This is a genomic window from Roseateles asaccharophilus (genome assembly GCF_004362405.1).
In the GTDB taxonomy this organism is placed as follows: Bacteria; Pseudomonadota; Gammaproteobacteria; order Burkholderiales; family Burkholderiaceae_C; genus Kinneretia; species Kinneretia asaccharophila.
The window spans coordinates 163,295-220,965 of sequence record NZ_SNXE01000008.1 but is presented as its reverse complement, the minus strand read 5'-3'; the positions used below and the strand labels follow the sequence as shown (position 1 = coordinate 220,965).

General features: G+C 66.0%; 44 protein-coding genes (1 of these 44 cut by a window edge). 17 read left to right on the top strand and 27 right to left on the bottom strand.

All coding sequences use genetic code 11. The features are described 5' to 3' along the window. Both rlmB and DFR39_RS16370 read right to left on the bottom strand, forming a co-directional pair. Positions 1-547: the 5' portion of a 23S rRNA (guanosine(2251)-2'-O)-methyltransferase RlmB gene (rlmB, locus tag DFR39_RS16375; protein ID WP_133604888.1), read on the bottom strand. The gene continues 200 nt to the left of window position 1, outside the view; 547 of the gene's 747 nt are visible here — the first part of the coding sequence; the start codon lies at positions 545-547; its stop codon lies beyond the left edge, outside the window. Further along, the gene (locus tag DFR39_RS16370) at positions 544-1,269 is read right to left on the bottom strand and encodes an acetyltransferase domain-containing protein (protein WP_211343892.1); all 726 of its coding nucleotides are present in this window, start codon (positions 1,267-1,269) and stop codon (positions 544-546) included. The genes rlmB and DFR39_RS16370 overlap by 4 nt, the downstream gene beginning before the upstream one ends. A 28-nt stretch (positions 1,270-1,297) precedes the next feature. On the opposite strand from DFR39_RS16370, the gene DFR39_RS16365 reads away from it, so the two are divergent. The 5 genes from DFR39_RS16365 (at position 1,298) to DFR39_RS16345 (ending at position 8,637) form a co-directional block, all read left to right on the top strand. Continuing rightward, on the top strand, positions 1,298-2,371 hold the full coding sequence (locus DFR39_RS16365; protein WP_133604884.1) for a S1C family serine protease: 1,074 nt from the start codon (positions 1,298-1,300) through the stop codon (positions 2,369-2,371). 43 nt (positions 2,372-2,414) lie between these two features. Further along, positions 2,415-4,397: a peptidase U32 family protein gene (locus DFR39_RS16360; RefSeq protein ID WP_133604882.1), complete on the top strand. Its 1,983-nt coding sequence runs from the start codon at positions 2,415-2,417 to the stop codon at positions 4,395-4,397. Positions 4,398-4,475: 78 nt separating this feature from the next. Next, positions 4,476-7,172, top strand: coding sequence for a PAS domain S-box protein (locus tag DFR39_RS16355; protein ID WP_133604881.1), 2,697 nt, complete (start codon positions 4,476-4,478; stop codon positions 7,170-7,172). A gap of 64 nt (positions 7,173-7,236) precedes the next feature. After that, positions 7,237-8,223 carry an LLM class flavin-dependent oxidoreductase gene (locus DFR39_RS16350; RefSeq protein WP_133604935.1) on the top strand — a complete coding sequence of 329 codons (987 nt, stop codon included), beginning with the start codon at positions 7,237-7,239 and terminating at the stop codon, positions 8,221-8,223. Positions 8,224-8,355: 132 nt separating this feature from the next. Further along, positions 8,356-8,637: a hypothetical protein gene (locus DFR39_RS16345; protein WP_133604879.1), complete on the top strand. Its 282-nt coding sequence runs from the start codon at positions 8,356-8,358 to the stop codon at positions 8,635-8,637. A 151-nt stretch (positions 8,638-8,788) separates the two neighbouring features. Here DFR39_RS16345 and purL read toward each other — a convergent pair whose 3' ends face one another. The 13 genes from purL to murJ all read right to left on the bottom strand — a co-directional run bounded on the left by purL (position 8,789) and on the right by murJ (position 25,197). Beyond that, positions 8,789-12,793, bottom strand: coding sequence for a phosphoribosylformylglycinamidine synthase (purL, locus tag DFR39_RS16340; protein ID WP_133604877.1), 4,005 nt, complete (start codon positions 12,791-12,793; stop codon positions 8,789-8,791). Positions 12,794-12,920: 127 nt separating this feature from the next. Next, positions 12,921-14,237: a TRZ/ATZ family hydrolase gene (locus DFR39_RS16335; RefSeq protein ID WP_133604875.1), complete on the bottom strand. Its 1,317-nt coding sequence runs from the start codon at positions 14,235-14,237 to the stop codon at positions 12,921-12,923. Positions 14,238-14,240: 3 nt separating this feature from the next. Further along, positions 14,241-15,248, bottom strand: coding sequence for a nucleoside hydrolase (locus tag DFR39_RS16330; protein WP_133604873.1), 1,008 nt, complete (start codon positions 15,246-15,248; stop codon positions 14,241-14,243). Beyond that, entirely contained in the window at positions 15,245-16,183 is a 939-nt protein-coding gene (gene rbsK, locus DFR39_RS16325; protein ID WP_133604871.1) for a ribokinase, read from the bottom strand. Before rbsK ends, DFR39_RS16330 begins: the two co-directional genes overlap by 4 nt. Positions 16,184-16,223: 40 nt before the next feature. Further along, on the bottom strand, positions 16,224-17,231 hold the full coding sequence (locus DFR39_RS16320) for a LacI family DNA-binding transcriptional regulator (RefSeq protein WP_133604869.1): 1,008 nt from the start codon (positions 17,229-17,231) through the stop codon (positions 16,224-16,226). A gap of 196 nt (positions 17,232-17,427) precedes the next feature. Next, positions 17,428-18,438 carry an inorganic phosphate transporter gene (locus tag DFR39_RS16315; RefSeq protein WP_133604867.1) on the bottom strand — a complete coding sequence of 337 codons (1,011 nt, stop codon included), beginning with the start codon at positions 18,436-18,438 and terminating at the stop codon, positions 17,428-17,430. 15 nt (positions 18,439-18,453) lie between these two features. Next, positions 18,454-19,101: a DUF47 domain-containing protein gene (locus DFR39_RS16310; protein WP_133604865.1), complete on the bottom strand. Its 648-nt coding sequence runs from the start codon at positions 19,099-19,101 to the stop codon at positions 18,454-18,456. A gap of 160 nt (positions 19,102-19,261) precedes the next feature. Beyond that, on the bottom strand, positions 19,262-19,786 hold the full coding sequence (gene folK, locus DFR39_RS16305; protein WP_281277262.1) for a 2-amino-4-hydroxy-6-hydroxymethyldihydropteridine diphosphokinase: 525 nt from the start codon (positions 19,784-19,786) through the stop codon (positions 19,262-19,264). Next, complete coding sequence (gene pcnB / locus DFR39_RS16300; protein WP_133604861.1) at positions 19,783-21,339, bottom strand: polynucleotide adenylyltransferase PcnB; 1,557 nt, start codon at positions 21,337-21,339, stop codon at positions 19,783-19,785. The genes folK and pcnB overlap by 4 nt, the downstream gene beginning before the upstream one ends. Further along, a complete protein-coding gene (locus DFR39_RS16295) occupies positions 21,336-22,004 on the bottom strand; it encodes a histidinol-phosphatase (RefSeq protein ID WP_133604859.1) in 669 nt (222 codons plus the stop codon). Before DFR39_RS16295 ends, pcnB begins: the two co-directional genes overlap by 4 nt. Beyond that, positions 22,001-22,684: an HdaA/DnaA family protein gene (locus DFR39_RS16290; protein WP_133604857.1), complete on the bottom strand. Its 684-nt coding sequence runs from the start codon at positions 22,682-22,684 to the stop codon at positions 22,001-22,003. Before DFR39_RS16290 ends, DFR39_RS16295 begins: the two co-directional genes overlap by 4 nt. An 82-nt stretch (positions 22,685-22,766) precedes the next feature. Next, entirely contained in the window at positions 22,767-23,624 is an 858-nt protein-coding gene (locus tag DFR39_RS16285; RefSeq protein WP_133604855.1) for a SirB1 family protein, read from the bottom strand. A 10-nt stretch (positions 23,625-23,634) separates the two neighbouring features. Continuing rightward, positions 23,635-25,197, bottom strand: a complete 1,563-nt coding sequence (gene murJ / locus DFR39_RS16280; RefSeq protein WP_133604853.1) for a murein biosynthesis integral membrane protein MurJ — start codon at positions 25,195-25,197, stop codon at positions 23,635-23,637. Between the two features lie 124 nt (positions 25,198-25,321). Here murJ and rpsT point away from each other — a divergent pair, with 124 nt between their 5' ends. Next, the gene (gene rpsT / locus DFR39_RS16275; protein WP_133604851.1) at positions 25,322-25,618 is read left to right on the top strand and encodes a 30S ribosomal protein S20; all 297 of its coding nucleotides are present in this window, start codon (positions 25,322-25,324) and stop codon (positions 25,616-25,618) included. 110 nt (positions 25,619-25,728) lie between these two features. Here rpsT and DFR39_RS16270 read toward each other — a convergent pair whose 3' ends face one another. Further along, positions 25,729-26,559 (bottom strand): alpha/beta fold hydrolase, encoded by an 831-nt coding sequence (locus DFR39_RS16270; RefSeq protein WP_133604934.1) that lies wholly within the window; start codon positions 26,557-26,559, stop codon positions 25,729-25,731. Positions 26,560-26,709: 150 nt separating this feature from the next. Beyond that, entirely contained in the window at positions 26,710-27,057 is a 348-nt protein-coding gene (locus DFR39_RS16265; RefSeq protein WP_133604849.1) for a DUF3579 domain-containing protein, read from the bottom strand. Between the two features lie 204 nt (positions 27,058-27,261). On the opposite strand from DFR39_RS16265, the gene DFR39_RS16260 reads away from it, so the two are divergent. From DFR39_RS16260 to DFR39_RS16245, 4 genes are all read left to right on the top strand, one after another. Further along, on the top strand, positions 27,262-28,479 hold the full coding sequence (locus DFR39_RS16260; RefSeq protein WP_133604848.1) for an aspartate aminotransferase family protein: 1,218 nt from the start codon (positions 27,262-27,264) through the stop codon (positions 28,477-28,479). A 9-nt stretch (positions 28,480-28,488) separates the two neighbouring features. After that, positions 28,489-29,451, top strand: a complete 963-nt coding sequence (gene argF / locus DFR39_RS16255) for an ornithine carbamoyltransferase (RefSeq protein ID WP_133604846.1) — start codon at positions 28,489-28,491, stop codon at positions 29,449-29,451. 84 nt (positions 29,452-29,535) lie between these two features. Next, complete coding sequence (locus tag DFR39_RS16250; protein ID WP_133604844.1) at positions 29,536-30,291, top strand: metallophosphoesterase family protein; 756 nt, start codon at positions 29,536-29,538, stop codon at positions 30,289-30,291. A gap of 22 nt (positions 30,292-30,313) precedes the next feature. Next, positions 30,314-31,777: a serine/threonine protein kinase gene (locus DFR39_RS16245; RefSeq protein WP_133604842.1), complete on the top strand. Its 1,464-nt coding sequence runs from the start codon at positions 30,314-30,316 to the stop codon at positions 31,775-31,777. 16 nt (positions 31,778-31,793) lie between these two features. On the opposite strand, the gene DFR39_RS16240 is transcribed toward DFR39_RS16245, so the two are convergent. The 3 genes from DFR39_RS16240 to DFR39_RS16230 all read right to left on the bottom strand — a co-directional run bounded on the left by DFR39_RS16240 (position 31,794) and on the right by DFR39_RS16230 (position 37,254). Next, a complete protein-coding gene (locus DFR39_RS16240) occupies positions 31,794-33,911 on the bottom strand; it encodes a peptidase domain-containing ABC transporter (RefSeq protein ID WP_133604840.1) in 2,118 nt (705 codons plus the stop codon). 570 nt (positions 33,912-34,481) lie between these two features. Continuing rightward, entirely contained in the window at positions 34,482-34,901 is a 420-nt protein-coding gene (locus DFR39_RS16235; RefSeq protein WP_133604838.1) for a hypothetical protein, read from the bottom strand. 571 nt (positions 34,902-35,472) lie between these two features. After that, positions 35,473-37,254 carry an HlyD family secretion protein gene (locus tag DFR39_RS16230; protein WP_133604836.1) on the bottom strand — a complete coding sequence of 594 codons (1,782 nt, stop codon included), beginning with the start codon at positions 37,252-37,254 and terminating at the stop codon, positions 35,473-35,475. A gap of 283 nt (positions 37,255-37,537) precedes the next feature. On the opposite strand from DFR39_RS16230, the gene DFR39_RS16225 reads away from it, so the two are divergent. Continuing rightward, positions 37,538-37,882: a YkgJ family cysteine cluster protein gene (locus DFR39_RS16225; RefSeq protein WP_133604834.1), complete on the top strand. Its 345-nt coding sequence runs from the start codon at positions 37,538-37,540 to the stop codon at positions 37,880-37,882. A gap of 5 nt (positions 37,883-37,887) precedes the next feature. On the opposite strand, the gene DFR39_RS16220 is transcribed toward DFR39_RS16225, so the two are convergent. Next, positions 37,888-39,117 carry a hypothetical protein gene (locus tag DFR39_RS16220; RefSeq protein WP_133604832.1) on the bottom strand — a complete coding sequence of 410 codons (1,230 nt, stop codon included), beginning with the start codon at positions 39,115-39,117 and terminating at the stop codon, positions 37,888-37,890. 97 nt (positions 39,118-39,214) lie between these two features. Beyond that, positions 39,215-42,049, bottom strand: coding sequence for an alpha-1,6-glucosidase domain-containing protein (locus tag DFR39_RS16215; protein ID WP_246030871.1), 2,835 nt, complete (start codon positions 42,047-42,049; stop codon positions 39,215-39,217). Positions 42,050-42,223: 174 nt separating this feature from the next. Between DFR39_RS16215 and DFR39_RS16210 the strand changes: the two genes are divergently transcribed. The 6 genes from DFR39_RS16210 to DFR39_RS16185 all read left to right on the top strand — a co-directional run bounded on the left by DFR39_RS16210 (position 42,224) and on the right by DFR39_RS16185 (position 50,088). Continuing rightward, positions 42,224-43,852, top strand: coding sequence for an alpha-amylase family glycosyl hydrolase (locus tag DFR39_RS16210; protein WP_162849559.1), 1,629 nt, complete (start codon positions 42,224-42,226; stop codon positions 43,850-43,852). Between the two features lie 28 nt (positions 43,853-43,880). Next, a complete protein-coding gene (locus DFR39_RS16205; protein WP_246030870.1) occupies positions 43,881-45,752 on the top strand; it encodes a glycoside hydrolase family 13 protein in 1,872 nt (623 codons plus the stop codon). Between the two features lie 117 nt (positions 45,753-45,869). Beyond that, a complete protein-coding gene (locus DFR39_RS16200; RefSeq protein ID WP_133604827.1) occupies positions 45,870-46,070 on the top strand; it encodes a hypothetical protein in 201 nt (66 codons plus the stop codon). A gap of 38 nt (positions 46,071-46,108) precedes the next feature. Next, a complete protein-coding gene (locus DFR39_RS16195) occupies positions 46,109-48,940 on the top strand; it encodes an ATP-binding protein (RefSeq protein WP_133604825.1) in 2,832 nt (943 codons plus the stop codon). Between the two features lie 108 nt (positions 48,941-49,048). Further along, entirely contained in the window at positions 49,049-49,873 is an 825-nt protein-coding gene (locus DFR39_RS16190) for a hypothetical protein (RefSeq protein WP_133604823.1), read from the top strand. Between the two features lie 5 nt (positions 49,874-49,878). Then, complete coding sequence (locus tag DFR39_RS16185) at positions 49,879-50,088, top strand: hypothetical protein (RefSeq protein WP_133604822.1); 210 nt, start codon at positions 49,879-49,881, stop codon at positions 50,086-50,088. Between the two features lie 29 nt (positions 50,089-50,117). On the opposite strand, the gene DFR39_RS16180 is transcribed toward DFR39_RS16185, so the two are convergent. From DFR39_RS16180 to DFR39_RS19885, 5 genes are all read right to left on the bottom strand, one after another. Then, positions 50,118-52,355 (bottom strand): CHASE2 domain-containing protein, encoded by a 2,238-nt coding sequence (locus tag DFR39_RS16180; RefSeq protein WP_133604820.1) that lies wholly within the window; start codon positions 52,353-52,355, stop codon positions 50,118-50,120. After that, a complete protein-coding gene (locus tag DFR39_RS16175; protein ID WP_133604818.1) occupies positions 52,355-53,665 on the bottom strand; it encodes a FecR domain-containing protein in 1,311 nt (436 codons plus the stop codon). The genes DFR39_RS16180 and DFR39_RS16175 overlap by 1 nt, the downstream gene beginning before the upstream one ends. Next, positions 53,662-54,369 carry a response regulator transcription factor gene (locus DFR39_RS16170; protein WP_133604816.1) on the bottom strand — a complete coding sequence of 236 codons (708 nt, stop codon included), beginning with the start codon at positions 54,367-54,369 and terminating at the stop codon, positions 53,662-53,664. The genes DFR39_RS16175 and DFR39_RS16170 overlap by 4 nt, the downstream gene beginning before the upstream one ends. A 35-nt stretch (positions 54,370-54,404) precedes the next feature. Continuing rightward, positions 54,405-56,060: a ShlB/FhaC/HecB family hemolysin secretion/activation protein gene (locus DFR39_RS16165; protein ID WP_133604814.1), complete on the bottom strand. Its 1,656-nt coding sequence runs from the start codon at positions 56,058-56,060 to the stop codon at positions 54,405-54,407. After that, the coding region (locus DFR39_RS19885; RefSeq protein WP_170223038.1) for a YDG domain-containing protein at positions 56,057-57,671 on the bottom strand (1,615 nt) is incomplete at its 5' end. The genes DFR39_RS19885 and DFR39_RS16165, both read right to left, overlap by 4 nt.

Below are 57,671 nucleotides of genomic sequence, written 5' to 3'. Positions count from 1 at the left end.
CCTGGTCCGAGGTGCCCACCACCCAGACATTGCGCTCCTTGAGCTCCTTCAGGCTGCGCGCCAGATTGGTGACCATCAGATAGGGCACGGTCTCGGCCGCACCGCTGGCCACCTTGGCCACGGTGGCGTTCAGCCCCACGGCATGGTCCTTGGGCGCCACCACGGCATGCGCGCCGGCCCCGTCGGCCACGCGCAGGCAGGCGCCCAGATTGTGGGGATCGGTCACACCGTCCAGCACCAGGATCAGGGGCGTGTCCTCAGCGGACTCCACATCCTCCAGCACCTCGTCCAGGGTGCGGGCCTGGCTCACGGCCGAGACCCGGGCCACCACGCCCTGGTGGCGGTGGGTGCCGCACAGGGCCTTGAGGCGCTCGTCATCGCTGTCCAGCAGCTTGGCGCCGGCTTCCTTGGCCCGCTCGACGAACTGCCGCATGCGCTGGTCGCGGCGGCTAGCGTCGATATGGATCTCGCTGATGGAGTCGGGCGCGGTCTTCAGCCGCACGGTGACGGCATGGAAACCGAAAAGTACTTTGTTGGCGCTGCTCATGCCCCTATTGTCGCCTGCCGGAACAGCCACAGGCCGCCGATCAGCAGGGGCTGGTGCAGCATGTAGAAGCTCAGCGACCAACGCCCCAGCACGGCCAGCGGCCTCAGACTCGGCACGATGCCCCCCGCCAGCCAGGCCGGACGCCAGCGCGCCAGGGCATAGCCCCAGAGCATCACGCCCAGCCAGGGCAGGACGGGCACATAGTCCTCGGTCACCGGTCGGCGCGTCACCAGGCCCACCCAGTTGCTCCAGCGTGCGTCAAAAAACGGGTGGGCCGCGAACTGGGGCAGCAGCACCAGCAACAGGCCCAGGGGCCAGAGCGCGGCCAGGGGCAGGCGCGGGCCCAGGGCGCGCAGCAGGATCAGCATCAGGGCCATGCCGTGCAGCACGCCAAAGCTGATGTAGCTGCGCGGAAAGACCAGCCAGGAGCCCAGGCTCACCAGCACCGCGCAGCCCGCCACCTGGGCCCAGCGCCGCCAGAAGCGCGCCCAGGGCTGGCCGGCCGCCAGCGCGCAGGCCTGGCCGGCCCCGGCACAGAGCAGGAAGAGGCTGACGATGGCGGTGCGCTGCTGCAGCCAGAAGGGGTCGCGGTAGAAGTCCCAGCCGGCATAGCGGAACCAGGCCAGGTCGAAGCAGAAATGGAAGACCGCCATCCAGAGCACGGCGAAGCCGCGCAGCGCGTCCAGGCGTTCATGGCGGGAGCCAGGGTCAGGTCTTATCATCGGGCCGCAGTCTAAGGCTACGCCCATCATGCGCCGTCTTCCCACCCTCACGCTCTTCCTCGGCCTGGCCCTCGCGCTGGGCACGGCCGCCCAGGCCCAACAGCCGCGCCCGGTCACGCCGCGCGGCCCGCTGGAGGCCGCCGAGCTCAACCACATCCGCGTGTTCAAGCGGGCCTCGCCCTCGGTGGTGCACATCACCACCCTGGCCTACCAGCGCGACTTCTTCTCGCTCAATGTCTCCGAGGTGCCGCGCGGCACCGGCAGCGGTTTCATCTGGGACGAGGCCGGCCATATCGTCACCAACTTCCATGTGATCCAGGGCGCCAATGCCGCCAAGGTCACCCTGGCCGACCAGAGCAGCTACGAGGCCGAGCTGGTGGGCGCCTTCGAGGACCGCGATCTGGCCGTGCTGCGCATCAAGGCGCCGCGCGACAAGCTCGCCCCCATTCCGCTCGGCGCCAGCCGCGATCTGCAGGTGGGCCAGCAGGTCTATGCCATTGGCAACCCCTTTGGCCTGGATCAGACCCTGACCACGGGCATCGTCTCCGCCCTGAACCGCGAGATCGAGTCCATGAACCGCCGCACCATCCGCGGCGCCGTTCAGACCGACGCGGCCATCAATCCCGGCAACTCCGGCGGCCCCCTGCTGGACTCGGCCGGCCGCCTGATCGGCGTCAACACCTCCATCTACAGCCCCAGCGGGGCCAGCGCCGGCATCGGCTTTGCCATCCCCGTGGACGAGGTCAACCGCGTGGTGCCACGCCTGATCAAGGATGGCCGCTTCATCCGCCCCGCCCTTGGCGTGACCGCCGGCAGCGCCCAGCTGGCCCAGGCCCTGCGCCTGCCCAAGGGCGTGGCCCTGGTGGGCGTGAGCGAGGGCGGGCCAGCCGACCGCGCCGGGCTCAAGCCCTTCAGGCGCGACCGCAGCGGCCGCATCCTGGCCGGCGATGTGATCACCGCGGTGGACGGCCAGGCCGTGGCCGATCTGGACGATATGCTGACCCTGCTGGAAAACCGCCAGGTGGGCGAGAAGGTGACGCTCACGGTCTGGAACGGCGGCAAGAGCCGCCAGATCGCCGCCACCCTGGGCAGCAGCGACTGAAGACCCGCTGCAACCGGGATCGCATCGATAAAATCCCGGGGCCATGAGCGCCTCCCCCAAGCACCTGGAACTGCTGGCTCCGGCCCGCACCGCCGACATCGGCATTGCCGCCATCAACCACGGCGCAGACGCCGTCTATATCGGGGGGCCGGCCTTCGGCGCCCGCCACAACGCCAGCAATGAGCTGGCCGATATCGAACGCCTGACCCGCCATGCCCACCGCTATGGCGCGCGCATCTTCATCACGCTCAACACCATCCTGCGTGATGACGAGCTGGAGGGCGCCCGCCGCCTGGCCTGGCAGGTGTATGAGGCCGGCGCCGATGCCCTGATCGTGCAGGACATGGGCCTGCTGGAGCTGGACCTGCCGCCCATCCAGCTGCATGCCAGCACCCAGTGCGATATCCGGACGCCGGAGAAGGCGCGCTTTCTGCAGGACGCCGGCTTCTCCCAGGTGGTGGTGGCGCGCGAGCTCACCCTGCCCCAGATCCGCGCCGTGGCCGACAGCCTGGACGGCGCGGTGCTGGAGTTCTTTGTGCACGGCGCCCTGTGCGTGGCCTACAGCGGCCAGTGCTTCATCAGCCATGCCCACACCGGGCGCAGCGCCAACCGCGGCGACTGCTCCCAGGCCTGCCGCCTGCCCTACGAGGTGGTGGACAGCCAGGGCCGCATCGTGGCGCACCAAAAGCATGTGCTCTCGATGAAGGACAACGACCAGAGCGCCAATCTGCGCGCCCTGATCGATGCCGGCGTGCGCAGCTTCAAGATCGAGGGCCGCTACAAGGACATGGCCTATGTGAAGAACATCACCGGCCACTACCGCCGCCTGCTGGACGAGGTGCTGGACGAGCGCCCCGGCCTGGCCCGCGCCTCCAGCGGCCGCAGCACGCTCTTCTTCACGCCGGATCCCGAGCGCAGCTTCAACCGCGGCAGCACCGACTACTTCGTCAACGGCCGCAAGGACGATATCGGCGCCTTCGACACGCCCAAGCATGCCGGCCTGCCCTTGGGCTGGGTCAGCAAGGTGGCGGCCGACCATTTCGAGCTGGAGCTGGCCGAGGGTGTGGGCGCGCTGAACAATGGCGACGCCCTCACCTACTTCGACCTGCAAAAGGAGCTGGTGGGCCTGCGGGTGAACGTGGCGGAGCCCCTGGGCGGTGCGCGTTGGCGGGCCTGGCCCAATGAGGCCCTGGACACGCTCAAGGACCTGCGCCGCGGCGCCGAGCTCTCGCGCAACCGCGACATGGCCTGGGACCGCATGATCGAGAGCGAGCGCACCGCCGAGCGCCGCATCGCCGCGGATCTGATGCTGCTGGAAACGCCCGAGGGCCTGGCCCTGCAGCTGCAGGACGAGGATGGTCATGCCGCCTATGTGGAGCTGGTCCATGCCCACCAGGACGCTCGCGACGCGGCCAAGGCCGAGGCCGCGGTGCACGAGGCCCTGGGCAAGCTGGGCAACACCGTGTTTGCGGCCCGCGAGATCAGCCTGCAGCCCCTGCGCGCCGGCCGGCCCGGCTTCTGGCCCGCCTCGGTGCTCAATCAGCTGCGCCGCGAGGGCATCGCGGCCCTGGAGCAGGCCCGCACCCAGGCCTGGACCCGGCTGCCGCGCGCCCGGCCCGTGGAGCCGCCCGCGCCCTACCCCGAAGACACACTGAGCTATCTGGCCAATGTCTACAACCAGGCCGCCTTCCGTTTCTATGTGAAGCATGGCGTCAAGGTGGTGGACGCAGCCTACGAGAGCCAGGAGGAGCTGGGCGAGGTGAGTCTGATGATCACCAAGCACTGCGTGCGCTTCTCGCTCTCGCTCTGCCCCAAGCAGGCCAAGGGTGTGACCGGCGTGCAGGGCACGGTGCGCGCCGAGCCCATGCAGCTGATCAATGGCAAGGAGAAGCTGACCCTGCGCTTTGACTGCAAACCCTGCGAGATGCATGTGGTGGGCAAGATCAAGAAGAGCGTGCTCAAGGAAAGCGTCGGCGTGCCCATGCAGTTCTACCGCAAGCGACCCGTACCCGGCGTGCAAGCCTGAGGCCTTCCAGGCCGCTGCCCCTGGGGTTGAAGGGGTGCCAAACTGCGACGGCCTTGTGGTACTGTGGAACGGAGCCTCATGGACCCCCACCCCGCCCTGCCGCCGCCTCTGTCCGCCGCCCCGCCCGCCCCTGCCCGGCCCGCCGCGCTCAAGGGGCCGGCCTTGTGGCTGGTCTACTGGCCCGTCTGGCTCTGCCTGCTGCTGAGTCTGGCACTGGGCCTCTGGCTGCAAGACCAGGAGCAGATCAGCCGCGCCCTCGATGAGCGCCGCCAGGTGGAACAGCGCCTGACCGCGCTGCGCGACCGCCTGGAGGCCACCGGCCAATCCACCTTCGCGCCCACCCTGAGCCTGAGCACCATGATCCAGGTGGATGGCGGTCTGAACGAGCAGCGCTTCGAGCTCATGCTGCAACGCACCATGCCCCTGCTGCCGCATCTGCGCAGTGTGGTGGCCGCCCCCGATGATGTAGCCCGCCATGTCTACCCGCGCTCGGGCAATGAGGCGGTGCTCAACCTGGACTACCGCAGCGTGCCGGCCCAGTGGGCCCAGGTCGAGGAGGCCCGGCGCCTGCGCCAGCCCCTGCTGCGCGCCCCGGTGAACCTGGTGCAGGGGGGCCAGGGCGTGATTCAACGCAGCCCCGTCTTCCTTCGTGACGAGCGTGGCGAGCCGCGCTACTGGGGCGTGGTCTCCGTGGTCGCCGATCTGCAGCGATTCATCGCAGCCGCCGGCCTGCCCCATGAGGCGGGGCTGGAGATGGCCCTGCATGCCAGCCAGGGTGAGGGCCGTCCCGGCGCCCTGATCTGGGGCTCGACCGAGCTGCAGCGCCTGCCCGCGGCGGAACGCGTGATCCTGACCGCCCGGCTGCCCGGCGCCGACTGGCTGCTGCTCGCTCGCCCCCAGGCCGGCTGGGGCGGCGACGCAGGGCTCAGCACCAGCCTGCTGGCCCTGTGGGGCGGCTGTGCGCTGGTCACCCTGCTGGTGGGTCTGCTGACCCGCATGTGGCGGGCCCAGTGCCGGGATAACGAAGCCCTGAGCCGCGAGGTCGAGCAAGGCCGGCTGATGCGGGCCGAGCTGGAGGAATCGCAATCGCGCTTTCGCACTCTGGCGGCCCTGGCCAGCGACTGGGTCTGGGAGCAGGATGCCGACTTGCGCTTCACCTACATCTCCCGCGTGGCCGAAGAGGCCACCAACACCTCCTCCGATCTGGTGCTGGGCTTCAAGCGCTGGGAGTCCCCCGTCCTGGTGCCCGGCACGGACTGGGAGGCCCACAAGCGCAGCCTGGAGCGCCGCGAGACCTTCAAGGATTTCGAGTACGCGCAGATCGCGGCAGACGGCCGCAAGCGCTACCTGAGCGTCTCCGGCGCCCCCTTCTTCGATGCCGAGGGCAGTTTCCGCGGCTACCGCGGCACGGGGCGCGACATCACGGTGCAGCGCCAGGCCGACGCAGAGCTCCAGGCGGCTCGCGACGGGCTGCAGGCGGTGCTGGATGCCGCGACGGAAGTCGCCATCATCGCCACCGATGCGCAGGACCGCATCACCGTCTTCAACCGCGGAGCCGAACGCATGCTGGGCTACCGGTCCGAGGAGGTGATGGGGCGCAGCCCCAAGGCCTGGCATCTCCCCGAGGAGATTGAGGCCCGCGCCGCGGCGCTGAGCCGTGATCTGGGGCGCCCGATCGACAAGAGCGATGCCTTTGCTGCCCGTGCGCTGCTGGAGGGCAGCGACACGCAGATCTGGACCATGGTTCGCCAGGACGGCAGCCGGCTCGAAGTGTCCCTGAGCGTCAGCGTGGTGTACTCGCGCCGGGGGGAGTTGATCGGTTTCCTCGGTGTGGCCCGGGACATCAGCGCCCAACTGCAGGCCGAGCGTGGGCTGCGCGCGCTCAATGCGGAGCTGGAGTCGCGCGTGACGGCCCGTGCCGCGGAGCTGGCCCAGACCCGTGACACCTTGCAGCATGCGCAGACCGAGTTGCTGCGCGCCGAGCGCATGGCGGCCCTGGGCTCCCTGGTCGCCGGCGTGGCTCATGAACTCAACACCCCGCTGGGCAATTGCCTGACCACGGCCTCCACCCTGGAAAGCCGCAGCCGTGAGATTGCGGCCCAGCTCGCGGCCGGCAATATGCGGCGCTCCACCCTGGAGGCCTACCTCAACGACACGGCCGTGGCGAACGGCATTCTGCTGCGCGGCCTGAACAGCGCCTGCGCCCTGGTGCAGCACTTCAAGCAGCTCTCCGTGGACCAGACCAGCGAGCAGCGTCGCCGCTTTGCCCTGCACGATGTGGTGGGCGATGTGCTGGGGCTGGCCCATGCGCGCTGGAAGACCACCCCCTACCGCATCGTGACCGAGTTGCGGCCCCTGCCTCAGGAACTGGACAGCTACCCGGGTCCTCTGGGCCAAGTGCTGTCCAACCTGCTTCAGAACGCCCTGGTACATGCGTTTGAAGGGCGAGCCGAGGGCCAGCTGCGCATTGCGGCGCGCCCCCTGGACGATCAGCAGCTGGAGCTGCTGGTCGAGGACGATGGCCTGGGCATGAGCGAAGAGGTGCGTCGTCGTGCCTTCGACCCCTTCTTCACCACCAAGCTGGGTCGCGGCGGCACCGGACTGGGGCTGAACATCGTCTACAACATCGTCAACGATGTGCTGGGCGGACGGCTGGAACTGCTCGAACGCCCGGGTGGCGGGACCCGGTTTGTGATCATCCTGCCTTATGCGGCCCCGGTGCTGCAAACCCCGTCCGGCGACACTGCGAGCGCCCGCCGCCCAGGCGCCGCCTAGGGTCAAGTCCATACCGCCACATCGTGTGGCGCCTTGGGCCTAGACTGCCGGGATCATGTCGCAGATACCGCCCCTGTCCGTTCTGGACCTCGCCCCGATCGTGGCCGGCAGCGATGCCGTGACCGCCCTGCACAACAGCCTGGCCCTGGCCCGTCACGCCGAGGCCCTGGGCTACCACCGCTTCTGGGTGGCCGAGCACCACAATATGGACGGTGTGGCCAGCGCCGCCACCGCAGTGCTGATCGGTCAGATCGCGCGCGCCACCGAGCGCATCCGCGTGGGCTCGGGCGGCATCATGCTGCCCAACCATGCGCCGCTGACGATTGCGGAGCAGTTCGGCACCCTGGCCTGCTTCTTCCCCGGCCGCATCGACCTGGGCCTGGGCCGCGCGCCGGGGACGGACGGCCCCACCATGCGGGCCCTGCGCCGCCATCTGAGCAGCGCCGCCGAGGACCGATTCCCCCAGGATGTGCAGGAGCTGCAGGCCTATCTGGGCCCGGCCCGCGAGGGTCAGGTCGTGCGCGCCATTCCCGGCCAGGGCACCGAGGTGCCGATCTGGCTGCTGGGCTCCAGCCTCTACAGCGCCCAGCTCGCCGCCTACCTGGGCCTGCCCTTTGCCTTTGCCTCGCATTTCGCACCGGAGCTGCTGATGCAGGCCCTGGATCTCTACCGCAGCCAGTACCGGCCTAGTGCCCGCCATCCCAAGCCGCATGCCATGGTGGGGCTCAATGTGATCGTGGCCGACAGCGATGAACAGGCGCAGCACCTCTTCACGTCCCTGCAGCAGCGCTTTCTGGGCATGCAGCGCGGCCAGCGCGGCCCCTTGCCGCCGCCAGTGGACGATATGGAGGCCCTCTGGACCCCGGCCGAGAAGGCCGGCGTGGCCCGCATGCTGGCCGAATCGGTGGTGGGCTCGCCGGTGACGGTGCGTGCCGGTCTGCGCGCCACGGCCGAGCGCACCGGCGCGGACGAATTCATCGTGGCCGGCGCCCTGCACGACTTTGGCGCCCGCCTGCGCTCCTACGAGCTGCTGGCGCAACTGGCGGCCTGAAGGCACGCGCGGCTGGGGCGCGTCAGCGCGATTTGTCAGCAGCCTCCGGCGAGGCAAGGGCGCGAGACTTCATATCGCTCGAACTTACTGTATATTCATACAGCATTTTGAGCAACACGAGGCCCCGCCATCATGTATCTCGATCTTCAGGACCCCGACAGCATCGTCAGCTGGTGGCGCGAGTTTCCCGAGCGCCACTGGGCCTATCTGGACGCCCTGGACCAGCTGACGCCGCAGTTCCGCGCCAGCATCCAGCTGGCGCGCCAGCGCATCCGCCAGCAGCCCGATTTTCCGGCCCGGCTGGATGACGGCCCGGCCCAGCATGGCGCGGCGCCGGTAGCGGCCAGCCTCATGCCCGAAGACGACGAGGACGATACCCGGGACTTCGCGCCCAAGTACGGCGCGCTGCACTGAGCGGTCCGCCCACGCCCCTCCACCCGACAGCGCAGTTGCCGGGCTTCGCTTTTCTCCTGTTTCGACGTCTGGAAGCCCGCGCATTCGCCCGGTGAGCCTCGCGGCTCGCCGGGCTTTTTTTGCGCTCAGCGCAGACCGCGCCGGTCCCGGCTTAGCCGATGGCCTTGCGGGCGTTGCGGAACATGCGCATCCAGGGGCTGAGCGCGCTCTTGTCACCGCTGGTCCAGCTCATCTGGATATTGCGGAACACACGCTCCGGGTGCGGCATCAGGGCGGTGAAGCGGCCGTCCGCCGTGGTCACGCCGGTCAGGCCCTCGGGGCTGCCATTGGGGTTGAGCGGATAGACCTCGGTGGGCGCGCCGCTGTGGTCCACATAGCGCAGGGCGCGGGCCACCTTGGCGGCATTGCCGCGCTGCGAGAAGTCGGCAAAGCCTTCGCCATGAGCCACGGCGATGGGCAGCCGGCTGCCGGCCATGCCCTGGAAGAAGAGGCTGGGAGACGCCAGCACCTCGACCATGGCCAGACGGGCCTCGAACTGCTCGCTCTTGTTGCGCGTGAACTTGGGCCAGTCCTGCGCGCCCGGGATGATGGGCGAGAGCGCCGCCAGCATCTGGCAGCCATTGCAGATGCCCAGGGCAAAGCTGTCGCCGCGGGCAAAGAAGGCCTGGAAGTCCTCGGCCAGCACCGGGTTGAACATCACCGAGCGGGCCCAGCCCTCGCCGGCCCCCAGGGTGTCGCCATAGCTGAAGCCGCCGCACGCGATAAAGCCCTTGAAGTCACGCAGCGAGGCCGCACCCGACTGCAGATCGCTCATGTGCACGTCGTAGGTGTCGAAGCCGGCCAGGGCCATGGCATAGCTCATCTCGACATGCGAGTTCACGCCCTGCTCGCGCAGGATGGCCAGCTTGGGGCGGGCGCCACTGGCGATGAAGGGGGCGGCCACGTCCTCGGTCGGCTCGAAGGTCAGGTGCACATGGCGGCCCGGATCGTCGGCGCGGCCGGCCTGCTCATGCTCGCTGTCGGCACAGGCGGGGTTGTCACGCAGCTGAGTGATGCGGTGGCTGACCTGGTCCCACTGCTTGTGCAGGGCCTCCAGCGGCGCGCTGAACACGGCCTTGGCATCGCGCCAGATTTCCACCTTGCCACTGGTATTGGGCTTGCCCACCACATGGCTGTGCTTGGACAGACCGTGCTGGCGCAGCACCTGCAGCACCGCGTCGCGGTCCTCGGTGCGCACCTGCAGCAGCGCGCCCAGTTCCTCGTTGAACAAGGCCTTGAGCGTGAGTTCCTCGCGCCGACCGCTGACCTGGGAGGCCCAGTTCTTGGAGTCGCCGAAGTCGGCGCGGCTGTCGTTCACGCCATCGCCCTCGGTGACCAGCAGGTCCACATTCAGGCTCACGCCGCGATGGCCCGCGAAGGCCATCTCGCAGGCCGTGGCCCAGAGGCCGCCGTCGCCGCGGTCGTGGTAGGCCAGAATCTTGCCTGCGGCGCGCAGCTCGTTCACCGCGGCCACCAGGCTCTTGAGCAGGCCCGCGTCATCCAAGTCCGGCACTTCATTGCCGAACTGATTCAGGGCCTGCGCCAGGATGGAGCCGCCCATGCGGTGCTTGCCCTGGCCCAGATCCACCAGGATCAGCGAGGTGTCACCGGCCTGCAGCTCGGGCGTCAGGGTGCCGCGCACATCGGCCACGCTGGCAAAGGCGGTGATGATCAGGGACACCGGGGCGGTGACCTGTTTGCTGACATCCCCATCCGGCCACTTGGTCCGCATGGACAGCGAATCCTTGCCCACCGGGATCGAGATGCCCAGCTGCGGGCACAGCTCCATGCCCACGGCCTTAACGGTGTCGAAGAGCGCGGCGTCCTCGCCGGGCTCGCCGCAGGCAGCCATCCAGTTGGCGCTGAGCTTGACGCGCGGCAGCTCGATGGGCGCGGCCAGCAGATTGGTGATGGCCTCGCCCACGGCCATGCGGCCCGAGGCGGGCGCGTTCACCGCCGCCAGCGGGGTGCGCTCGCCCATGCTCATGGCTTCGCCGGCAAAGCCCTTGAAGTCGGCCAGGGTCACGGCGCAATCCGCCACCGGCACTTGCCAGGGGCCAACCATCTGGTCGCGGTGGTTGAGGCCGCCCACGCTGCGGTCGCCAATGCTGATCAGGAAGCGCTTGGAGGCCACGGTCGGGTGGCGCAGCACGTCCAGCGCCACCTTGGAGAGGTCAACACCGGTCAGGTTCAGTGCTCCGCCATCGCGGGCCACGCGCTGCACATCACGGTGCATCTTGGGCGGCTTGCCCAGCAGCACGTCCATGGGCATGTCGATGGCGCGCTCACCACCCTCGCCGTCTTCCAGGATCAGCTCGCGCGCCTCGGTGGTGACGCCCACCACCGCGAAGGGGCAGCGCTCGCGCTCGCACATGCTCTTGAAGAGTTCCAGGCTGCCCGGCGCGATGGCCAGCACATAGCGCTCCTGGCTTTCATTGCACCAGATCTCCTTGGGCGCCAGGCCGCTCTCTTCCAGCGGCACCTTGCGCAGATCGAAGATGGCGCCACGGCCGGCGTCGTTCACCAGCTCGGGGAAGGCGTTGGAGATACCGCCCGCGCCCACATCGTGGATGGCCAGGATGGGGTTCTTTTCGGCGCCCAGGCCCCAGCAGTGGTTGATGACCTCCTGCACGCGGCGCTCGATCTCGGGGTTGCCGCGCTGCACGGAGTCGAAGTCCAGATCGGCGGTATTGGTGCCGGCCGCCATGGAGGAGGCGGCGCTGCCGCCCATGCCGATGCGCATGCCGGGGCCGCCCAGCTGCACCAGCAGGCTGCCGGCCGGGAACTCGATCTTGGTGGTCAGGTCGGCACGGATGGCGCCCAGGCCGCCGGCGATCATGATGGGCTTGTGATAGCCGCGCTGCACGCCCGCCACTTCCTGCTCGAAGACGCGGAAGTAGCCACCCAGATTGGGCCGGCCGAACTCGTTGTTGAAGGCGGCGCCGCCCAGCGGGCCCTCGATCATGATCTGCAGGGCGCTGGCGATGTGCTCGGGCTTGCCCACATTGGCCTGCTCCCAGGGCTCGCTGAGACCCGGCAGACGCAGATTGGAGACCGAGAAGCCGGTCAGACCGGCCTTGGGCTTGGCGCCGCGGCCGGTGGCGCCTTCATCACGGATCTCGCCACCGGCACCGGTGGAGGCGCCGGGGTGCGGGGAAATGGCGGTCGGGTGGTTGTGGGTTTCCACCTTCATCAGCACATGGGCGGTCTCGGCGCGGGCCTCGTACTTGGGGGCGCGTGCATCACCTGCCGGCATCCAGCGCTCGATGGTGTGGCCTTCCATCACGGCGGCATTGTCCGAGTAGGCAATCACCGTGTGCTGGGGGCTGAGCTTCTCGGTGTTGCGGATCATGCCGAAGAGGCTCAGCGGCTGCTCCTCGCCGTCCACCGTGAACTTGGCGTTGAAGATCTTGTGGCGGCAGTGCTCCGAGTTCGCCTGGGCGAACATCATCAGCTCCACATCGCTGGGGTTGCGCTTGAGGCTGTTGAAGGCATCGACCAGGTAGTCGATCTCATCGTCCGAGAGCGCCAGACCGAAGTCCTTGTTGGCCTGCTCCAGGGCGGCGCGGCCGCGGCCCAGCACGTCCACATGGGCCAGACCCTGGGCGCTCTTCTCGTCGAAGAGGTGCTGGGCGTCCTCGCGGGCCAGCAGCACGCTCTCGGTCATGCGGTCATGCAGCAGGGCCGCGCAGGCGATCAGCTCGTCCTGAGCCAGGCTGCGTTCCTTGCCGGTCAAGCCGTCCAGCAGGCCGGACTTCAGCGTGATGCGGTACTCGGTGACACGCTCCACGCGGTGGATGTTCAGGCCGCAGTTGTGGGCGATATCGGTGGCCTTGGAGGCCCAGGGGCTCACCGTGCCCAGGCGCGGGGCCACCACCACCAGGCTGCCTTCGCTGCCGCCGGCATAGGCATCGCCATAGTTCAGCAGCGCGGCCAGCTTGGCCTTCTCCTCCTCGCTGAGCGCCACATCGCTCCAGACCCAGTGCACATGACGGGCGGCCAGGCCCGTGATGCGCTCATTGACGGCCTGCAGCTGCGGCAGCAAGGCCTGGGCCCGGAAGGAGGAAAGGGCGTTGCCGCCCTCGAAGGAAAGCAGATGCTTTGTGGTGGAAGCCATGGAATCCCGCGCGGCGGTCCGGGCCGGGTAGGCGGACCTAGATCGAAGAAGCTCGGGATTCTACCGAGAGCGCTCCACGCTCCCGGCGGCCAGGGCGAAGTTTCACGCCCTGGTCAAAGAACGAGGCTCAGCGCTCGGTCTTCATGCGCTCGACGATGGCCTCGCTGCGCTCCAGCAGGGCCGACACATCGATGCTGGTGAGCTCGCGCTGCTTGAGCAGCTGGCGGCCGCCCACCCAGACATCGGACACATGCTCGCGGCCGGCCACATAGACCAGCTGGGCATCGGCGTGATAGACCGGGCGGCACTCCAGCGCGTCCAGCGAGACGGCCACCACATCGGCCAGCTTGCCCGGCTCCAGCGAGCCCAGATCGGCCTCGCGGCCCATGGCCTTGGCGGCGCGGATGGTCGCCATCTCCAGGGCCGTGCGGGCCGAGACGGTGAGCGGATCGCCCGTCACGCCCTTGGCCAGCAGGGCCGCGGCGCGGATCTCGCCGAACATGTCCTGGCGGTTGTTGGAGGCGGCACCGTCCGTGCCCAGGATGGTGTTGACGCCCGCGGCTTCCAGGGCCTTGAGCGGTTGCACACCCGAGGCCAGCTTGAGGTTGGAGTTGGGGTTGTGCACCAGATGCACCTTCTGCGCGGCCAGCATCTCGATCTCGGCCTCGGTCAGGTGGACCATGTGCACGGCCATCATGCGCTCGTTCAGCAGGCCCAGCTTGTTCAGGCGCTCCAGCGGGCGCATGCCGAACTGCTTGACGCTCTCATCCACCTCGAACTGGGTTTCGTGGATGTGGCAGTGCATCTGCAGCTCATGCTGCTCAGCCAGCTGGCGCAGCTTGACAAAGGTTTCGTCCGAGACCGTGTAGGGCGCGTGCGGCGCGCTGGTCCAGTCCAGCAGGGCCTCGCCCTTGAACTGCTCGTAGGCGGCCAGGCCCTTGGCGATGTAGTCGTCCGGACCGCTGGCATAGCCGGTGGGGAAGTCGATCACATTGATGGACACGCCGGCGCGTATGCCCGAATCGAGGGCGGCGCGCGCCATCGCGGTCGGGAAGAAGTACATATCGTTCAGATAGGTCACGCCGCCGCGCAGGGCCTCGGCGGCCGAGAGCAGGGAACCCTGGTAGGTCCAGTCCTCGCTGACCCACTTCTTCTCCAGCGGCCAGATGTGGTTGTTGAGCCAGTCCATCAGGGCCAGGTCATCGGCCACGCCGCGCAGCAGGGACATGGCGGAATGCGTGTGGCCGTTGATCAGGCCGGGGATCAGCACATGCTGGCCCAGTTCCACGCGCTCGGCCGCGGGGTAGCGGGCCTCGGCCTCGTCCCAGGGCAGGACGGCGGCGATGCGCTCGCCTTCCAGCACCACGGCATGGCGCTCCAGCACAGGGGCGCCGGGCGCCATGGTCAGGACCCAGCGGCCCTTGAGGATCTTGATCGTGCTCATGGCTTACTCCTTGTTGTCTTGCTCTTCAAAGGCCCGCGAGAACAGGTCCAGCACACCCTGCTCATCCACATCGATGCAGACCTGCTGATTGGGGCACAGGCTCCAGGGCGAGGCCGTGCCGCCATGCTCGCCGAACTGGCGCCAGGCCTGAATGGTCTGGCCGCGGGCAATGCCCTCGGTCACCACACGGACCGGGCCGCCGCGCAGGGTGAAGAGCGAGGGATCGATCAGATACGCCACGGCGCTGGCGTCGTGGGAGTAGATGCCCCCGATGCCATCGCGCTCATGATAGAAGTCCTGATAGTGGCGCGTGGCCTGCCACAGAAAGTCGCCCACGCCCTGGCCGCGTCCGCGCAATCCGGCCAGATAGGCCTCGTCCATGACCACTTCCTGGGTCACATCCAAGCCCACCAGCACCACCGGCCACTCGGCACCGAAAACGCGGTCGGCCGCCTCGGGGTCGTTGATGATGTTGGCCTCGGCCACGGGCGTGACATTGCCGGCGTGGCCATGGGTGCCGAAGGCCCCCCCCATGACCACCACCTGCCGCACCTTGCTGACGATGGAGGGGTCGTGGCGCAGGGCCAAGGCCAGATTGGTCATGGGGCCCACGGCCACCAGGCTGATCTCGCCCGGTCGGGCATTGACCATCTCGCAGATCAGCTCATGGGCAGGCCGCGCATCCACGCCCTGACGCGGCGCCGGCAAACGGCTGGACATGCCGCCCAACCCATCGTCCCCATGCACATGGGCCGGAAAGTCCTGGCTCCCCAGCGGCGAGAGCGGCCCGGCGGCGCCGGCGGCCACCGGAATGTCCAGGCCGTACAGGCCGCACAAGGCCAGGGCATTGGTGGTGGTGGTCTGCACCGAGGCGTTGCCAAACACCGTGGTAAGGGCCAGCAGATCCACATCGGGATGCCGCGCCAGCAGGCTCAGGGCCATGGCGTCATCGATGCCCGGGTCGGTGTCGAAGATGACGGGAAGGCGGGACGAGGAAGAAGGCTTGTTCATGGCTGCAGCTCCGAACGACGCGGCATGGCGGACTGCACACCGCTGCGGCTGACGGCGATGGCCGCCGCGGCCTGGCCCAGGCGCACCGCCTCGACCGGGCTCATGCCCTCGGCCAAGCCGGTGGCCAGACCACCCACAAAAGTATCACCGGCACCCACGGTGTCCACGGCTTTCACGGCACGGGCGGGCAGCAGTTGCAGGCCGGCAGCATCCGCCAGCAGAGCGCCCTGGGCGCCCAGGGTCACCAGCACCTGACGCGGACCGCGCGCCAGCAGGGCCTGGGCGGCAGCCTCGGCCTCGGCCAGCCCGCCCACGGCCAGGCCCGCAAATTGCGCGGCCTCGGTCTCGTTGAGCACCAGCCAGTCGCACAGGGGCAGCAGCTCGGCGCCCTCGGCCAGGGCCGGCGCGGCGTTCAGGATGGTGATCACCCCCGCGGCGCGGGCCATCTCGAAGGCGCAACGGATGGCGGGAACCGGCACCTCCAGCTGGGCCACCACCACGCGAGCGGCCTGCAACAAGGGAGCCGCGGCCTGCACATCGGCCGGCAGCAGCTGGGCATTGCTGCCGGGCACATAGACGATGGAGTTTTCGCCACCCTCGCTGGCCACCATGATGACGGCAATGCCCGGCAGGGCCGTCTCGTCCTGCTGCACGCCGCGGGCGTCCACGCCCTCCTCGGCCAGGGCAGCCAGCAACTCGCGGCCATGGGCGCGGGTGCCCACGCGTGACACAAAGCCCACGCGCGCGCCCAGGCGAGCCGCAGCCACGGCCTGGTTGGCGCCCTTGCCGCCGGGGGCCATGACAAAGGCTTCGCCCATCAGCGTCTCGCCCGGCGCCGGCAAGCGGCGTGAGTGCGAGACCATGTCCATATTGATGCTGCCCACCACCACCACATGGGCAGCGGCTGAGCCGGCGACGGCGCGGGAATCGCTCATCGGTTTGACTTCCTCTTACAGATTGTGGGGCCGTGGCGCCTCAGCGGCTGCCAGGCGCGGCCGTGCTCTCACGCTGCACCAGGCGCGGCGTCAGCTGCACGTCCTTGAGTGGTGCGCCGGGATTCTCGATGCGGTCGATCAGCACCCGGGCCGCCTCGCGGCCCAGCTCCTTGATGGAGCAGCCCACGGTGCTGAGCGCCGGATAGACATAGGCGCTGAGCTCGATATCGTCAAAGCCCACCACCGAAAGCTGCTGGGGCAGTCGCAGCCCGAACTCGGCCGCAGCACGTAGCACGCCCAAGGCCATCATGTCATTGCTGGCAAAGACGGCACTGATCTCGGCGCGGTCACGCAGCAGACGACGAGCCGCTTCATAGCCACCGGCGCTGCTGAAGTCGCTCTCGATGAGCAGGCTCCCGTCCACCGGCAGCCCACGCTCCTGCAGGGCCCGTCGCCAGCCCTCGACGCGCTCCATGCTGACCTCGAACTCCGCGGGACCGCTGATGCAGGCGATCTGCCTGTGCCCCAGATCCAGAAGGTGGCGCACGGCCTTGTACGCGCCATCCTGGTTGTTCACGCTGACCCGATCGGCACGCGCGCCGGGCACGGCACGGTCCACCGTGACCGCCGGCACCGTCGCCAGCTTGAAGATGCGAGCCAGGGCCTCGGCATCACCGGCCGAAGACAGCAGCAGGCCGTCGATGCGCTTTTCCAGCAGGGTGCGCATGTATTGCTGCTGGCGCTTGGGGTCGTTGTCCGAGTTGCACAAAAAGACCGAGTAGCCCGAGAGCCGGCAGCCCTCCTCCACTCCCACCACCAGCTCGGCGAAGAAGGGGTTGTTCACATTGGGCACCAGCACGCCAATGATCTTGGTCTCGCTCTTGCGGAGCGACCGCGCCACGGCGCTGGGCAGGTAGCCAATCTCCTCCACGGCCGCCAGCACGCGGCGGCGCGCGTCGGCACTGACGGGCCGGGTGTCGTTCAGGACATGGGAGACGGTGGTGAAGGACACCCCCGCCAGCGCCGCGACATCTTTGATCGTGCTCACAGGCTAGGACTCTTGCAGACTCGGTGAAGGCTGAGCGCCGAACTCAGGGCCAGCGCCTTAGCGCGCTGGAGCTGGACCATGGGTTCGAAATGGCAAACGTTTGCCAACCTGCGCGAGCATAGCGCAAAGCGCCCCTCGCGGCGCGACGCCGATGCAGCCATCAAGCAAATTCAGGCTGCGTCCGGAGCGCCCCGGCTCAGAACAGCGTGAAGCTCAGCCAGTAGCAGATGCCGGCCATGAAGGCGGCCGCTGGAATGGTGAAGATCCAGGCCCAGACGATATTGCCCGCCACCCCCCAACGCACGGCGGATGCGCGCTGGACCGAACCGACACCGACGATGGCGCCGGTGATGGTGTGGGTGGTCGAGACGGGAATGCCCAGCGCCGTGGCCAGGAACAAGGTCATGGCGCCGCCCGTCTCGGCACAGAAGCCGCCCACGGGCTTGAGCTTGGTGATCTTCTGGCCCATGGTGCGCACGATGCGCCAGCCGCCAAACATGGTGCCCAGACCAATGGCGATATAGCAGGAGTAGATCACCCAGCCCGGAGGCGCCGCATCGGTCGCGGCCATATAGCCCGAGGCCACCAGCAGCATCCAGATGATGCCTATGGTCTTCTGCGCATCGTTGCCACCGTGTCCCAGGCTGTAGAGGCCGGCGGAAACCAGCTGCAATCGGCGGAACCAGTTGTCCACCCGGAGCGGGGACGTACGCCGGAACAGCCAGGCCACGATCACCATCAGCAGCGAGCCCAGCACAAAGCCCAGCAGCGGCGACACAAAGATGAAGGCCACGGTCTTGAGCACGCCGCCGGCAATGAGCTTGGAGGCGCCGGCCTTGGCAATCACGGCACCCACGATGCCACCGATCAGCGCATGAGAGCTGGATGAGGGGATGCCGTACCACCAAGTGATGATGTTCCAGGCAATCGCACCCATCAGCGCACCGAAGACCACATGATGGTCCACGACCCCGGGCTCCACGATGCCCTTGCCGATGGTGCCGGCCACCTTGAGGTGGAAGAAGGCAATGGCGATGACGTTGAAGAAGGCGGCAAACAGCACCGCCTGCTGCGGCTTGAGCACGCCGGTGGACACCACCGTCGCGATCGAGTTGGCCGCATCATGGAAGCCATTCATGAAGTCGAAGGCGAGCGCCAGTACCACCAGCATCGCCACGACCCAGAAGGCGATCTGAACCGTTTCCATGGAAGACGGCTCCGATCAGGAGTTCTCGAGGACGATGCCCTCGATGAGGTTGGCCACGTCCTCGCAACGGTCGGAAATGGACTCCAGCTGCTCGTAGATGGCCTTGAGCTTGATCAGCTCGCGCACATCCTCCTGCTCGCGGAAGAGCTTGGACATGGCCGAACGCATCACGCGGTCGGCATCCGACTCCAGCTTGTCGATTTCTTCGCAGGTCTTGACGGCCGCATCGGCCGTCTGCGGCTGGCTCAGCTTGGGCAGCAGGGACACGGCATGCTGCACGCGCTCGCAGCACCTGGCCGAAAGCTCACCCAGACGCAGCACTTCCTCCGGGATGGAACGCACATCGTAGAGCGACAGGGTCTCGCTGCTATCCTGAAGCAGGTCCAGGATGTCATCCATGGCATTGATCAGGCCGTGGATCTGCTCGCGGTCGATGGGCGTGATGAAGGTGCGGTGCAGCAGGCGGTTGACCTCGGCCGTGATGCGGTCGGCGGCATGCTCGGCCTTGTCCACCTCGGCGGCGTACTTCTCGCGCAGGTCCAGATCGTTGTAGTTCTGGATCATCAGCATGAAGGCACGCGCGCCTTCGACGATCTGATGGCCGTGCTCGTTGAAGAGCTCAAAAAAATTGCCCTCTCGGGGCAGCAGCTTGCCAAACAGCATGTGAGGATTCTCCTGGCTCGTGCGGGGGCACCCCGGCAACGGGCACGGCGCATTCGCGCTTTGTCATTGATTTGTCATCGTCTTGTCACGCGATGGAGGCGGGAGTGTATCTGCACAGCGCACCCACGGCCGAGGCACGGGCGAGGATGCTCAGCAGACCTCAGACTGGCACGAGCTCCAGCGCCAGACGCTCCAGGCGCTGATCGGCCACCCCGGGCAGCCAGTCGGTCAAGGCCCCCAAGCCCGGCAGGGTCAGCGCGGGCGCCAGCTCCAGCAGAGGCCGCAGCACAAAGGCACGCTGATGCAGGCGCGCATGCGGCAGTTGCAGCCGGGGCTCATCCATGACCAGATCATCCAGCGCCAGCAAGTCCAGGTCCAGGGTGCGCGGTGCATTGCGGTAGGGCCGCTCGCGGCCATGGACCTGCTCGATGGCCTGCAGCGCATCCAGCAGGACCAGGGGTGCGAGCCGGGTCTCCAGCCGTGCCACGGCGTTCAGAAAGTCGGGGCCGCCCGCCTCGATCGGCGCGCTGCGCCAGGCGCCGGAGACGGCCGCGAGCCGGCTGTGCGGCAGAGCGGCCAGCGCGCCCAGGGCCATACGCAAGGTGGCCGGTAGATCGCCCAGGTTTGCACCCAGGCCGATATAGGCCGTGGCGAGCGGGGCCTCCGCCGGCTTCAAGCCACTCACTCGGCCGAAGGGGTCGCGGCCGGCTTGCTGCCCGCCGGACGACGGCGACGGCGGCGCTTCTTGGCCGGGCCGGCGCTGGCGGCGCCCTCACCGCCCTCGCCCGAGTCAACCGTTGCCGAGGCGGCCGTAGCCGCAGCATCCTTGCGCGGCAGGCGGTGCACCTTGGGCGGACGGCGCTGGCGGTCGGCCTCGCGGGCCTGCTCCAGCAGGGCCTCGCGCTCCTCCTCGCTGCCCAGGGCAAAGTCCTCCCACCAGTCGGCCAGGGCAGGCTCGATCTCGCCCACATCGGCACGCAGACGCAAGAAGTCGAAGCCGGCGCGGTAGCGCGCCTGCTCCACCAGGGTGTAGACCCCGTTGCCGCTGCGACGCTCGAAGCGCGGCTGCATCATCCAGATCTCGCGCATATCGGTGGCCAGCTTGCCGCGGCCCGAGATATCGCCGATACGGGCATCGAACACCGCGTCAATGGCCTGGCTGAGTGCCGGCACCGGCGCCTCCCCGGCCTCGCGCAGCCGCGCCCAGCGTTCCGACACCTCATGCCAGAGCATGCAGGCCAGCATGAAGCTGGGCGAGACGCCGCGGCCCTCGGCCACACGGCGGTCGGTGTCCTCGAAGGCCAGGCGCACGAACTGGCCGCGCTGGCCCTCGTGCAGGTCGCCCTCCGGCGTGAGCATGGCGTCCAGGATGGGGAAGATGCCGCGCGCCAGGCCCAGCTTCTTGAGCTGGGCCAGGCTGGCCAGGGAGTGACCGGTCTGCAGCAGCTTGATCATCTCGTCGAACAGGCGCGAGGCCGGCACATTGGCCAGCAGATCCGCCATGGACTGGATGGGCTTGCGGGTCTTGGGTTCCAGCTCGAAGCCCAGCTTGGCCGCAAAACGCACGGCGCGGATGATGCGCACTGGGTCCTCGCGGTAGCGGGTTTCGGCATCGCCGATGATGCGCAGCACCTTCTTGCGCGCATCGCCCAGGCCGCCGTGATAGTCCACCACCAGCTGGCGCTGGGGGTCGTAGTACATGGCGTTGACCGTGAAGTCTCGGCGCGCCGCATCCTCGATCTGCGGACCCCAGACGTTGTCGCGCAGCACCCGGCCTTCGGCATCGACCACATGGCTCTTGCCGGCCAGCTCGGCCTTGGAGGTCTTCTCATTGCCGCTGACCTGCTCGGCGCTCTCGCTGCCCAGCAGGGCGCGGAAAGTGGAGACCTCGATCACCTCATGCTCGCGCCCGCGGCCATAGACCACGTGCACGATGCGGAAACGCCGGCCGATGATGAAGGCGCGGCGGAACAGGCTCTTGACCTGCTCGGGCGTGGCATTGGTGGCCACGTCGAAGTCCTTGGGCCGCATGCCCAGCAGCAGATCGCGCACCGCGCCGCCCACGATATAGGCTTCAAAGCCCGCGTCCGCCAGGGTCTGGACCACCTTGACGGCTCGGTCATCCAGCAAGTCAGGATCAATGCGGTGCTCGGCCACCTGCACCTCCACCCGCTTGCCCAGGGGGCTGCTTTTGCCGGCGGGCTTGCCCAGCAGCTTGTCGATGAATTTCTTGATCATGGGAAGAGAGTCAGTTGGGGCCAACCGCGCTCGCTCGCGATCTTGGCCAGGGCCGGCGTGGGGTTGGTCGCGACCGGATCGCTGACCCGCTCCAGCAGCGGCAGATCATTGATCGAGTCGCTGTAGAAGTAGATGCGCTCGAAGTCCGACCATTGTCGCCCCAAGCCGGTCAGCCAGGCCTCCACCCGCGTGATCTTGCCGGCCTGGAAGGAAGGGACACCCTCCACGCGGCCGGTGTAGCGCCCCTGGGCATCACGCTCCAGCTGCACCGCGATCAGGGTCTCGATGCCAAAGGCTGCGGCAATGGGCTCGGTGACGAACTCATTGGTGGCCGTGACGAGGGCCACCAGATCCCCGGCATCCTGATGCTTCTTCACCAGGGCGCGGGCCTGGGGCAGCAGCATGGGCGCCATGACCTCGGCCATGAAGCGCTCGCGCGCGGCCAGGGCCTCGGCCAGGGGGCGCTGGCGCCAGACCGAGCTGGCAAAGTCGATGTAGCGATCCAGATTCAGGACGCCGGCCTGATACTCGGCAAAGAACTCGTCGTTGCGCCGACGCCACTCCTCGCCGTCGGCCCAGCCGATATCGACCATGAAGCCGCCGAAAGCGTGGTCCGAGTCGTGCGGGATCAGGGTCCCGTCCAGATCAAAAAGGGTGAGGTTCATGCTTTTTCTTCTTGCTCGGCCTGGTCGGCCAACATCTGACGCAGCAGGGGCACGGTGACGGCCCGCTTGGTGGACAAGGCGAACTCATCCAGCCGGTCCAGCAGGCCCATCAGGTGCTTGAGATTGCGGGCAAAACGGGTGAGCAGATAGTCCATCACCTCGTCCGAGAGCGCGATGCCGCGACGATCGGCCTCGCGGCGCAGTGCTGCCCGTACCTCCTGCTCCGCGAGCGGCTGCAGGGCAAAGGTCGGCCCCCAGCCCAGGCGGGTGCGCAGGTCCTCGCGCAGTTCCAGGTCCACCGGCGGTGCGGTGCCGGTGGCCACCACGGCCAGGCCATGGGTGGCCGCCTCGACAAAGAGCTGGAAGGCCGCGTGCTGCTGGCCGGCGTCATAGTCCTGGCAGTCGTCCAGCAGCAAGAGGCTGGGCTGGGCCGGCAGCTCCCAGGGCAGGGCCGTGTCCGCGCCATACCAGCCCACCTGGGCACCGGCTGCCTGCCAGGCACCGGCCAGGGCGCGCAGCACATGGGTCTTGCCACTGCCCGCCCCGCCCCACAGGAACACCGGCGGCGCCCCGGGGGTGAGCGCCTGCAGATGCGCCAGCGCCGCGGCATTGGCGCCGGGCATGAGATTGTCAAAGCTGTACACGGGCTCGGGGCCCAGCGAGAGCGGAATCTGCTTCAAAGAGGATCAACCTTCGTCCCGCGGCACACCCAGATGGCAGCACCGCAACCGGCCGCGATTCTAAGCGGCGCCCTGCCCCGCTTCAGTGCATGGGTGGCGCTCCACGCGCCACCAGTGTCTGCACGCGCCGCGCGATTTCCGGCGCATCGCTCGCATCGGGGCTGAGTTCCAGATAGCGGCGCAAGTCCTCGACCGCCCCCTGCCAATGCCCCACCGCCTCCTGGGCCAGGCCGCGATCACGCCATTCCGCGGCCTCGCCCGGCAGCAAAAGCACCAGACGCTGCTGCACGGCCAACCATGCCGACGCGTCACCCTCGCTGCGGTGTATCTCCTTGAGGTTTCGCAGCATGCGGGCCAAGACCTGGCGCGGCGTCGCAGGCCTGAGAAAACGCTCCAGCGGCTGCGGCGAGGTCCAGTCCGCCCGAAAGGGCTGTAGCGCCTCCTCAAGCGCCTCTCGCGACAGGGGCTCGCAACGCAAGGGGTCCAGCACCAGATCCCCCTGGGGCAGCTGCAGCTTGATCAGGAAGTGCCCGGGGAACGACACCCCGCAGGCCTGTAGGCCGATCTGGGCCGCCAGCTCCAGATAGATGACAGCCAAGCTGACCGGGATGCCTCGCCGTGTTCGCAACACCCGGTGGACATAGCTGTTGTCCACCTCGTAGTAATTGTTCAGATTGCCGGCAAAGCCCAGCTCCTGGCTGAAGAAGTGATTCAGCAGGCGCAGCCGGTGTGCAGGGGCCGCATCGGCCGGCAGGCGCTGGTGCAGACGCCGGGCCAGCTCATCCACCTCCGCCAGCACCGCCTGAACATCAAAATCGGGATAGCGATCCTGGGCAATCGCTGCCGCCGCCTCCAGCAGGTGCAAGCTCGCGTCGTCAGCCACCAAGGCCGCGAAGTAAGTCAGCGTCGAGGCCGGCTTGAGATAGGGCGAATCGCTCATGCGCGCGAGTCTAGGCCCGGCGCACGAACTGGCGCAGCTTCAGCCCGCAAATGGCCAGCACCGCGAAGTACACCAGCGCCGAGGCCGCCAGACTGGCCGCCATCAGCAGGGCTCGCAAGAGCTCCGTGCGCCCTAGGGCGACCCAATCAAAATAGCCCGCCAGCCACCACTGCAGGGCACCCATGGCCGCACTGGCCAGCACCACCCGCAGCGTGAAGCCCAACCAGCCCGGCGCAGGCTGGTAGCTGCCCAAGCGGCGCAGGCCACGCAGCAGCCAGGCCGCATTGACCAGGGCCCCAAGACCGATAGCCAGGGCCAGGCCCGCCACCCCCAGCCAGGGAACCAGCAAGGCATTCAGCAGCTGGGTCAGCACAAGCACCATCACGGCAATGCGCACCGGCGTGCGCATATCCTGGCGCGCAAAAAAGCCCGGCGCCAGCACCTTGATGCCCACCAGCCCCATCAGACCGACACCGTAGCCCATCACGGCCCAGCTGGTCTGGGCCACGTCCTGCGCCGTGAAGGCGCCGCGGTGGTAGAGCACCGCCACCATGGGCTGGGCAAACAGCAAAAGCGCCACGGCACAGGGCAGCGCCAGCAGCAGCACCATGCGCAAGCCCCAGTCCAGCATGGCCGTGTATTCCTGCGCATCACCCCGCGCCTGGGCCGCGGACAGCTGAGGCGTCAGCACGGCCCCCAAGGCCACGCCCAGCAGCGCTGTCGGAAACTCCATCAAACGGTCCGCAAAGGTCAGCCAGGACGCCGCCCCCTCGGCCACAAAGATGGCGATCTGGGTGTTGATGACCAGGGAAAGCTGCGCCACCCCCACACCCAGCAAAGCCGGCCCCATGGCGGACAGCACCTGCTTTACCCCCTGACTGGCCCAAGCCCGGCGCAGCGCGCCCAGCCCCAAACTCAGGCGCGGCATGGCGCCGATGGCGCGCAGGGCCGGAATCTGGACCACAAGCTGCAAGACACCACCCAGCATCACACCCATGGCCAGGGCATAGATGGGCTGCACCCCCTGCTCACGCAACCAGGGCGAGAGCCAGAATCCACAGGCGATCACCGACAGATTGAGCAGCACCGGCGTGAGTGCCGGCACGGCAAATCGCTTCCAGGTATTCAGAATGCCGGCCGACAAAGCCACCAGGGACATGCAACCGATGTAGGGGAACATCCAGCGCGTCATCACGATGGCGGCCTCTCGCCCCGATTCCGGCAAACCAGCCCCCAGCATCCAGACCAGCAGGGGCGCGCCAAGCACGCCCAACACGCATGTCAGGATCAAGGCCCAGAGCAGCACCGTGGCCACGGCATTGATCAGATCGTGGGTGGCCTCCTCACCTTCGGCCGCGCGGGTGCGCGCCAGCAGGGGTACGAAAGCCTGTGAGAATGCCCCTTCGGCAAACAGGCGCCGCAACATATTCGGGATGCGAAACGCCACCTGGAAGGCGTCGGTCAAGGTCGAGGCCCCGAACATGGCCGCCACCATCTGCTCCCGGATCAAACCGGTCACACGCGACGCCAGGGTCAGCACGGAAACTGTGGATGCGGCGCGCAGAAGATTCATGCGGGATAAGGGTTTGGATGACCGAAGCGGCCGCATTATGGAGCCTGTTGTCAGGCGGCATTGCATTTCGAGTCCCAAAAGTGCTACACTCGCCGTCTTTGCACCATCTGGGTAAATACACAAAATGGCAAGCTCTTCCAAAGCCAAGAAGAAAACCGTCCGTCTGGCATCGGGCCGCAAGCGCGCACGCCAGGACGTCAAGCTGAACGCCGCCAACACGGCACTGCGCTCCAAATTCCGCACGGTCATCAAGAACGTGCAAAAGGCCGTGGTCGCTGGTGACAAGACCAAGGCTGCCGAACTGTTCAAGACCGCCCAGGCCGTGATTGATTCCGTGGCCGACAAGGGCATCTTCCACAAGAACAAGGCTGCTCGCCACAAGAGCCGCCTGTCCGCCAAGATCAAGGCGCTGGCCGCCTGAAACAACCAGACTTGGTGCAAAGCAAAAGCCCGCCTCGGCGGGCTTTTGTCATTGGAGCGCCAAGCAAACGGACGCTGAAGACACGCCGCCAAGCGTCGAGGATTTGACGCTCAGCCTTGCTGCACCTGCAGGTCCGCGATACGCGAAGGCGAGCCGCCAATCACCATGGCGTGCATCTGCTGCGCCCGCAGCCAGTCCCCCACCGCCTGAGCGACCCAAGAGGGATCATCCAGCGCCAGATCGTGACCTGCCTGGGTGTGCATGCGCAAAGGCGCCCCCCAGGCACGGCTGAGCGCCTGCGAACAGCGCCAATCCACCAAGTCGTCAGCCTGGCTGCAGAGCAGGAGCATAGGCGCCTGCGGACGCCCCCTGCTGGCTTGGTATCTCAGAGCAGCCAGCAACTGCCTGAAACCATTGCGCCAGGCCACCGGATGCCGGCGCTGCAAGTCGACCCAGGCATCCAGCACCTCACGCGGCCTGTCGACCATGCGAGAGGTTGCCGCCAGCACCCTGGCCTCACGCCAGCGCCCACGCAAGCTGAGCACGCCGCCGGCCAACAGTTTCCAATAGCTCAGCGGCCGCATACGGCTGCGCAAGGTCACCGCAGGCCGCATGCTGGTATTGATCAGAACTGCGCCAGCCACCTCCTCCGGATAACTCAGCGCCCACTCGCAGGCCACCATGCCCCCCAAGGACATGGCCAGGAGATAAACCGGCCCGTGACACCCACGACGCCGCAATTCGTCACGACAGGCCTGCACCAAATCGGGAACCCGACTCGGGCTGATTTGACGGTATAGCGAGCCATTACCCGGCAGATCCAGCGTCATGACACAAATGCCAGGCTGTTGAACTGCCAGCCGCTCACGCAGCAATTGGGGGAAGGCTCCCCAATGCCCGCTCTCGCGGGTGAGTCCGCGCAGCAGCACCCAAGTTGGCACCGAATTCAAGCGAACTCCATGAGGCATGAGGTCGGCCCGCCCGGCTCGACCTGAATTACGTGTGAGGTGGTTGTAATGCGCGGGCGAGGCGCGCCCGGCTGCGCTCAATTAAATCAGCTCAGGCCCAAGGCTTCAATGCCGTACTGTCACTTATTGCGAGGACGAGCCCGGCTTCACGGGCGGCTCGTCCGGTATCAGACAGGCCTCGACGACCTGCAAGCGGTTGTCGCGCGCAAAGTTCATCACGAAGTCCCAGGCCATCGGCTCGATGTCCTTGAGCGCCTCGTTGACGATCACGCACTTCACGCCGTTGATGACCGTCGGCACGCAGTAGGGCGAATAGCCGATATGGGCACCTGGGCCACTGCGCGCACCACCCGGGCGGAAGCAAGACATGGCACCCGCCAGACGCTCGGCCCAGTCGCTGGGTCTAAAGGTCCGTCCCTCCAAGGTCAGACCTTGGATAAAGACTTCGCGCGGTTTGGGGGGCAGGCTCATGAAGCGGTGATGACAGGCCGCTCAGCTGCGGCAAGACCGCTATTGTGCCTTGGATGTGTTGCGCCGCAGCACAGTGGGCACTGAAGTCCGAACAAAGCTTCGGTAGTTCTTGACACATGCGCGATTCATCGACAAGTCGGCCCCTTAGAATCGGCTCCCCTGCCCCACCCCCGGGGCATCCCTTCCCCCTCGAATGGAAAGTTGATGAACGCCCCAGCTACCGCGCCCGCTGCTCCCACCGAAGCCCATGTGATGCAAACCTATGGCCGACTGCCGATCGCGCTGTCGCATGGCCAGGGCTGCTGGGTCTGGGATGTCAACGGCCGACGATATCTGGACGCGCTGGGTGGCATCGCGGTCAATACCTTGGGCCATGCTCACCCCCGTCTGGTGCCGGCGCTGCAAGAGCAGGTGGCCAAGCTGATCCACACCAGCAACTACTACCACGTGCCCTTGCAGGAGCAGCTGGCGGCCAAGCTCTGCGAGCTCTCGGGCCTGAGCAAGGTCTTCTTCTGCAACAGCGGCCTGGAGGCCAATGAAGCGGCGCTCAAGATCGCGCGCAAGTTCGGCCAGGACCGTGGCAACACCACCCCCGAGGTGATCGTGTTCGAGGGCGCCTTCCACGGCCGCTCCATCGCCACGCTCTCCGCCACCGCCAACCCCAAGGTCCACGCCGGCTTCGGCCCGCTGGTACAGGGCTTTGTGCGCGTGCCGCTGAACGATCTGGCCGCGGTCGAAGCCGCGATCAAGAGCCATCCCAACGTGACCGCCATCTTCCTGGAGACCATCCAGGGCGAGGGCGGCGTGAACCCGGCCCGCATCGAGTTCCTGCAAGGCCTGCGCCGCCTGTGCGACGCGCACGATCTGCTGCTGATGCTGGACGAGGTGCAGTGCGGCATCGGCCGCACCGGCAAGTGGTTCGCCCACCAGTGGGCCGACATGCAGCCGGACGTGATGCCCCTGGCCAAGGGCCTGGGCTCGGGCGTGCCCATCGGCGCCGTGGTCTGCGGCCCGCGCGCCGCCAGCGTGCTGCAGCCGGGCAACCATGGCACCACCTTCGGCGGCAACCCGCTGGCCATGCGCGCCGGGGTCGAGACCCTGAAGATCATGGAAGAAGACGGTCTGCTGGCGCACGCCGCCCGGGTGGGCGCCGCCCTCAAGGCCGGCCTGGAGCGCGAGCTCGCCGGCGTGCCCGGCGTGGTCGAGATCCGTGGCCAGGGCCTGATGCTGGGCATCGAGCTGGACCGTCCGGCTGGTGCCGTGCTGGGCCAGGCCGCCGAGGCCGGCCTCTTGATCAGCGTCACCGCCGACCGCGTGATCCGTCTGGTGCCGGCCCTGATCCTGAGCGAGGACGAGGCCGCCCAGGTGGTGGCCATCCTGGCGCCGCTGGTCAAGGCCTTCCTGGCCCAGCCCAAAGCCTGAACCCAGCCGATGAAACCTGGAAACAGCCTGATGCGCCACTACCTGCAATTCAAGGATCTGCGCGCCGAGGAATACGCTCATCTCTTCGACCGCGCCGCCATCATCAAGCGCCGCTTCAAGAACTACGAGAAGTACCAGCCCCTGCAGGATCGCACCCTGGCCATGATCTTCGAGAAGGCCAGCACCCGCACCCGCGTGAGCTTCGAAGCCGGCATGTACCAGATGGGCGGCTCGGTGGTGCACCTCACCACCGGTGACAGCCAGCTGGGCCGCGCCGAGCCCATCGAGGACAGCGCCCGCGTGATCAGCCGCATGGTCGACATCGTAATGATCCGCACCTTCGAGCAGAGCAAGATCGAGCGTTTTGCCGCTCACTCGCGCGTGCCCGTGATCAACGGCCTGACCAACGAATACCACCCCTGCCAGATCCTGGCCGACCTGTTCACCTTCATTGAGCAGCGCGGCATGGACCGCCGAGGCGCCATCGACATGGACTGCCTCAAGGGCCGTGTCGTGGCCTGGGTGGGCGACGGCAACAATATGGCCAACACCTGGCTGCAGGCGGCCGAGATCCTGGGCTTCACGGTGCATGTCAGCACCCCCAGCGGCTACGAGATCGACCCCGCCGTGGCGGGCATCAAGGACGCCAGCTGCTACAAGGTCTTCAAGGACCCGCTGGAGGCCTGCCGCGGCGCCGATCTGGTCACCACCGATGTGTGGACCAGCATGGGCTACGAGGCCGAGAACGAGGCCCGCCGCAAGGCCTTTGCCGACTGGTGCGTGGACGCGGAAATGATGGCCGTGGCCAAGCCCGACGCGCTCTTCATGCACTGCCTGCCCGCCCACCGCGGCGAGGAAGTCACGGCCGAGGTGATCGACGGACCCCAGTCCGTGGTCTGGGACGAGGCCGAGAACCGCATGCATGTGCAGAAGGCGCTGATGGAGTACCTGCTGCTGGGGCGCATCGGCTAAACGCCAGCGCGAAGCAAAGCGGCCCGTGCGCGGGCCGCTCGTCTGTTGGGGTCGTGTCAGGCCTGCGTGGCAAGATGTGTCCCCATGCGCTGGGCCCTCATCACCGATATTCATGCCAACCGCCAGGCCCTGGAGGCCGTGCTCGCGGATGCCCGAGCCCAGGGCTGCGAGCGTTATGGGCTGCTGGGCGACTATGTGGGCTATGGCGGTGATCCGGCCTGGGTGATCGACCAGGTGCGGGAGCTGGTCGCCCAAGGGGCCGTGGCGGTGCAGGGCAATCACGACAGCGCCGTCACGCAGGGCGCCCTGCCCACCATGCGCGAGGACGCGCGAACGGCCGTGAGCTGGACCCGAGATCGGCTGAATCCCGAACAACTGCGCTTCCTGGCCGAGTTGCCCCTGAGTCGCAGCGAGGGCGAGTGCCTCTTTGTGCATGCCAACGCCTACGATCCCGAGGGCTACGAGTACATCCAGGGGCGCCTGGAAGCCATGCGCAGCCTGCAGGCCACGCGGGCGCACTACACCTTTTGCGGCCATATGCATGAGCCCATGCTCTACCACCTCTCCGGTACGGGCAAGGCCGGCGACTTCAGGCCGGTGGCCGGCGTGGAGATCCCGCTGCTCAGCCACCGCCAGTGGCTGGCGATTCCCGGCTCCTGCGGCCAGCCTCGCGACGGCAATCCGGCGGCTTGTTACGCTGTCTTCGACAGTGAGCGCGGCCTGCTGAGCTTTCAGCGCGTTCCCTACGATGTCGAGGGCGCGGCCGCCAGCATACTCGCCAGCGGCCTGCCCGAACCCGTGGCCCAGCGCCTGGCGTCCCGCCTGGCGCGCGGCGAATAGAAACCAACACAAACGCCCCGCCATGAGCACAGGTCCCAGCAGCGTGCAGGAGCTTCCCCCGCCCACCCCGCTGAGCCCGGGCATGGTGCTTGACGGCTTCCGCCTCGAAGAGCGCCTGCATCAGGGTGGCATGGCCAATCTCTGGCGCGTGAGCCGCGTGCAAGCGCTGCCCGACGATGAGATGCCCCTGATCATGAAGGTGCCGCGCATCAAGGGCGGCGAGGACCCGGCCACCATCGTGGGCTTCGAGGTCGAGCAGATGCTCATCCCCGTGCTCAAGGGCCCGCATGTGCCGCGCTTCGTGGCCCGGGGCGACTGGACCCGCCAAGCCTATATCGTGATGGAGCGCATCGAGGGCGAGTCCCTGCGCCCGCGCCTGGATGAAGCGCCGCTGAGCGTGGATGAGGTGGTGGACATCGGACAGCGCGTGGCCGCCGCCTTGCACGATCTGCACCGCCAGCATGTGGTGCATCTGGACATCAAGCCCAGCAACATCATGTTCCGCCCGGACGGCAGCGCGGTGCTGGTGGACTTCGGGCTCTCGCGTCACGACCATCTGCCCGACTTGCTGGAGGAGGAGTTCGAGCTGCCCATGGGCACCGGCCCCTATATGTCGCCGGAGCAGGTGCAGTTCGTGCGCAACGACCCGCGCAGCGATCTTTTCGCCCTGGGCGTGATGCTCTACCACCTGGCCACCGGCGAGCGCCCCTTCGGCCAGCCCAGCTCGGTGCGCGGTCTGCGCCGTCGGCTCTATGTGGAGCCCCTGCCCCCACGCGCCATACGCCCCGAGCTGCCACCCTGGCTGCAGGAAGTCATCCTGCACTGCCTGGAGGTCAAGCCCGAGCGCCGCTACCAGAGCGCGGCCCAGCTGGCCCTGGATCTGCAGCGCCCCGAGTCCGTCACGCTGACGGCGCGCGCCCACAAGCTGGAGCGCAGCGGCGCGCTCAAGGCCTTCAAGCGCTGGTTCTTCGCCCTGGGCCATGAGCCGCAGCGGGAGTCCGCATCATCGTCCTCGGTGGATCAGCAGCTTTCGCGCAGCCCCATCATCATGGCGGCGGTGGACACGCAGTCCGCCACGCCCGCGCTGCTGGCGCGGCTGCAGGAGACCGCGCGCCGCCTGGTGCATGCCGAACCCGGCGCCCGCCTGGCCTGCGTCAGCGTCATGAAAACGGCACGCATCGGCATGGACGAACTCACCGATGCCCAGGGGCGCAGCGTGCATGTGAAGCAGCTGATCGCCCTCAAGCACTGGGCCCGCCCCATCAGCCGCGCCCTGTCGCTGGAGGACGCGCGCCTGACCTTCCATGTGCTGGAGGCGCCGGACGCCGCCCAGGCCATCATCGAGTTCGCGGCCAAGGCCGGCGTGGACCATATCGTGATGGGTGCCCGCGCCAACTCTGCCCTGCGCCGCTACCTGGGCAGCGTCTCGGCCCAGGTGGTGGCCGAGGCGGAATGCAGCGTCACCGTGGTGCGGGCGCCGGGCTGAGGGCGTAGGCGCCGATTCAAGCCTGGGCCGGTTCTGCCGCTGGCAGCGCCCGTGCCACCTCCACCACCTGGCCCTCCCGCAGCTGCACCACCCGCTGCGCCCCGGCAATCGTCTCAGGCCGGTGGGCGATGATGAGACGCGTGAGCGGCAGACCCGCCAGCGCGGCGGCCACCGCGCGCTCCTTGTGCAGATCCAGGTGGCTGGTGGCCTCGTCCAGCGCCAGCACGCGGGGCTGCTTGTAGAGCGCACGGGCCAGCAGCAGGCGCTGCTTCTGCCCGCCCGAGAGCCCGCTGCCCAGATCACCCACCAGGGTCTGGTAGCCCATGGGCATGCGGGCAATATCGTCGTGCAACTGCGCCAGGGCGGCGCAGGCCTGAACGCGCTGCAGGTCCGGCTGCACATCGAAGAAGGCGATGTTGTCGGCCAATGAGCCGGTGAGCAGCACATCCTCCTGCATCACCGTGCCGATCAGGCGCCGGTAGTTCTGCAGCCCGAGGTGCTGGATGCGCTGGCCGCCAAACAGCACCTCACCCTCGCTGGGCTGCAGCAGCCCCAGGGCGATCTTCAGCAAGGTGGTCTTGCCCGCGCCGCTGGCGCCGGTCACGGCCACACTCTGGCCGGCCTCGATCCTGAAGTTGGCATCTTTCAGAATCCAGGGCTCGCCCTCCCCATACCGAAAGCTCACCCGGCGCAGCTCGATGCTGGCGCTCAAGTGGGCCAGGTCGTGCTCGGGCAGTTCGTCCTTCTCGGGCGGCTCCAGCGCGATATCGGCCAGGCGCTCGGCGTGCAGGGTCAGCATCTTCAGCTCCACCGCATAGTTGATGAGCGCCGACACCCGGCCGGTGAACTGCCCTTTGTAGGCGATGAAGGCGAAGAGCATGCCCACCGTCATGCCGCCCCCGCCACCCATCTGGCCCGCCATGATCATCTTGGCGCCCAGCCACAGCACCAGCAGGTTCTCGGCCCCGAAGATGAAGGTATTGGCCGTGCTGAAGCCCATGTTCAGCTTGGCGGTGCGCACATCGCGGTTTTGCACATCCACGATCAGGTTCTGCCAGCGCGCCCGGCGCTCCTGCTCCCGACCAAAGAGCTTGAGCGGGGTGATGGCTCTGAGCGTCTCCAGGAAGTGGCTGTTCTCCTTGGCCGCCATCACCAGGCGTTCGGCCGCCGCATCGCGCAGCGGGGCATAGCCCACCCAGCGCAGCAGCCCGTAGAGCCCCACCGCCACCAGCACCACCGCGGCCAGCAACGGTGCGTAGATCAGCATCATCACCAGGGCCGCCACGGCCATCAAACCGTCCAGCACCGCCTCCACCGCGGCCGTGGTCAGCGTGCGCTGGATGCCCCCCACCGCGCCGAAGCGCGAGGTGATGTCGCCCAGATGGCGCTTCTCGAAGAAAGCCACGGGCAGGCGCACCAGGTGTGCAAACACATTGCCCATCCACTGCAGGGCCACCGTCTGCCCCAGCACGATCACCATCCAGCTGCGGGCCAGACCCAGGGCGGTCTGCACGATCAGCAGCAGGCCAAAGCCCAGCACCAGCACGGTCAACAGATCGCGGTCGCCCGACGTGAGCACATCGTCCACCACCATCTGGTTGAAGAGCGGCGCCACGATGGCGAACAGCTCCAGTACCACCGCGACGGCGAAGATCTGGAGCAGGGAGCGTTTGAGGCCTTGAACCTTGCCGGTCAGCTCGGCCAGAGACACCCGGGGTGCAGGCGCCTGGCGCTTGAAGTCCGCGTTCGGGCTCAGCTCCAGCGCCACGCCCGTGAAATGCCGCGAAACCTCGTCCAGGCTCAGGCGCCGCTCGCCCACCGCCGGGTCCAGGATCACGGCCATCCGCCCGCCGCGCACCAGCTTCTTGAGCACCACAAAGTGGTTCAGGTCCCAATGCAGGATGCAGGGGGTTTGCAGCTGGCTCAGCTCGGCCAGTTCCAGGCGCAACGGGCGCGACGAGAAGCCCAGGCTGGCCGCGTGACCGATCAGCTGGCGCAGGTTGGCGCCTTTGAGAGACACCGCAAAGCGGCGGCGCAGTTCTGGCAGGTCCTGATGCTGCCCATGCGCGCTGCAGATCATGGCCAGGCAAGCTAGGCCGCATTCGGCGGCTTCGGATTGAAGCAGAGGTTTCAAGTGAAATACGACGCGTCGCGGGTTGTTTACAGCAGTTATCGCTAAGGTCCCAAGCTCAGCTGCAAACACAGATGGACGAAGAACCGCGACGGCGATGAGGTGCAGTTCACAAAGTGGGTAGCACTGAGTCCACTGCCAGTGCCTTTAAGGAAGAGCTGGGGCGACGGCAATACTACCGACTACAAGGCGAGGCCAGCCAGCGCTAGCTGGACTATCACTCCCGAGGCCACATGCTCAGCTTTTCCACGAGCATCATTTACTTAATCATCAAGAGTTCGTCATTTGGCACGATACCAGAATGCGCCAGTAGAGACCGCGGCCCACAAAATTGACATATATACAGGCTTCATGCCCGCTAGATCCAGGAATATTACGGTTACAACAAGCGCAAATGCAAAAATGCACACAGCATAGTTTCCAACCCCAATCCTCTTCCAGTTTTTGCAAATTTCCGAGAAGACAGCTGGAATCAGCAGCGCGAAGAATAATGAATAAAATCCAACAAGATCCATGTAGCACGGCGATTTCAAAACTGAAGCACAACACCCTACCAGCCGGCAAGGATCATATTCAAGAGCGCGCTTCCGCCCTGAACCTGTGAAGCCTCTCCAGCGCAAACCCTAGATTCCCGCCCAATGCAATCATCATCCACCCGTACGCGTCGAGAGATGCGCTATTGGAGGCGAGAACACCCGCTATGGAAAATACCCCGAGCCCTATGGGAATAATGAAGGTTGCAAAGACCATTTTTCGTTCCACTTCAGTCTTGTCCACTCGGGCTCTTGGGCTCTCAAGCCTGCTGTGATACGAACTTCCGGAAGCAATAAACTTCGATGAAAAAAATGTACCCACCGAGGTTAAAAACACATAAATCAGCACACCAACAATTTGATTACCTACGCCATAACGAAGACAATAAATTACAGATGGAACAATGAGACACATGAAATTCAGAAGTAGATTTATTACGGTAAAGCGGATAAAGCTCATTGCGCTCAATACTTTCAGTTGGGTGACGCGCTAGAAAGTGATCACTCAGCAGCTTGGAGGCAGCGTCGCGACCACTTCCATTGACCTAACGGCTAGCATTGCTTTGTCGCATGGATGGCTTCAATACATCTACTGCGACTCTTTCGCGGACCATTTTCCAAACCACACACAAGCTACGCAAGCCCCGGTAAGCACCAGTACTCGCAGGGCTAGATCAGCGTTTAGAATCTCGTTTTGCAAATAGAGAGCAGCGACACCAGCCATCCAACCCGCGAGCGCGAAGGGCAGAGCTCGGGCCAAAGTATGTCGCGCTTGCAGGCTCGCAAGCACAAGGAGTGGGCCAATCAGTGCGAACAGAAGTTGTTCCATTACATTCCTGTTAGTATTTCACCCGAAGCTAGCTGCACATCTGACGACTCTTGTCCACGACCAGTTTCTACTGCGCTAACGAAGTCGAATTTGTAGGCCGTTCTGCGCTGGCTGCGGATCCGCGTCGCGATAAGGTCGACAATGCGGTTAGCTTGGTTTGATGGTGTGCTACGTTTGCCGCCATCTAGCCTTCGTGCAGTACTTACGCGGGTCTCGGGGCGTTGATCTTAGTTCCTCCGAACGTTGCCCCCCATCCGCCTAGCGCCCCGATTGAGGTGCCGCCCAGTCCTGCAGTCAGACCACCGACGCCGGCCAAAGCACCTCCAACGAAGCCAAACACACCGGCTGCAACGTACCCTCCAACAGTGGCACTACTGCCTGCGCCCAAGCCATAGCTTAGGGCGCCGCCGAACGCACCAGCGACCGCGCCAACGGCGACCGGAGCCAAAGCGCCGTCCACGCTATCCAATTGGTCTTCGGTCAGTTCAACGAGTCCTGGCTCGGGCGAGTTGCCAACGCAAATCCCCACTTGCTTCGACTCTTGATTTGAAATGGTCTTCATATAGATTCCTATCCATAAACCGGAAAGCGTCCGGCACGCATCCACCAATCTCGCCTCCCAACCTCCCGGGCTGGCTAAATTCACAGGCGAAGTGATCAGATTCTTTGCTGAGCCAGAAACCGCCAAGACGGGCTCCAGGACCCATTCCCATACCGCGCGACGCTCCTGCATCACATCGGCTTCCAGACTCATGCCGGCCTTCAGGGCCTGTGCCTGTCCATAGGTATTGATGTGCTGTTGGGCCAGGTTCACCGTGATGCGGTACAGCGGCTCTTGGCTCTGGGCCGCCGCCAGCAGGGCCTGGGCTTGGCCCGCGGGCAGGTCTTGAGGCGCGATGGGGGTCTGGCTCACCGCAGCCACCGTGCCCTGGGCCATGCCGAACTTCTGATACGGATAGGCGGCATAGCGCAGCCACACCGTCTGGCCCGCCTGCACAAAGCCCGCCGTGCGGCTGGGGGCGTAGAGCTGGGCTTGTAGCGGCGCCGCTGAGCTGCCAGGGGTGTTGTGTCCGGTGTCATGGCCTGCCCGCGCCTCGGGCACCAGGCTCAGCAAGGTCTGGCCTGGCTGCACGGCCTGGCCCGCGTGAGGCACCAGGGCGCTGACGGTGCCGGCCTGGGGCGCGGCCACGATCAGACCGCCCCGGGCCTCGTTCTCATGCACCTCCTGGCTCAGGCTGGCCAGGCTGCGCTCCAGCTGGGCCAGGCTGGTGGCCAGTGCAGTGCGATTGGCCTGGCGCTCGGCCTGCAGGCTCTGGATCTCGCGCTGCAGGGCTTCGCTATTGCGCTGGGCATTGCGTTCCCGCAGTTGCAGGTCCAGCAGCTCTTCGTGCTTTTGCTGGGTCTGGGCGGGGGAGACAAAGCCGCTGCGGCCCAGTTCCTCGAAGCGGGCCTGGCTCTTGGCCGCCAGCTGGGCCCGCAGGCGGTGGGTGTCCAGTTCGGCCTCGGCTTGGCGGGCCTCGGTTTGCAGGCTGCGCAGACGGTCATTCAGTGCGTCATCGCGCTGGCGGGCCTGTTGCTGCAGCAGCAGGCGTTCGGTGGCGAGTGCGCTGCGGCGCTGGGCCAGGGCCTGGGCCGCCAGGGCGGTGGCGTCGCCGCCGGTCAGCAGGCGCGGGCTGCTCAGGCGCAGCAGGGGCTGGCCGGCCTGCACCTGCTGGCCTTCGCTCACCAGCAACTCGGCCACCGTGCCGGCCTGGGGCGCGCTCACGCCGATCAGGCCCTCGCTGGGCAGCAGCAGGCCCGGCAGCCGCGCCTTGCGGCTCACCTGGCCCAGCACGGCAAAGGCGATCAGGGCAGCGGCCAGCGCCATCGCGATGCTGGTGACCCAGGCAAAGCTCGGCGGCCGCGCAATCCGAATGCTGCCCAGCCATTGGCCTTGAGCCGCCTGCAGTACTTCTGGTCTGAACAGACCCTCTGCGCTGGCCACGCTGATCCTCCCGCACCTGTCTTTTTGTCTGCCGCAAAGCTAGCGGCACTTGCCATGCAAGCGTGCACCAGGCGATGAACGGACTTCCAGCAGGCACGAATCCACTGCCAGCGACCACGACTGGGCAAGCGCTTTGCCGGCCATGTTCGAAGAACGGTCGCGCCTTGTGTCTTAAGGAGTGTTAAGCAACCCGTGCATGGACTGCGGAGTGCTTCCCCGGTGACGGGCTGATGGCGCTTGTCAAGGGCAGGCCTGTACGCACATCAACACCTACACTGGCGCCATGAGCGCATCCGACAACGCCAACCCCTGCCTGAGCTGCGGCGCCTGCTGCGCCAGCTTTCGTGTGGACTTTGCGCGCGAGGAGTTGCAGAGCGAGGGGGGCTGCGTGCCCGACGGGCTGTGCGTCGAACTCAACGACAGCCTGGCCCGCATGCGCGGCAGCGACCATCTGCGCCCGCGCTGTGCCGCCCTGGTGGGCACGGTGGGTGAGCGCGCCAGCTGCGGCATTTATGAGTGGCGCCCCTCGCCCTGCCGCGAGTTCGGGCTGCGCTCGCCCATGGGCCTGGGCGACGAGGCCTGCAACCGCGCGCGCCAGCGCCACGGCCTGCCGCCCCTGCCCGCCTGAGCGCCTCAGCCCGGCAGGCGCTCCGCCGCGCGGCTGCCGCGGCGCAGGCTTTCCAGCTTGGCGGCGTAACGCTCACGGTCCATGGGTGTGGTGCTGTGCTCGCGCGCCAGGGCCAGGTGCTTGCGCACCTCGTCCATCTGACCCAGCCCGTAGTTGGCCAGGGCCAGCCAGAAGTGGAACTCGTGCACATAGGCCGCACGCTCCAGCTCGCGCGTGAAAAGTCGCTTGGCCTCCTGGAACTCACCGCGACGCATGGCTTCTATGCCCTGGTCGTAGAACTTGTAGGGGGGCTCGGGCTGCAGCTCGCGCAGCCGCGCGCTGAGCAACTGGGCTTCCACCGCCTGACCGCGCTCCTGCAGGACCAGCACCAGATTCGACAGGGTCTGCGTGTTGGCGGGTTCCTGCTGCAGTAGCTGCCTGAAGACCTGCTCCGCCAGGGCCGGATGCCCCGCCCGGCGGTAGATCACGCCCAGGGTGTTCTGGGCGGCCAGAAAACGCGGATCGCTGAGCAGCGCGGCGCGCGCCCAGCCATAGGCGGCGTCCAGCTGCCCTTCGCGCAAAGACTCCGCCGAGCGGTTGTTGTAGTACATGGCCAGCACCGTGCCCTCCTCGATCACCCGGCTACGCTGGCGGCGCAGCTGATCGGCGGGCAGGAAGTCGATGGTGAGCAGCTCTCCCACATCAAAGACGCGGGCGCCGCTGCGCTCCAGGCGCGGCTGCCCCAGGCTCAGGTTCACATGACCGGCCACCAGATACAGGTCACCGCTGCGGCTCCAGAGCTCCTCGACAAACACGCTGTTGAAGCGCACCGGCAGGCCCAGGTGCTTGGCAAAGGCCGCCGTCATCAGCACCAGTGAGAGGCAATTGCCGCGCCGCGCCTCAAAGGCCTCGGCCGCATTGCGGGTGCGACTGTCGTCGTACTCCAGCTGCAGCTGCCCGCGCTTGTACAAGGCATCGAGCATGCCCTGCCGCAAGCCCTTGCTGCGTGCAAGCGCGGTGATCTCCTGCTCCGCGTAATCCACCATGGCCGGCGTCATGGCCAGCACCTGCTGGGGCGCAGGCACGGGGCCGACCGCGCCGAAGAGATCGTCTCTAAGCAGGCCCTGGGGCGAGGGCGCAAGCGCTGGCGGGCTGGCACAGCCCGCCAAGAGCATCAACAGCCCGAAAAAGAGGACGTGCAGGAGACGCTGCAGAAGGCCAGGCAGCGGCAAGGCGCGAGAGCTGGGTGCGGACATGGTGCAACACCTCCGGTGCCTGGACCCAGGCACAGCATCGCAACCCTAGCACCATAGGCCCCGCCCTGCCAGCGCGGCAGCCCGCCGCTGCCCCGGCTCAGTCCAGCACGTAGACCAGGGCGGTGCGCGCCGGGATCTCGAAGCGACCGCGCTCGGGCTCGAAGCGCGCCTGCTCACGGGGCCGGCGGTCGGCCGCCTCGGGCGCCAGATGCACCGGATGCAGGCGCCAGGCCTGGCCGCGCGTCTCGGGCAGGTCCAGGGCCTGGGGCTTGAGGTCGGCATTGATCGCGTAGAGCAGGCGCTGGAAGCCGGCGCCGGGAAGACCCCGGCCATCGAGCTCGCCCACCAGCAGGCTGGGCTGCTGCGTGGGGCCGGTGTTGTGCAGGCGCAGGCGCTGGCGCACCTGCTCGGCGCTGTCCAGGCGGAACAGGCGCGAGCTGGCGCGCAGGCGCAGCAGATCGGCAAAGGCCGCCACCGTCCAGCGGATCTGGGCCGGCTGGGGGCGGATTTCATCGGCCCGCGCCAGCACTGGGCGCATCCAGGGGTAATGCGCCGCATTGTCCGGCCGGGGCGGCAGGCCGGTGCCGAAGTGATTGGTCTGCAGCGACCAGTCCAGGCGGTTGAACCAGTCGCCCGAGTCGTAGCTGTTGCGGTCCAGGGACTTGGAGCGCAGGGTCTCCACCCCGGCGTGGAAATAGGCCACGCCCTGGCTGAAGGCGGTGAGCGCCATGCCCAGCACCTGCACGCGCGCCCGGTCCTCGCGCGAGGTGTCCAGGGGCAGGCGCAGGGCATTGAGGTCGAAGAGGGTCTGGTTGTCGTGGTTGTCGGCGTAGTTCACCACCTCGCCGGGCGCGGCCGCATAGCCGGCGGGCTGGCCCGCGTAGTCGATCTGGGCGCCGCGCCGGCGCTGGCCGTCCCAGCCTTGCAGCTCGTAGTCGCGCAGGCTGCCAGCCAGGGCCAGGCGCAGCAGATCGGCGCTGCGCATCAGGTCCTCCCGGCTCGCGCCGCCGCCCAGGGCGTTGGGGGCATAGAACTGACCGTTGAGCCAGCCCTGGCGGCTCACCATCTGGGCCCCGGCATCCGAGGCGCCACCGCCCCGCAGCGCATCGCGGCCGCGGTCGCTGAAGGTGGCGATGCCGCTGCCGGGCAAGGAGAGCTGGGAGGCCTGCACAAAGCGGGCGCCATAGGCGACCTCGCCAAAGTTCCAGCCCTCGCCGATCAGGGGCACGGCATGGTCCAGCTCGGAGCGCAGCCGCGCCTGCAGGCGCTCCATCAGGGCGCGCGGCTGGTGAGCCATCAGGTCGAAGCGAAAGGAGGCGATGCGGTACTCGCGCGCCCACAGCAGCACCGAGTCCAGCAGCAGGCGGCCCATCATGCGGCGCTCGGTGGCGGTGTTGTCGCAGCAGGTGGAGCGCTCGATGCGCCCCCGGGCGTCATAGCGCTGGTAGTAGCCGGGCACCACGCGGTCCAGCACCGACTGCTCATGCTGGCCCGCCGCGGCCGTGTGGTTGTAGACCACGTCCATGCCCGTGCGCAGGCCCATGCCCGCCAGGGCCTGCACCATGCGGCGGAACTCCAGGATGCGACGTCCGCCCTCATTGGCGTCGCTGGCATAGCTGCCCTCGGGCGCGTTGAAGTGCCAGGGGTCATAGCCCCAGTTGAAGCAGTCGCGGCCAGCCTGCGCCACCACCGCGGCCTGCTGGGCCTCGCTGTCGGGCGGCGCCTCGGCCGGCACCTCGGGCTGCACGCAAGCACGCTCGGGCACGCTGGCGATGTCAAAGACCGGCAGCAGGTGCACATCGGTGAGCCCCGCCTCGCTCAGGCGGCGCAGATGCTGCATGCCCAGGGATCCGGTCTCGGTGAAGGCCTCGTAGCGCCCGCGCCGCACGGGGCTGACCGAGGCATCGTCGCGCGAGAAGTCGCGCACATGCAGCTCGTACACCACCATGTCCGTGTTGCCGCCCACCCGGGCGGGCGGGCGTAGCGCATCCCAGCCAGGCGGCTTGTAGGCCGGGTCGGCCAGGTCCACGATGAAGCTGCGCCGCGAGTCCGCGTTCAGGCTCAGCGAGTAGGGATCGGTCACGCGGTTGAGCACCCGGCCCAGCCCGCGCACCTGCACCTCCACCAGATAGCTGTAGTAGCCGCCGCGTGCGCTGGCGGGCAGCCGGCCCTGCCACAGGCCCGTGGCCGCATCCCGGCGCAGGGCCTGCACGCGCCCTGCGGCGCCATCGGCCTCGGGGTAGTGGCACAGATGCACCTGGCGCGCCGTGGGCGCCCACAGGCGCAGATCGAAGCCGCCAGCCGCGCGCGGGCTCAGGCCCAGGGCGGGCGCCTGCTCGGCCGCGGCATACAGCGCGTCCAGCAAGGCCCCGGGCTGCAGGCCGCTGAGCTGCTGCACGCGGCCCTGAGCGTCCTCGGCCACCAGCAGCAGCTGGCCGCGCAGCCATTGCCGCAAGGTGCTTGTCGGCAGATCCGGCGGCAGGGCCAGCCGCCGGCCCGGGCCGATCCAGGCCTGGGTACCGGTGGGCGTGTGCGCCCCCAGATCGCGCAGTTCCAGCGCGGCATCAAAACCCTGCACCGGCGCGCCGGGGGCGGCCTGCAAACGACCCGTGGCGGCGTGATACAGCCGGTAGCGCCAACCCGGCTCGGCGGGCCGCAGACCGGCCCAGATGAAGTCGCCCACGGCGCGCGCGCCGCCCTCCCCTTCCAGCATCTGCACGGCCGCATCGTGGGGCGGCAGTTGCTCGGCCTGCAGCAGGCGGCTGCTGGCGCTTGCGTCGCAGGCCTGGCGCAGCGCAGCCTCGCTCAGCCCCGCCGCCGCGGCGAGCGCCGTCGCCGAGCAGCCCAGGGCCAGCAGGCTCAGGCTGCGCAGCCGCCCCTTCATCGGAATAAAAAGACGCCGGGCTGGGCTGCGGGTGGGGGAGCAGGTCATGGTCAGGGTGGTCCTGGCGTCGTGGGTCAGCGGATGGCGGCAAATGGTAGCAAAACTACATATCCGCAAGACCCAGACTTACACCGAGCCTCGCTTGCCGCTATGCTGCGCGCCACAAATGAGCTGATGCGTGGACCGCCCTCCGGCGCCAGAGTCAGTAATCAAACTACATTCATGAGACGAATTGCGCTGACAAGCACCCTCGCCGCCCTGCTGCTGGGCGGCAGCGCCCTGGCGGGCCCGGGCGGTCCGCCCCCTGTGGGCTCGCCAGCGGACCTGCGCCCCGTGCCGCCACAGATCCGCCCCAGCCCCCTGCCCGAGGGCTGGCAGCATGGCGCCTTCATGGAGATCTTTGTGCGGGCCTATCAGGACAGCGATGGCGACGGCATCGGCGACCTGAACGGCCTGATCCAGCGCCTGCCCTATCTGCAGGCCCTGGGTGTGAGCGGCCTGTGGCTGATGCCCATCACCGCCAGCAGCGACCGCGACCACGGCTACGCCACCACCGACTACCGCGCCCTGGAGCCGCAGTACGGCCGCCTGGCCGACTTCGACCGCCTGCTGCGCGAGGCCCACCGGCGCGGCATGGGCGTGATCATCGACTACGTGATCAACCATGCCTCGGACCAGCACCCCCTGTTCCAGGCCGCCCGGCGCGATGCGCGCAGCCCCTACCGCTCCTGGTTCGTCTGGCAAGACCCGGCCCCCAGCGGCTGGGACATCTGGGGCCAGAACCCCTGGTACGCCACGCCCGAGGGCGGCGCCCACTACTTCGCCACCTTCGGGCCGCAGATGCCCGACTTCAATATGCGCGAGCCCGCGGTGCTGGACTACCACCTGGCCAGCCTGCGCTTCTGGCTCAAGCGCGGTCTGGACGGCTTTCGACTCGATGCCGTGCCGCATCTGGTGGAGAACAATGCGCGCGACTGGAACGACCAGCCCGAAAGCCGCGCCCTGACCCAGCGTCTGCAGCGCGAGATCAAGCGCTACCCGCGCCGCCATGTGGTCTGCGAGGCCACGGCCAATCCCCAGGTCTACGGCCGGCCCGAGGTCTGCGGCAGTGCCTTCGCCTTCGGGCTGGAGCAGCAGATCCTCAAGGCCAGCAGCGGTGAGGACGCGGCCGCCACCCAGGCCCTGGCGGACTACTTCAAGACCGCGCCGGCCGGCATGGCCACCATGCTGGCCAACCACGACATCTTTGCCGGTCGCCGCATCTGGGACCAGCTGGCGGGCGACGAGGCGCGCTACAAGCTGGCCGCCGCCAGCTATCTGCTGCTGCCGGGCACGCCCTTCATCTATTACGGCGAGGAAATCGGCATGGCCGGCGTGGCGGGCCTGCCGGGCGACGAGCCCCTGCGCGCGCCCATGAGCTGGAGCGCCGATGGCCGCGGTTTCAGCCCGGCGGGCGGCCGGCCCTTCCGGCCCCTGGCGCCCAATATCGCCAGCCACAATGTCGAGGCCCAGGCGCGTGATCCGGGCTCGCTGCTGAACTTCTACAAGGCCATGCTGGGCCTGCGCCAGCGCCTGCCCTCCATCGCCCGCGGCCGCTACGAGCAGGCCCAGGTGCTGGCGCAGGGCCGGCTCTTCAGCTTCCAGCGCCGCTGGGGCGAGGAGCACAGCCTGGTGCTGATCCACTACGGCCGCGAGCCCATGCATCTGGACCTGGGTCAGCTGCCGGCCCAGGCCGCGCTGCGCCCCGAATACCCGTCCCAGGCCCTGCCCCGGCGCAGCGATGCCACCGGCCAGGTCCGGCTGGCGCTGCCGCCACAATCGGTGACGGTCTATCGACTTCTCAAGCCCTGAGCCCGCCATGCTGACAAGGAGAACCCTCTTGAAGACCACCGCCGCCGGCGCCGCCCTCGGTGCGCTCGCCAGCTCGCAGACCGCCGGCGGCGCGCCCGCCGCCCCCGCGCTGCAGCGCGTGGAGCCGCCGAACTGGTGGGTGGGCATGGCCGAACCCCGGCTGCAGCTGATGCTGCACGGCCCCGGCCTGGCCACGCTGGAGGCCCGCCTCAAGGCCCCGGGCGTGCGCCTGCTGGGCCAGCAGCGCCTGGCCAGCCCCAACTACCTCTTCATCGAGCTGGAGCTGGCAGCCGACTGCCGCCCAGGCCATATCGAGATCCAGCTGCACCGCCCCGGCAGTGCCGCGCCGCTGCTGAGCCTGCCCTACGAGCTGCTGGCCCGCGCGCCGGGCTCGGCCCAGCGCCAGGGCTTTGACACCAAGGACGCGATCTACCTGGTGGTGCCCGATCGCTTTGCGCGGGCCGAGCCGGCCGTGGCTCCGCCGGCCATGCGCGAGACGCGCGTGGACCGCAGCGATCCCGGCGCCCGTCACGGCGGCAATCTGGCCGGGCTGCGCGCGCGCCTGGACTACATCGCCGCCATGGGCTTCACCCAGATCTGGCCCACGCCCCTGGTGGAGAACGACGGCCCCAGCTACAGCTACCACGGCTATGCGGCCACCGACTTCTACCGCATCGACCCGCGCTTCGGCAGCAATGAGGAGTTCCGCGCCCTGGCCGCCGAGGCGCGCCAGCGCGGTCTGGGCCTGATCCAGGACATCGTGCTCAACCATATCGGTGACCACCACTGGTGGATGGCCGATCTGCCCGCGCCCGACTGGCTCAACCAGTGGCCCAGCTACACCGAGACGCATCACGCCCGCGTGACCTGGCAGGACCCGCATGCCGCCCCCAGCGACCGGCGCCGCTTCAGCGATGGCTGGTTCACGCCGGGCATGCCCGACCTCAACCAGCGCCAGCCCCAGCTCGCCACCTACCTGATCCAGATGAGCCTGTGGTGGATCGAGTACGCGGGCCTGTCGGGCGTGCGCACCGACACCTACTCCTACTCCGACCGCGACTTCCTGGCCCGCTGGTCCGCCCGCCTGATGCGCGAGTACCCGCGCCTGAACATCGTGGGCGAGGAATGGAGCGGCCACCCGGCCATCGTGGCCTACTGGCAGCGCGGCAAGCGCAACCACGACGGCTATGTCTCCTCCACGCCCAGCATGATGGACTTCCCGCTGCACTACGCCCTGCTCGCGGGGCTCAAGGACGCGGACCAGGGCGAAGGCGGCATCTACAAGCTCTACGAGACCCTGGCGCATGATTTCGTCTACGCCGACGCCAATCGCCTGGTGGTCTTCGAGGGCAATCACGACACACCGCGCCTGTTCAGCCTGCTGGGCGAGGATATGGACCTGCTGCGCATGGCCTGGAGCTATCTCTGCGTGGTCAACCGCATCCCGCAGTTCTTCTACGGCAGCGAAGTGCTGCTCACCAGCCCGCAGCAGCGCGACGACGGCCGGGTGCGGGCCGACTTCCCCGGCGGCTTTGCCGGCGATACGGTGGATGGTTTCAGCGGCCGCGGCCTGAGCCCGCGCCAGGGCGAGGCGAAGGACCTGCTGCGCCGCCTGCTCAACTGGCGCAAGGGTGCTAAAGCTGTTCACAACGGCCATCTGATCCACTATGCCCCCCTGCATGGCATCTACGTGCTGTTTCGACGGCTGCCAGGGGAAAGGCCTGTGATGCTTGTGATCAACAAAAACAGGCGGTCAATGTCGCTGGACCTGCAGCGCTTCGCCGACACGCTGAACGAGGCCAGACTCGGCCGGGACGTTCTCAGTGGACACGTTCACCCCTTGCATGCCAGCCTCGAACTTCCCTCACGCAGCACCATGGTTCTGGAGCTATCCCCTTGAATGCGTGACCGCATTCGCGAAATGAAGTGGATGGCAACCCCTAGTTAACAATCTTTAAGACCGCCCTCCCCCTAAAACCTAGACCATAGCAGGCACTCCATCCCCTAGGTCCCTGCTATGAACGACAACACCAGACTCACCTCGATCCCTAACGAGACAGGCATGCTTGAACATGCGGTCTCGGCGTCAGGGCCTGCGCGCCATGCGGACGCCATGGGCTACAGCTTGTGGCATCGAGCGGGTTTGACCGAAGCTGGCCTTTTCTGGGCAACGTATCTCTTGGTCATAGGCCTCGTGTTCCTGGTGATCTTTCTCTGATTCACCAGGCCCAGGTCCAACACGAGAGGTAAGAGTCCATGCTCGCGCTGTTCTACACCCAGAGCCAGCGGTTGGCCCTGGAGCGGGTTACATCGCCACCTGAGCAAGCCCCCCCGAGCTTGGTATGGCGGATGCGTTTGCAACTTGCCTGGGCGCAGCGCCAGGCCGATCCTGAGCTCGCGCTGCGACTGGTCGACATCCTGGGCAGCGAGCCGCTGCCTGCCGGCATTAGCAGGCGCGACGCTGAACTCGCCACGGCTCGGTCCTTGCTTTTGAAGGCCGAGATCCGCTTGCTTTTGGGCGACGCTGACTCGGCACGAGCTGGCCTGCTGCAGGCACGACAGCAGTTTGCGGCTCTGGAGGATGCGATTGGCTTGGCTGATTGCCACTTTCTGCGCTTCTATATAGCGGCTGACGGCGGCGACGGTACGGAAATGTGGGATTCCTTGACGCAGGCGCTGGAGGCCGCGAAGGGGGATCCCGAACGTACGACCGTGTTTGCTGCAACGCGTGCGCGTGCAGCGATCTTCCATGAAGCCATGAAGTTGGCGGCGACGTATGACGACGAGTTGCCCCAGGACATCAGTGATCTCCCCGCCGTTGAGAGTGCGGCGGTGGCCGACTACCTCGGCATGCGTGCGGGCATGGATGGCCAGTACTCCCAGGCGCTGTCACACCTCTCCTTGGCACATGAACATGCCATCGAGACCGGACAGCAGAGGCGCGCCATCACCATTGCCACCAACTTGGGCCACACCTACAGCCGCATGGGCGAGTTCCAAACGGCACTTGAATGGCTGACCCGGGCGATTGAACTGTCAAGGCGTTGCGCGTGGCCGGGACTGCTAAGCCTTTGTTTGGCGCACCTCGGTGAGGCCCAGCGAAGGTTGGGAAGGCATTTTGCAGCCCGTGCGACGCTCAGCGAATGCCTTGAGTTGTGCTCGCGGCATCCCAACGGGCGCACGACGGCCCTGGCACTTGAGGCGCTCGGGCAGACGGCGCTGGATCAAGGCGATGCGGCAAGCGCCAAAGATGTCTTTGCCACACTTATTGATCGCTCCACTCAGATCCGGGACGCTCAAGACCTGCTGATACAGGCTCATTTCGGTATGGCAAGGGCCATGCTGGCCCAATCCGATCATGCGGGCGCATATGAGCACATCCGCCAAGGACTGGAGCTGGCGCAACGAGCACGCAGACCGCAGGACGAGGTCGAGGCTTTGGCTCTCTTGGCAGAGGCGGCCCGCTCAGAGCGCAGCCATGGCTCATCGCGATACACAGCGGCCGATGTGGTCAATCTGTACATGGATGCCTTGCGGCAAGCCGAAAGGCTTCCGGCAGGCAGCCCGGCGCCAGAATTGTTCGAAGCCTCTGCGCAGGCCATTGCGGAGTGCGGGGGGCACGAGCGCGCCTATCACCTGCTTGAGAGGGCCGTCATGGAACTCAAACGCAAGCAGACGAGCAGCAACGCCCTTGCGCGGCAAGCCCTGCGCCTGCATCACGAAATTGAGCAAGCTCGCTCGGAAAGAGCTTATCTACGCACGCTCGCCGAAGCTGAGAGCATTCGCTCGCAGAACCTGGCCTCGTCACTGCAAGTGCTGCATCACCTTGCAGGTGTAGGTCAAGCCATCACGCACGAACTCGATCCTCATCGGATTCACGACGTGCTCAATTTTCATTGCATCGAACTGCTAGGTGGGCCTTGTTCGGTGCTATGGATGAACGAAGGCGGCAAGGGCGAAAAACTGACAGCGGTCTCGGCCAACGACGTGGGCATTGAGGCTCATGGCCGTGGGCTGGAGCTCTGGCGGAAATGTGTTCAAAGCGGGCAAAGCCTCTTTCTTGACTCATCAGGCCAAGAACTCGAGGCCAGTGAAGCGCAAGGTTTGACCTTCGAAGTGCTTTCACCGCTCATCTGTGCAGAGCGGACGCTGGGCGCCATCGGATTTCGCTGCCCTGGGGCTCTGCCTCTGGACACGCAGCAGCTCTTGATATGGCGCAGCCTTTGTGGATACACGGCCGTAGCACTGGACAACGCATTGGCACAGAAGCGCGCCAGCTTGCTACAGCGAGAACTCATGACCAAGGAGCGCATTCAGGCTCTGTCAACGCTTGTGGCCAGCGTCGCACATGAATTGAACACCCCGATAGGCAACTGTCGCTTGGTCGCGAGTACCTTGCAGGGGCGACTGTCCGAAGTCACATCGCACCTTGCTCAGCAGAGCCTGAAGCGCGCGGACTGGGTGAGGTACTGCCAGGATCTGTCGCAGGGCCTCTCGTTGGTTGAGCGCAGCATGACAAGGGCGGACTCCCTGATCGCGAGCTTCAAGCAGTTCGCGCTGCACACCGAACAAACGGCACCTCAGAACTTCGGTCTGCGGACGATCTCCGACCGCGTGCTTCAGGTGATGGCTGGGCGGCTGAAGGAGGGCGGCATCAGCTGGGTAAACCGGATTCCTCAAGGTCTCACCCTGCATGGTTCGCCCCAGGCGCTGAGTCAGGTTCTAGAGATTCTTTTGGACAATGCGATCAAGCATGCCTATCCAGATAGCCGCACGGGACTCGTCGTGCTCAGCGCCGAACGCGATCAGGTGTCGGGCTGTACGCGCCTGCATGTCACAGACAGCGGCCAGGGTATCGATTCGGATGCCATGCATCGCATCTTCGAACCATTCTTCAGCACAAAGCTGGGCGCTGGGCTTAACGGACTGGGTCTGAGCGTGGCATACAACCTCGTCCAGGGCCTGTTTGGCGGGCAAATCACCGTATCCAGTCGACCCGAACACGGCTGCAGTTTCTGCATCGAGCTCCCAGGCCGCCACACGTTTCAGGAGTTGGCTGCGCAGCCAAGCCAGGAACCGAGTGTCTGAGAACGTAGAAACGCCACCGGGAATAGATCAGTACAGGGTTCGGGCGCGACAACGCCACCTGCTCGCAGCAGCCCCGAACCAACCAATTCAGCACAGAAAGAGGCAGTCATGAACATGCTCTTTAGCGTGAACTCCATCACGGCTGATGACCGTCGCACCAAAGCGGTGAGCGGAACTCTGCAACAGGCCGAGCCAGCACTGGAAGTGGCGATCGAAATGTCGCGCATGCTGGCCCGCGCGGGCTTGACGGCACCCGAAGGATCACGAACGGCTGCCTCGCTCATTGCCGAGTGGTCCAAGGACTATCTATCGCAGAACCAAGTGCTGCAGGGCAAAGACACGCACAACGCCCCCGAAGTGATGAGCGATCCCGAACGGGATCAGCTTCATCACTACACATTCCAAAGAGCGCGGGAGGCGAACTGGAGCAGTTACGACAATGTTCTAGCGCCCACTCGATCGATTCAAGAACAGCGCATCGCTCGCGTCCTCGAAGCACACCGTTACGCCCGGCTGGGTGCCGGTTTCGGTGCGCCCACATCGGTGGAAATGGAACTTCTGGAAACCGAGGTGATCAGGCACCTTTGCTGTGATGTGCTGCGGATCTTGTCACGCCAGCAAAGCCTGGAGGCCGCAGAGTTGGAACTGCAGCCAGCGGGCAGCAACTACGCGGAGCTGATGCATCGCGGCATCACCCTAGTCTTCGTCAACATCAATAGCGAAGAACGCAAGCACCCAGCGCTGACGCTCAAGATCGTCATCGAAGCGCTGACGCGGGAAGTCAGCAGCTATTTGTGCGACGAGGGGCTGGTGAACAAGGCGATCGAAGCCCTGAGAGTACAGCAGGAAAGCACACACGACGTCGGCCAGACCGGATCGGCCGAATTGCATCACTCCATACGACAAGCCAGCCCCGCCAACTTCTGTCTTTGAACCTCATGAACCACGACCGCAACCCCAATCTGATCCAGATACTTTCTGAGCTGCGGCAAGCTCCAGCCGAGTCAAGAAGCATTCTTCACAAACATGGGCTTTCACCCAAACGCTTCATAGATGCTTGCCAAGGCGCAGGCGGCATGGATGTGCTTGAAGCCAAACGCCTCCTGAGCAGTTCGTACTCAATGCGCAAATCAATGCAGGTGCTCTAACGTGCGCCGACGTTGCCGCTCGTGAGGGATCATGCCGCACTGCCTAGCGGCAATCGAAGACGGATACTGGCAAGTTGGCCCACCACCTCTGGCACCTCGAAAGTGACTTCTCCGCCATGGCGACGCACAACGGTTTCAACAAACTGACGCCCGAGCCCAAAACCCCGCTGATGTGCGTCTGCACCCGCTTGACGGCTACGCGGCGCCACGTGGTTGCAAACCTTGCACTCAAGATACCGAGATCCCGGAGGCACTGCTACGGGGGCATAGCTCACGCTCACGACGCTGCCTGGCTGGCCATGCCGGATGGCGTTGACGAGGAGGTTCGCGAGGACTCTCACGATCAATCGCTGATCGCAACTCAGGAATGCCGGTTCGTCGCTGGCATTGACGTGAAGATCAATATGACGGCTTTCCGCTAGATCCTTGACCTCGTCGATGGCCTCATCCAACAGGAAGTCAAACACGGCTTCACTCATCTGATAGCGGGGCGACTCCGCCGCAATCGAAATGATGAAGTCATCCATCAGGCGCAGCAAACGCTGGGCATGGCGCTGGATGCCAAGCACATGCTCCACCTGTGCGCCCGTGCCCGCGACATCTCGACGGCACAGGGCGATGATCGATGCAACGGGGGTTCGCATATCGTGGGTCAGCAACTGCAAGGTCATATCGCGCTGAAGCTGAAGACTGCGCATCTCCGTCACGTCAGCCATGGCCAACAACCACTGACCGCCACGCTCCGCGGGCAGACTCGCCGCTCGAAGTATGAAGTGGCGCTCGGTGCCATGCTGCTGAACCAAACTGATGAATACGGGACGTTCGGCCAGCTGCGGCAAGCTGTGCGCTCCGTCCATCTGCAAGTGCGAGAACAGGGTTGCCAAGGGGATAGGCACTGCCTCTCCTATGGGCGGTAGCAACTCCTGCATCTGGGTATTGCACATCAACACGCCGTGCTCTTGATCCACGACCAGCATGGGGTTGGGACTCGCATCCAGCACTGTGCGCAAGAAACCCATGTGCATCTTCACGGTCCGGATCGCTCGATCCAACAGCCGCGATGTCTGAAGCACGGTGTCGAGTCGCTCGCTGGAGCGCTTTTCCGGCACCCAGCCCTCCTGCCCGGACATGATCAGACCCGCGCGCTGCCGCATGAAACTCACAATCATTTCCATGCGTCGCCAGGCCCATGCAGGCTTGATCAGTAGCACCACAATGATCACGGCACTTGGATCAATCCACACGTTCCCCCACGCCAGTACCAAGCCACTGAGCAGCAGGGTCGAGACCAAGACGAACATGCTCAGCAGGAGTTCAAGACCGGGACTCAATAGCACCAAGCCAGCAAGCACCAAGGTGATGGCCAACAGAGTCGCAAGCAGAACGACCCATGTCGGGGCAAGCTCGATCAATTCGCCCCGCAACAGACCGGTGAGCAGCGCCGCGTGCAGCACGACACCTGGCGTACCGGCTCCCTCCCTTCCAGAATAGACCGTCGGATAGTGGTCGCCCAAGCTGGGCGCCACGGCCCCTACCAAGACATGGCGATCTTTGAACAATCCAGCAGGCGTACGCCCCTCCAGGACGTCCGACAAACTCACGGTCGGAACCCCTCGCGCCGGATCGAACAAGCGAAACCTGCGATAGCTGTCCACCGAGTCAGGAAAACTCCCGGCTCCGTACATAGCAAGCGCCAAATGGGGTACCGTGCCCTCCATCAGCTTGGCACCGCGGATCACACCGTCTTTCTCAAACGCGAGATTGATATGCGCCATGCCCGTGGCAGCCCGCTCGAGCTCTGCACTGGGCTTGCGCGACAAATCTCTCACACCATCCGGGCCAGCGCGATACTCCATGGCCAAATACACGCGATGCTCCCGCATCGCCCGGGCCAGCTGTGCATCCTCGGGACGTGGGTCAAGGAACAGTACATCGATCCCCACGGAGCGAGGTTTCTCACGAGGATCGGCCAGACGATCTAGGAGCTTTGCGTAAGAGTCACGGGGAATTGGCCAGCCACCCAGCTCATCAATCGAAGCATCGTCAATGGCCACAATGAGGACCTGCGCACTGGCCTCTGCCGGGTCGATTCGTTGAACCGCATCGAAAAACAATTGGCCGATGCTCCCCCCCCAGCCCCGCACACACAGCAATACAGCAGCTGCCAGCGCAAGCACAGCCAACGCAAACCACTCCAGCAAAAAGCGCCGCCGGTCCGCAGAGCAGCGCCAGAGAGTGGCCACAGGCGAAGGCTGGGCAATCGGCATCAGGGCTCTCGCGCTGCCATCAACTCAAACCGCCCCTCCAATTTTTGCGGCCTGCCCTCACTATCAAGAGCCCTGATGAACCATTGATACTGCCCGGGCACCAATCCCCTGAGTAGCGCCTGGCGACTCTGTACCGGCCCATCCACAACTGCCGTCGGAGCACCAGCCCCCAGGCGTTGCACGCTCAGATGAGGCTGCGAAAGGCCGGACAAGTCAAAGCGCACGTGGCAACGCGGCAATGCATCGCTCCCAGGCGCAGGCGCTGCCGTCTTGCAAAGAGCCGCATGATGGCGTGGACTTTGCAAACCGCCCGCAGTTTGCGACTGGAGGCTGATGAATACGGCTTGTGGCGACAGCTCACCAAGAGGAATTGCATCCCGAGCCGATACAGCCGACGTGGCCTCCGGCAGGCCATTGGCTTGATCGGACCGATCAACACGCACCGTGCTGACACTGTCTGAAGTTTCGAATGCGGCCTGCCACTGTCCAGATACCCACTCAAGTGCGCTAATTCTCGGTTCTGGAGGCAGGGTTTCGACGCCCTGTGTGCGTCCGTCCGCACTGATCACCACACCCTGGCCTGCACCAACCCGAACTTCCTGCCCCTCCTTGAGTCCACGGGCTCCCACCACACCCTGCGACACCTCGACACGGGTGATTCGACTGCTCTCATCAAACTCCACCAGGAATGCAGTGCCACGGACCCCTGCGACGGACGTGGGTGTCCGCACATTGAACGGCGCATCCTTGGGCCCTCGCTGTTGGGCTTCGATGTCAATCCGGCCGTCCAGCAACTCAATCTGAACCTCGGGTGAAGCTTCGAGTGCGTTACGCCGCAAAGCGGAAAGACGTACGCTCGCCCCGGCCGGCAGACTGATTCTGCCCGCCCCTTCAACGGCAAGAACAGCTTGGCAAGACGCGGGAACACGCAAGACAGCCCCCTGATCCACGGTATCCCCCTGGCGCAGCAAACGGCTGTGTTCGCCGCGCACCTCAACAATCTGCGTGCAGCTCAGTTTTGACAACTGAGCCGGGACCGGAACATGACGCAACCGATCGCGCGGAAAGAGCAAAACTTGTCCCACCGTCAACAGGCCCGGCTTGCTGAGCCGGTTGATTTCAACCAGCTTCTGTTGGGCTCCCGCCCCTTCGAGATAGCGTGCAACAAGCTGTTGGAGCTTGTCCCCGGCGCGAACCTCGTAGCTGACGAACTCATCCCTCGGAACTGGCGCGGCACCGGGCGCCGCCATCAGCGCAGTGCTCGTGAGAACGACTGGGCCCATGAAGGCCCAAGCTGCCCGAATCTTCATACGGCGGCCTCCTCGCCCTTGACCAAGCGATACCCATAACCACGGACAACCAGCAATCGATAGCCGCCTAAGCCGGCCCCGAGCTTCAACTTGCGCCGCAGCCACGAGACATGGACATCGAGAGTGCGCGACAGTACGTCCTCCTCCCGACCCCAAACATGCGCCATGATCTGCGAGCGCGATATGGGACGATCAAGATTCTGAAACAGCAACTTCGCAAGCTCAAACTCCTTCTCGGTGAGTAAGACCTGCTCGGCGCCCATGTCCACACATCGCTCGACCTCATTGAACTGATAGCCGTCGAACTCTATCGTCTCAGCCGTGCGTCCCACGCGGGCAATGTGGCTGCGCCGCTCCAAGGCCCTCAGACGGGCCGTGAATTCAGAGGCGCGTAGAGGCTTCCCACAGTAGTCATCGGCGCCTGCATTCAGTGCCACAACAATCTGATCCTCGGCCGAGTTGCTGGTTAGAAACATCACAGGCACCGCAGACTGCAACTCCTTTCTGACATGAATCAGAACGTCAAGCCCGCTAGGGCCTGGCACATTCCAATCCAACACTAACAAGTCGAAAGGCTCTTTCGCAAGGCCCCTGATAATGTGGTTGCCGCTGCTGAACGTGACGACCACATGCCCCTCGCGCTCCAGAATTGCGCGTACATCGGCGGCCAGATCTGGCTCGTCTTCAAGCAAAGCGATATGCATACAAAGTCGATCCCCGCTCGAGATCTGCCGTCCAGTTAAAAGTAGTAGGTAAGTGCTGCATAAAGCCGCGTCTCATTCGCCTTCGATTCGGTAGGCTCATTGAATTCAGCCTTCTTGTAGCCCCCAAAACCTTTGGCCAGCGACGTCTGCCACACCCAACTCCCATAACTTCCGTTCCACGCCACCCCCACGGCATTGAGCGTGTAACTGCTATTGAGGCTACCTGCGAGAGCGTTCTTGTTCGGCCGGATCACCCCTCCGTCGTAGAAGACCCCCAGGTTCTGCGTAGGAGCAATTTGTCGGTTTAGCTCGACACTCCACAGAGCGCCCTCATCGCCAACGCCATCGGCAGTTGTGTAGGCCCGCACGCCGTTCACTCCACCGAGGGCAAAACGGTTGTAAGAGTCCAAGTTACGGGACGCCCACTGCCCACGCGCTCGCATCTCCATGCGCCAACGGGCATCATCACCGAGGGCAAACCCATAGCGCCCGGCCAGCTGGAAAAAGCTATACCCGCCCTCTGGGGTCAGATCACCGCTGACATGGGTGTAGTCGCCAGCCGCCAGGGTCAATTCAGCACGCCAATTCCGGTAGGCCGTCGGTAAGGTTTCAGCGCTCAGGTTCCATCGCAGCTGGCTGTCAGCGATATTCGAGATCTCGAGCTCCGTGCCAGTAAGCCGGCTATCGGTCTTTCGGCGACTCAGGCTGTATTGCGACTTCCACGGGTGCGCGCTCGCCAGCGGCAGGATGTGTGCATAGCCCACCCCGTTCTCTTGCGAACTGCCGGAAACCGCGGCAGCGCCCCCTTTGATCGTTCGTGTGTAGGAAATGCTCGCCCAAGTCCGAAGCCGCCCGTACAGATTCGGCACTGCCGCATCGTATTCGGCGCGCGCAAAAGCCACCCCTTGAGAACCAAGTCCCAGAAGGCTGAATTGATCTCCCGGCCGCAGGCCCACTTGGCTGACAGAACCCATGAACTGGGGGCGTCCATACTGACTTAGGCCATGGTTGTTGATCTGCCAGGCGGACACCTCCACCGTACCAGGTGGGGCGGCACGAGGGCCGATCTCGAGCATCAGTTCAAGTTGTTCCGGTCCGATAGGCCTGAGCACCACAGACAGATCTACGGGCAAGTCAAAGGTGCTCGCCGGCAAATACTCGTCCAACTGTTGGACGTCGAGGAGTTCACCAACCCGCACCACACGATTGATACGCGCTTCAATGCGTTCACGGTACTCCTCGCCAAGCGGAGCCTTCGCGAGCGAGACGGTCACCTTGCTGACCTTGGGCGCCACGACCCTAACCTTGAGACGATGCCCGCCAGTTGCCACCGTTTCAAGTTCAGACTGAGCGTAAGCCAGATAACCAGCACGACGTGCCTGATCCGCCAACCAGGTTTCAAACGCCAGCAACTGCTGAAGGCCAACAGGCTGTCCCAGGCTCTGCTGCCAGTACTCTCTGACCTTTGCTTGCAGCACTGCTCCCTCAACCTGCACCTCGACCAAACGATCAGAGAGCTTTTGATCGGGTACGACTGGCTTTTCCACAGGTGCAGCAGGTCGGGGCGGAATGCTTGATTCCTCGATGCCGCGCTGGACCGCACCGGGGTCCGCTGTTTGCGCATGAGACATGCCCACGGCCAAAAGCACAGCCGCAAGTGACAACTGGCGCAACCTGAACTTGCAATTCATCGGTCTTTCCCCACGTTTGCCGCGACTGTTTCGGACTGCGGCGCATAACAGATCAGCACGCCGGTCTCCTCAGTCAGTTCGCAAGCACATTGCTTGAGCCGTTCATCGGAAACACTACCGCTGCGTTGATACTCAGCCTCCAAATCTTCCACCCGACAAGAAACGCCTGCACTAGTAGGTGGCAGGAAAGCCACACGGCTTGGTGAAACATCCTTGGGCGGAATAGGCCGCGGATCGACAGGCCGCTGGTCAGAGCTCTGGATAGCGGCCCGGTAGAGCTGTTCCGGCAGGATGTAGTTGGACACGAGGCCACCGTTGGCTCCGTTGGCAAGACTGAGTCGCACATCGACCGGTTTGTCGCTGCCGACCTGGGCATCACGGAAACGGGCATCGATGCCTTGAACCACCAGCGTCTCCTGGCCAACCAAGCCATCGAGCCGGCCCATCGTGAAGGACGCATTCACATTGCCATCAAACACCTTGTCGGCCACGCTGCCACCCAGCACGGACAGGAGTTTTGGGGTAATGCTAGCGCGGCTTGTCAGCGCTCCCGCCGTCTGCAGCTTGTAGTTGCGCCAGTCACCAGAACCATTCACCAGCCGCAGGCTCTGGACGTCCGCCACGCTAACCGTCTTGGCTTGGCCGACGTTCTTGTCTTCAAACTGGCCTTCACCGAGCACCGAAAGCGTCTCGCCCGCGACTGTGCCAACCACAGTGGCCTGGGTAATGCTGGCCGCCGTGCTGCCGTCATACACCTTGTCCGCTGCCGTAATCGAAGCCAATGTGACCGTCTTGGGCTCAATCACCAGGACCGCATCACGGAGTTCCACGTTGGCATAGTTGGCTTGAAGCTGCTCGGTGTTCTGGAATGCCGTGCCATAACGGCCGGCATTGCGCCCCTGCGCTCCAGACGAAACGCCCAGGTTATCGGCCTTGTCAGCCCCCACCAAACCTTCTGCCGTGAAGCCGCTGACCGCTTGGAGGCTACCGTTGTACTCCACAGTACCGCCGGTAGCGGCAAGCACCACACGCGCCGTGCTGTTCTTGTTGATGGTCAGCGCGCCGTCCACCTTGTCGATATTGGCGTAATTCTGCTCAAGCTCGGCATTGCTACCCGAGAAGGCCGTGCTGTAACGGCCGGCATTCCTGGCGCTCGCACCGGCGCTGATACCGCTTGTGGCCTTGGCAGCATCAGCCGCATCCTCACCCAACAGACCCATGACGGTAAAGCCACTCACCGACTGAGTCGCGCCGTTGTACTCCTTGGTGTCGCTATTGGCCGTCAGCACCACGCGCGCCGTGCTGTTCTTGTTGATGGTCAGCGCGCCGTCCACCTTCTCGATATTGGCGTAATTCTGCTCAAGCTCGGCATTGCTACCCGAGAAGGCCGTGCTGTAACGGCCGGCATTCTTCGCGCTCGCACCGGCGCTGATACCGCTGGTGGCCTTGGCAACGTCAGCCGCATCCTCACCCAGCAGGCCTGTCACAGTGAAGCCACTCACCGACTGAGTTGCACCGTTGTACTGCTTGGTGTCGCTATTGGCCGTCAGCACCACGCGCGCCGTGCTGTTCTTGTTGATGGTCAGCGCACCGTCCTTGAGCTCCACGTTC

What these genes read in the sequence shown, in the direction of transcription:
- pcnB (WP_133604861.1), bottom strand. Translation starts at nt 21,339, where the DNA reads ATGATCAAGAAATTCATCGACAAGCTGCTGGGCAAGCCCGCCGGCAAA.
- DFR39_RS16200 (WP_133604827.1), top strand. Translation starts at nt 45,870, where the DNA reads ATGAACGACAACACCAGACTCACCTCGATCCCTAACGAGACAGGCATG.
- DFR39_RS16210 (WP_162849559.1), top strand. Translation starts at nt 42,224, where the DNA reads ATGAGACGAATTGCGCTGACAAGCACCCTCGCCGCCCTGCTGCTGGGC.
- rbsK (WP_133604871.1), bottom strand. Translation starts at nt 16,183, where the DNA reads ATGAGCGATTCCCGCGCCGTCGCCGGCTCAGCCGCTGCCCATGTGGTG.
- DFR39_RS16235 (WP_133604838.1), bottom strand. Translation starts at nt 34,901, where the DNA reads ATGAGCTTTATCCGCTTTACCGTAATAAATCTACTTCTGAATTTCATG.
- DFR39_RS16165 (WP_133604814.1), bottom strand. Translation starts at nt 56,060, where the DNA reads ATGAATTGCAAGTTCAGGTTGCGCCAGTTGTCACTTGCGGCTGTGCTT.
- DFR39_RS16285 (WP_133604855.1), bottom strand. Translation starts at nt 23,624, where the DNA reads ATGAGCGATTCGCCCTATCTCAAGCCGGCCTCGACGCTGACTTACTTC.
- DFR39_RS16215 (WP_246030871.1), bottom strand. Translation starts at nt 42,049, where the DNA reads ATGACCTGCTCCCCCACCCGCAGCCCAGCCCGGCGTCTTTTTATTCCG.
- DFR39_RS16295 (WP_133604859.1), bottom strand. Translation starts at nt 22,004, where the DNA reads ATGAACCTCACCCTTTTTGATCTGGACGGGACCCTGATCCCGCACGAC.
- DFR39_RS16250 (WP_133604844.1), top strand. Translation starts at nt 29,536, where the DNA reads ATGCGCTGGGCCCTCATCACCGATATTCATGCCAACCGCCAGGCCCTG.
- DFR39_RS16190 (WP_133604823.1), top strand. Translation starts at nt 49,049, where the DNA reads ATGAACATGCTCTTTAGCGTGAACTCCATCACGGCTGATGACCGTCGC.
- argF (WP_133604846.1), top strand. Translation starts at nt 28,489, where the DNA reads ATGAAACCTGGAAACAGCCTGATGCGCCACTACCTGCAATTCAAGGAT.
- DFR39_RS16315 (WP_133604867.1), bottom strand. Translation starts at nt 18,438, where the DNA reads ATGGAAACGGTTCAGATCGCCTTCTGGGTCGTGGCGATGCTGGTGGTA.
- DFR39_RS16265 (WP_133604849.1), bottom strand. Translation starts at nt 27,057, where the DNA reads ATGAGCCTGCCCCCCAAACCGCGCGAAGTCTTTATCCAAGGTCTGACC.
- DFR39_RS16260 (WP_133604848.1), top strand. Translation starts at nt 27,262, where the DNA reads ATGAACGCCCCAGCTACCGCGCCCGCTGCTCCCACCGAAGCCCATGTG.
- DFR39_RS16355 (WP_133604881.1), top strand. Translation starts at nt 4,476, where the DNA reads ATGGACCCCCACCCCGCCCTGCCGCCGCCTCTGTCCGCCGCCCCGCCC.
- DFR39_RS16175 (WP_133604818.1), bottom strand. Translation starts at nt 53,665, where the DNA reads ATGAAGATTCGGGCAGCTTGGGCCTTCATGGGCCCAGTCGTTCTCACG.
- DFR39_RS16245 (WP_133604842.1), top strand. Translation starts at nt 30,314, where the DNA reads ATGAGCACAGGTCCCAGCAGCGTGCAGGAGCTTCCCCCGCCCACCCCG.
- DFR39_RS16195 (WP_133604825.1), top strand. Translation starts at nt 46,109, where the DNA reads ATGCTCGCGCTGTTCTACACCCAGAGCCAGCGGTTGGCCCTGGAGCGG.
- DFR39_RS16335 (WP_133604875.1), bottom strand. Translation starts at nt 14,237, where the DNA reads ATGAGCACGATCAAGATCCTCAAGGGCCGCTGGGTCCTGACCATGGCG.
- DFR39_RS16365 (WP_133604884.1), top strand. Translation starts at nt 1,298, where the DNA reads ATGCGCCGTCTTCCCACCCTCACGCTCTTCCTCGGCCTGGCCCTCGCG.
- DFR39_RS16310 (WP_133604865.1), bottom strand. Translation starts at nt 19,101, where the DNA reads ATGCTGTTTGGCAAGCTGCTGCCCCGAGAGGGCAATTTTTTTGAGCTC.
- murJ (WP_133604853.1), bottom strand. Translation starts at nt 25,197, where the DNA reads ATGAATCTTCTGCGCGCCGCATCCACAGTTTCCGTGCTGACCCTGGCG.
- purL (WP_133604877.1), bottom strand. Translation starts at nt 12,793, where the DNA reads ATGGCTTCCACCACAAAGCATCTGCTTTCCTTCGAGGGCGGCAACGCC.
- DFR39_RS16345 (WP_133604879.1), top strand. Translation starts at nt 8,356, where the DNA reads ATGTATCTCGATCTTCAGGACCCCGACAGCATCGTCAGCTGGTGGCGC.
- DFR39_RS16220 (WP_133604832.1), bottom strand. Translation starts at nt 39,117, where the DNA reads ATGTCCGCACCCAGCTCTCGCGCCTTGCCGCTGCCTGGCCTTCTGCAG.
- DFR39_RS16370 (WP_211343892.1), bottom strand. Translation starts at nt 1,269, where the DNA reads ATGATAAGACCTGACCCTGGCTCCCGCCATGAACGCCTGGACGCGCTG.
- DFR39_RS16225 (WP_133604834.1), top strand. Translation starts at nt 37,538, where the DNA reads ATGAGCGCATCCGACAACGCCAACCCCTGCCTGAGCTGCGGCGCCTGC.
- DFR39_RS16360 (WP_133604882.1), top strand. Translation starts at nt 2,415, where the DNA reads ATGAGCGCCTCCCCCAAGCACCTGGAACTGCTGGCTCCGGCCCGCACC.
- DFR39_RS16330 (WP_133604873.1), bottom strand. Translation starts at nt 15,248, where the DNA reads ATGAACAAGCCTTCTTCCTCGTCCCGCCTTCCCGTCATCTTCGACACC.
- DFR39_RS16170 (WP_133604816.1), bottom strand. Translation starts at nt 54,369, where the DNA reads ATGCATATCGCTTTGCTTGAAGACGAGCCAGATCTGGCCGCCGATGTA.
- DFR39_RS16185 (WP_133604822.1), top strand. Translation starts at nt 49,879, where the DNA reads ATGAACCACGACCGCAACCCCAATCTGATCCAGATACTTTCTGAGCTG.
- rpsT (WP_133604851.1), top strand. Translation starts at nt 25,322, where the DNA reads ATGGCAAGCTCTTCCAAAGCCAAGAAGAAAACCGTCCGTCTGGCATCG.
- DFR39_RS16180 (WP_133604820.1), bottom strand. Translation starts at nt 52,355, where the DNA reads ATGCCGATTGCCCAGCCTTCGCCTGTGGCCACTCTCTGGCGCTGCTCT.